The sequence below is a fragment of the Streptomyces sp. RB17 genome (assembly GCF_009604455.1).
In the GTDB taxonomy this organism is placed as follows: domain Bacteria; phylum Actinomycetota; class Actinomycetes; order Streptomycetales; family Streptomycetaceae; genus Streptomyces.
This window is the reverse complement of sequence record NZ_WEGL01000005.1, coordinates 504,606-562,276: the sequence shown is the minus strand read 5'-3', so window position 1 is coordinate 562,276 and position 57,671 is coordinate 504,606. Positions and strand designations below refer to the sequence as shown.

41 protein-coding genes and 4 pseudogenes (1 of these 45 only partly in view) are annotated in these 57,671 nt (G+C 70.5%); 14 read left to right on the top strand and 31 right to left on the bottom strand.

What is annotated here, in order from left to right; genetic code table 11:
- The first annotated feature begins 75 nt into the window (after window positions 1-75).
- The 4 genes from SRB17_RS24295 (at window position 76) to SRB17_RS24280 (ending at window position 4,627) form a co-directional block, all read left to right on the top strand.
- Window positions 76-762 carry a FadR/GntR family transcriptional regulator gene (locus tag SRB17_RS24295; protein WP_323376171.1) on the top strand — a complete coding sequence of 229 codons (687 nt, stop codon included), beginning with the start codon at window positions 76-78 and terminating at the stop codon, window positions 760-762.
- On the top strand, window positions 759-2,201 hold the full coding sequence (locus tag SRB17_RS24290) for a hypothetical protein (RefSeq protein ID WP_153542127.1): 1,443 nt from the start codon (window positions 759-761) through the stop codon (window positions 2,199-2,201). The genes SRB17_RS24295 and SRB17_RS24290 overlap by 4 nt, the downstream gene beginning before the upstream one ends.
- On the top strand, window positions 2,198-4,030 hold the full coding sequence (locus tag SRB17_RS24285) for a GMC family oxidoreductase (protein ID WP_153542125.1): 1,833 nt from the start codon (window positions 2,198-2,200) through the stop codon (window positions 4,028-4,030). Before SRB17_RS24290 ends, SRB17_RS24285 begins: the two co-directional genes overlap by 4 nt.
- Window positions 4,031-4,408: 378 nt before the next feature.
- Entirely contained in the window at window positions 4,409-4,627 is a 219-nt protein-coding gene (locus SRB17_RS24280) for a hypothetical protein (protein ID WP_153542123.1), read from the top strand.
- Between the two features lie 39 nt (window positions 4,628-4,666).
- Here SRB17_RS24280 and SRB17_RS46535 read toward each other — a convergent pair.
- Window positions 4,667-4,874, bottom strand: a pseudogene (locus SRB17_RS46535) (IS630 family transposase); the annotation flags it as partial.
- A gap of 336 nt (window positions 4,875-5,210) precedes the next feature.
- On the opposite strand from SRB17_RS46535, the gene SRB17_RS24275 reads away from it, so the two are divergent.
- The gene (locus tag SRB17_RS24275; RefSeq protein ID WP_228396216.1) at window positions 5,211-6,152 is read left to right on the top strand and encodes an alpha/beta fold hydrolase; all 942 of its coding nucleotides are present in this window, start codon (window positions 5,211-5,213) and stop codon (window positions 6,150-6,152) included.
- A 722-nt stretch (window positions 6,153-6,874) separates the two neighbouring features.
- Here SRB17_RS24275 and SRB17_RS24270 read toward each other — a convergent pair.
- Window positions 6,875-7,192 carry a hypothetical protein gene (locus tag SRB17_RS24270; RefSeq protein WP_228396215.1) on the bottom strand — a complete coding sequence of 106 codons (318 nt, stop codon included), beginning with the start codon at window positions 7,190-7,192 and terminating at the stop codon, window positions 6,875-6,877.
- Between the two features lie 474 nt (window positions 7,193-7,666).
- Window positions 7,667-10,948, bottom strand: a complete 3,282-nt coding sequence (locus SRB17_RS24265; RefSeq protein WP_323376170.1) for a lectin — start codon at window positions 10,946-10,948, stop codon at window positions 7,667-7,669.
- 717 nt (window positions 10,949-11,665) lie between these two features.
- On the opposite strand from SRB17_RS24265, the gene SRB17_RS24260 reads away from it, so the two are divergent.
- Window positions 11,666-12,097, top strand: coding sequence for a type II toxin-antitoxin system Phd/YefM family antitoxin (locus SRB17_RS24260; protein WP_153542117.1), 432 nt, complete (start codon window positions 11,666-11,668; stop codon window positions 12,095-12,097).
- Between the two features lie 366 nt (window positions 12,098-12,463).
- On the opposite strand, the gene SRB17_RS24255 is transcribed toward SRB17_RS24260, so the two are convergent.
- The 3 genes from SRB17_RS24255 to SRB17_RS24245 all read right to left on the bottom strand — a co-directional run bounded on the left by SRB17_RS24255 (window position 12,464) and on the right by SRB17_RS24245 (window position 14,182).
- Complete coding sequence (locus SRB17_RS24255) at window positions 12,464-13,222, bottom strand: SDR family NAD(P)-dependent oxidoreductase (protein ID WP_153542115.1); 759 nt, start codon at window positions 13,220-13,222, stop codon at window positions 12,464-12,466.
- Between the two features lie 88 nt (window positions 13,223-13,310).
- Window positions 13,311-13,739, bottom strand: coding sequence for a nitroreductase/quinone reductase family protein (locus tag SRB17_RS24250; protein ID WP_153542113.1), 429 nt, complete (start codon window positions 13,737-13,739; stop codon window positions 13,311-13,313).
- 50 nt (window positions 13,740-13,789) lie between these two features.
- Window positions 13,790-14,182, bottom strand: a complete 393-nt coding sequence (locus SRB17_RS24245; RefSeq protein WP_194294113.1) for a nuclear transport factor 2 family protein — start codon at window positions 14,180-14,182, stop codon at window positions 13,790-13,792.
- Between the two features lie 213 nt (window positions 14,183-14,395).
- Between SRB17_RS24245 and SRB17_RS24240 the strand changes: the two genes are divergently transcribed.
- A complete protein-coding gene (locus tag SRB17_RS24240) occupies window positions 14,396-14,866 on the top strand; it encodes a MarR family winged helix-turn-helix transcriptional regulator (RefSeq protein WP_228396214.1) in 471 nt (156 codons plus the stop codon).
- A gap of 49 nt (window positions 14,867-14,915) precedes the next feature.
- Here the strand turns inward: SRB17_RS24240 and SRB17_RS24235 are convergent.
- From SRB17_RS24235 to SRB17_RS24150, 18 genes and pseudogenes are all read right to left on the bottom strand, one after another.
- Window positions 14,916-15,005: pseudogene (locus tag SRB17_RS24235) on the bottom strand (IS5/IS1182 family transposase); the annotation flags it as partial.
- 12 nt (window positions 15,006-15,017) lie between these two features.
- A complete protein-coding gene (locus tag SRB17_RS24230; RefSeq protein ID WP_323376169.1) occupies window positions 15,018-15,815 on the bottom strand; it encodes a transglutaminase domain-containing protein in 798 nt (265 codons plus the stop codon).
- A gap of 204 nt (window positions 15,816-16,019) precedes the next feature.
- Window positions 16,020-17,027 carry a sugar phosphate isomerase/epimerase family protein gene (locus tag SRB17_RS24225; RefSeq protein ID WP_153542107.1) on the bottom strand — a complete coding sequence of 336 codons (1,008 nt, stop codon included), beginning with the start codon at window positions 17,025-17,027 and terminating at the stop codon, window positions 16,020-16,022.
- 55 nt (window positions 17,028-17,082) lie between these two features.
- Entirely contained in the window at window positions 17,083-18,480 is a 1,398-nt protein-coding gene (locus tag SRB17_RS24220; protein WP_323376168.1) for a nucleotide pyrophosphatase/phosphodiesterase family protein, read from the bottom strand.
- Window positions 18,477-19,643: a metabolite traffic protein EboE gene (gene eboE / locus SRB17_RS24215; RefSeq protein WP_323376167.1), complete on the bottom strand. Its 1,167-nt coding sequence runs from the start codon at window positions 19,641-19,643 to the stop codon at window positions 18,477-18,479. Before eboE ends, SRB17_RS24220 begins: the two co-directional genes overlap by 4 nt.
- Before the next feature lie 2 nt (window positions 19,644-19,645).
- Window positions 19,646-20,512 carry a TatD family hydrolase gene (locus SRB17_RS24210; protein ID WP_153542105.1) on the bottom strand — a complete coding sequence of 289 codons (867 nt, stop codon included), beginning with the start codon at window positions 20,510-20,512 and terminating at the stop codon, window positions 19,646-19,648.
- Window positions 20,512-21,204, bottom strand: coding sequence for an EboA domain-containing protein (locus tag SRB17_RS24205; RefSeq protein WP_194294112.1), 693 nt, complete (start codon window positions 21,202-21,204; stop codon window positions 20,512-20,514). The genes SRB17_RS24210 and SRB17_RS24205 overlap by 1 nt, the downstream gene beginning before the upstream one ends.
- Window positions 21,201-22,100, bottom strand: coding sequence for a sugar phosphate isomerase/epimerase family protein (locus SRB17_RS24200; protein WP_153542103.1), 900 nt, complete (start codon window positions 22,098-22,100; stop codon window positions 21,201-21,203). Before SRB17_RS24200 ends, SRB17_RS24205 begins: the two co-directional genes overlap by 4 nt.
- Window positions 22,097-22,957, bottom strand: coding sequence for an SCO3242 family prenyltransferase (locus tag SRB17_RS24195; RefSeq protein ID WP_153542101.1), 861 nt, complete (start codon window positions 22,955-22,957; stop codon window positions 22,097-22,099). The genes SRB17_RS24200 and SRB17_RS24195 overlap by 4 nt, the downstream gene beginning before the upstream one ends.
- A gap of 149 nt (window positions 22,958-23,106) precedes the next feature.
- Window positions 23,107-24,273, bottom strand: a complete 1,167-nt coding sequence (locus SRB17_RS24190) for an inositol-3-phosphate synthase (RefSeq protein WP_153542099.1) — start codon at window positions 24,271-24,273, stop codon at window positions 23,107-23,109.
- Window positions 24,274-24,347: 74 nt separating this feature from the next.
- Window positions 24,348-25,058, bottom strand: coding sequence for a hypothetical protein (locus SRB17_RS24185; RefSeq protein ID WP_153542097.1), 711 nt, complete (start codon window positions 25,056-25,058; stop codon window positions 24,348-24,350).
- Between the two features lie 102 nt (window positions 25,059-25,160).
- Window positions 25,161-25,964 carry a ThuA domain-containing protein gene (locus tag SRB17_RS24180; protein ID WP_228396213.1) on the bottom strand — a complete coding sequence of 268 codons (804 nt, stop codon included), beginning with the start codon at window positions 25,962-25,964 and terminating at the stop codon, window positions 25,161-25,163.
- 41 nt (window positions 25,965-26,005) lie between these two features.
- The gene (locus SRB17_RS24175; protein ID WP_153542095.1) at window positions 26,006-27,070 is read right to left on the bottom strand and encodes a substrate-binding domain-containing protein; all 1,065 of its coding nucleotides are present in this window, start codon (window positions 27,068-27,070) and stop codon (window positions 26,006-26,008) included.
- A 135-nt stretch (window positions 27,071-27,205) separates the two neighbouring features.
- Entirely contained in the window at window positions 27,206-28,267 is a 1,062-nt protein-coding gene (locus SRB17_RS24170) for an ABC transporter permease (RefSeq protein WP_416237081.1), read from the bottom strand.
- Complete coding sequence (locus SRB17_RS24165) at window positions 28,264-29,775, bottom strand: sugar ABC transporter ATP-binding protein (protein ID WP_228396212.1); 1,512 nt, start codon at window positions 29,773-29,775, stop codon at window positions 28,264-28,266. The genes SRB17_RS24170 and SRB17_RS24165 overlap by 4 nt, the downstream gene beginning before the upstream one ends.
- A 719-nt stretch (window positions 29,776-30,494) precedes the next feature.
- Window positions 30,495-31,751 carry a Gfo/Idh/MocA family protein gene (locus SRB17_RS24160; RefSeq protein ID WP_153542093.1) on the bottom strand — a complete coding sequence of 419 codons (1,257 nt, stop codon included), beginning with the start codon at window positions 31,749-31,751 and terminating at the stop codon, window positions 30,495-30,497.
- 93 nt (window positions 31,752-31,844) lie between these two features.
- Window positions 31,845-33,026, bottom strand: coding sequence for an ROK family protein (locus SRB17_RS24155; RefSeq protein WP_153542091.1), 1,182 nt, complete (start codon window positions 33,024-33,026; stop codon window positions 31,845-31,847).
- A 243-nt stretch (window positions 33,027-33,269) separates the two neighbouring features.
- Window positions 33,270-34,511 (bottom strand): annotated as a pseudogene (locus SRB17_RS24150) (OmpL47-type beta-barrel domain-containing protein); the annotation flags it as partial.
- Window positions 34,512-35,302: 791 nt separating this feature from the next.
- On the opposite strand from SRB17_RS24150, the gene SRB17_RS24145 reads away from it, so the two are divergent.
- The 3 genes from SRB17_RS24145 (at window position 35,303) to SRB17_RS24135 (ending at window position 41,101) form a co-directional block, all read left to right on the top strand.
- Window positions 35,303-36,250, top strand: coding sequence for a multicopper oxidase domain-containing protein (locus SRB17_RS24145; protein ID WP_228396211.1), 948 nt, complete (start codon window positions 35,303-35,305; stop codon window positions 36,248-36,250).
- Between the two features lie 304 nt (window positions 36,251-36,554).
- On the top strand, window positions 36,555-40,607 hold the full coding sequence (locus tag SRB17_RS24140; RefSeq protein ID WP_153542087.1) for a ThuA domain-containing protein: 4,053 nt from the start codon (window positions 36,555-36,557) through the stop codon (window positions 40,605-40,607).
- 260 nt (window positions 40,608-40,867) lie between these two features.
- Window positions 40,868-41,101, top strand: coding sequence for a helix-turn-helix domain-containing protein (locus tag SRB17_RS24135; RefSeq protein ID WP_153542417.1), 234 nt, complete (start codon window positions 40,868-40,870; stop codon window positions 41,099-41,101).
- A gap of 125 nt (window positions 41,102-41,226) precedes the next feature.
- Here the strand turns inward: SRB17_RS24135 and SRB17_RS24130 are convergent, their stop codons facing one another.
- Entirely contained in the window at window positions 41,227-42,219 is a 993-nt protein-coding gene (locus SRB17_RS24130) for a sugar phosphate isomerase/epimerase family protein (protein ID WP_228396210.1), read from the bottom strand.
- A 631-nt stretch (window positions 42,220-42,850) separates the two neighbouring features.
- Between SRB17_RS24130 and SRB17_RS24125 the strand changes: the two genes are divergently transcribed.
- Complete coding sequence (locus tag SRB17_RS24125; RefSeq protein WP_228396276.1) at window positions 42,851-45,283, top strand: PQQ-dependent sugar dehydrogenase; 2,433 nt, start codon at window positions 42,851-42,853, stop codon at window positions 45,281-45,283.
- A 34-nt stretch (window positions 45,284-45,317) separates the two neighbouring features.
- On the opposite strand, the gene SRB17_RS24120 is transcribed toward SRB17_RS24125, so the two are convergent.
- Together SRB17_RS24120 and SRB17_RS24115 are read right to left on the bottom strand one after the other, a co-directional pair.
- Window positions 45,318-46,136 carry a sugar ABC transporter substrate-binding protein gene (locus SRB17_RS24120; protein WP_228396209.1) on the bottom strand — a complete coding sequence of 273 codons (819 nt, stop codon included), beginning with the start codon at window positions 46,134-46,136 and terminating at the stop codon, window positions 45,318-45,320.
- 143 nt (window positions 46,137-46,279) lie between these two features.
- Window positions 46,280-47,335: a LacI family DNA-binding transcriptional regulator gene (locus SRB17_RS24115; protein WP_153542084.1), complete on the bottom strand. Its 1,056-nt coding sequence runs from the start codon at window positions 47,333-47,335 to the stop codon at window positions 46,280-46,282.
- Between the two features lie 121 nt (window positions 47,336-47,456).
- Between SRB17_RS24115 and SRB17_RS24110 the strand changes: the two genes are divergently transcribed.
- The gene (locus SRB17_RS24110; RefSeq protein WP_153542082.1) at window positions 47,457-49,583 is read left to right on the top strand and encodes a glycogen debranching N-terminal domain-containing protein; all 2,127 of its coding nucleotides are present in this window, start codon (window positions 47,457-47,459) and stop codon (window positions 49,581-49,583) included.
- A 236-nt stretch (window positions 49,584-49,819) separates the two neighbouring features.
- On the opposite strand, the gene SRB17_RS24105 is transcribed toward SRB17_RS24110, so the two are convergent.
- Window positions 49,820-50,863: a PP2C family protein-serine/threonine phosphatase gene (locus tag SRB17_RS24105; RefSeq protein WP_323376166.1), complete on the bottom strand. Its 1,044-nt coding sequence runs from the start codon at window positions 50,861-50,863 to the stop codon at window positions 49,820-49,822.
- A 210-nt stretch (window positions 50,864-51,073) separates the two neighbouring features.
- On the opposite strand from SRB17_RS24105, the pseudogene SRB17_RS24100 reads away from it, so the two are divergent.
- Window positions 51,074-53,616 (top strand): annotated as a pseudogene (locus SRB17_RS24100) (SpoIIE family protein phosphatase).
- 138 nt (window positions 53,617-53,754) lie between these two features.
- Window positions 53,755-54,291, top strand: coding sequence for a hypothetical protein (locus SRB17_RS24095; protein WP_323376165.1), 537 nt, complete (start codon window positions 53,755-53,757; stop codon window positions 54,289-54,291).
- A 68-nt stretch (window positions 54,292-54,359) separates the two neighbouring features.
- On the opposite strand, the gene SRB17_RS24090 is transcribed toward SRB17_RS24095, so the two are convergent.
- From SRB17_RS24090 to SRB17_RS24080, 3 genes are all read right to left on the bottom strand, one after another.
- Window positions 54,360-55,664 (bottom strand): MFS transporter, encoded by a 1,305-nt coding sequence (locus SRB17_RS24090; protein ID WP_153542080.1) that lies wholly within the window; start codon window positions 55,662-55,664, stop codon window positions 54,360-54,362.
- 67 nt (window positions 55,665-55,731) lie between these two features.
- Complete coding sequence (locus tag SRB17_RS24085; RefSeq protein WP_323376164.1) at window positions 55,732-56,718, bottom strand: L,D-transpeptidase; 987 nt, start codon at window positions 56,716-56,718, stop codon at window positions 55,732-55,734.
- 258 nt (window positions 56,719-56,976) lie between these two features.
- Window positions 56,977-57,671: the 3' portion of a xanthine dehydrogenase family protein molybdopterin-binding subunit gene (locus SRB17_RS24080; protein ID WP_153542078.1), read on the bottom strand. The gene runs 1,513 nt beyond the window's last position; 695 of the gene's 2,208 nt are visible here — the last part of the coding sequence; the start codon falls outside the window, past its right edge — the gene reads right to left on this strand; its stop codon occupies window positions 56,977-56,979.

Genomic DNA, 57,671 nt, shown 5'->3' with positions numbered 1-57,671 from the left:
CTGTTGTCATGGGCATTGACTCCGGAGGCGGACATTGGTTCAGTGGATCAGCCACTGAGCCACCGGGAGGACTGCGTGGAAGCACTGCCCCGCGAAACCATCGTCGATGTCCTGGAGAGCCGTCTGCGCGAGGACATCCTCGCCGGACAGCACCCGGCCGGCAGTTATCTGCCGCCGGAACGCACGCTCGCCCACGGCTACGGCGTCACGCGCACCACCCTCAAGCACGCGTTCGGGCGTCTGGTGCAGGCCGGACTTCTGGAGACGCGGCACGGTGTCGGCACCCGTGTCCGGGACTACCTGCGCCTGGGCGGCACCGATCTGCTGCCCATGCTCGTGCGGCACAGCCCCGACTGGATCAGCGAGGTCTTCGAAGTGCGGCGTCACATCGGCGCGTTGATCGCCGAGCGCGCCGCGGCGCGGGCCACCGGCCCGCAGCGTGCCGAGCTCTGTACGCTCCTGGAGGGTGTGGCGGGGGCGGCGGACGCCGATGCCGTTCAGCTTGCGGACATCGAGGTCCACCGAGCCCTGGCACGCGCTACCGGCAACCGCGTCTACGTCCTGCTGACCAACACCCTCTTCAACGCCTATCTGCCCGTGCGCGCGGCGCTCAGGGCACCGTTCGAGGACGCCCGGGTCGCCCACGCACGCCTGCGGCCGGTCATCGACGCGGTCGGGGCGGGCGACGAGGCCGGCGCCCGGCGGGCGGCCGAGCAGTATCTGACGGCGACCGAACGGATCATGCTGAAGGCTCTCGCATGAGCGCGGACACAGCCGCAGGCAAGTGCGGGAGCGACGGGGGCCGATCAGCCCGTGGTACCGGCTTCAGCGAGACGATGCTCGGTACCCTCACGCTCGACGGCGAGGGTCACGCCCGACGGATCCGCCTCGATCTGACCGTCTCGGCGGACCACCTGCTGAAGCCCTTCGGTACCACCCGTGCCCGCGCGACCGGCCGGATCCGTGTCGCCGGATGGGCCGACGACCCTCACGCCCACGGCGAGTTGGAGATCTCGCCCCTCGCGCGCCGCCGCATCCGTTACCGCATCACCTTCACCGCGGACGGCCGACGGCTCACCCTCGACGGCTGGAAGTCCATCACCTGGCGCAGGCCCATCGCCTCGATGACCGTGTTGCCGTACACCGTCTTCGAGGACGCCATGCCGATCGCAACCGGCACCCTCCGCTTCCCCCTCGCCACCCGACTGCCGGCATTCCTTGCCAGTTTCCGCTTCCCGCGGCGGGAGGATCCCGGTGCTCTGCTCGCGCCCCGCTGGCGCGGAGAACAGGGCCGGATGGAGGTCTGGTACACCACCATCACCGATCCGGGCTCCGGCAGCGGACTCTGGCTGCATCACGAACTGACCGTGCCGGCCGACGGATCCCCGCCGTACGCGCACGGCTGGGCGGCCATGTTCCCCAAGGACGGCCCGGTGCGGCACGCCCGGTTCGGCCCGGTTCCGTGGACTTCCGGGCAGCCCGGCTTCAGCGCCGACGGGGTCACGGTCCGACCCGGGCGCCTGACCGGGTCCACCGCAGACGGGGCATTGCGCTGGGACCTCACCGAACGGCCCGCGGACGAGCCGCTGTTCACCTTTCCCCGCTGGTCCTGGCGTCGGCCGCTGCTGCCGGCCGCCCACATGCTCCCTGCCGCGCGAGCCCTCTACGACGGCACCCTCAGCCACGACGGTACGACACTGACGCTCGGCGCGGCGCCGGGTGCCTCGGCCCGGATCTACGGTCAGGGCAACGCCCGCCGCTGGGCCTGGCTGCACGCGGACCTCGGCGGCGGAGACGTCCTGGAGATCGTCGCGGCCGTATCCATGCGTCCAGGCCTGCGCAATCTTCCGCCCCTGGTCTTTCTCCGGCTGCGCCGAAACGGCCGCTGCTGGCCACGGCGCCCCGAACGGCCGGCCGTCGGCTGGGCCGGCGCGGGCCGCTTCCGTGCGCGTATCGGCCTGCCCACGTGGACGGTCACCGGCCGCGCCGGCCTGCGCCGGATCCGCGTCGAGGTCACGCAGCCGCCCGACCGTACGCTCGCCCTGGACTACACCGACCCGGACGGCCGCCGTGCGACGTGCCGCAACAGCGAACGCGCCGACGCCCACGTCCTGCTCCAGCGATGGTGGTTCGGCGGCTGGCGCACCGAGGCGGAGTGGAGACTCGACGGCACGGCCCACGCGGAGGTGGGCACACGATGACTCTCGCCGGCCTCGTGTCCGCCCTCATCGCCGACGACGGCACCACCGACTGGCCCCGCCGCGTCCCCGCCCGGCTGGAGACCCTCCTCGCCGCCACACCGCTCGCCGCCCGGGCCGGGCTGCGGGCAGCGGCGCGCGGCATCGACGCGTACGCCCTGGCACGCACTGGGCGCCATCTCTCCCAACTCTCCTCGCACGAAAGGGGGTTAGTACTCCGCAGGCTCACCGCACGTCCCGCCCTCCTCCCGCTGCTGGACGTGCTGAAGGTACCGGTCCTCCTGGCGGCCGGCACCGAACGAATGCTCCAGGACGGCCCCGTACCGCCGGCCCTCATACGGCAGGACCCGCCGCTGAACCTGACACCCGCGTCCGCCTGGCCCGCCCGTACCACCGCCGACGCCGTGGTCATCGGCTCGGGCGCGGGCGGAGCCATGGCGGCGCGGACCCTGGCTCGCGCGGGCCTCGACGTCGTCGTTCTCGAAGAGGGACAGCACCACCCGACCGAGTCGTTCGGCCGGCGTACGCCCCTCGACCGGTTCACCGGGCTCTACCGGGACGGCGGAGCGACCGTCGCCCTGGGCAACCCTCCCCTGCTCCTGCCGACGGGCCGGGCAGTCGGCGGCACCACCCTCGTCAACTCCGGTACCTGTTACCGGACTCCGTCCCGCGTCCTCGCCCGCTGGAGCCTGGACTTCGGCTTCACGCTCGCGGACGGCTTCGACCAGTACCTGGACGAGGTCGAACGCACCCTGCACGTGGCCACCCAGCCCCTCGACGTCCTCGGCGCCAACGGCCGTCTTGCGCTCATCGGCGCCCGCGCACTCGGCTGGCAGGCCGCGCCCCTGCGCCGGAACGCAACCGGCTGCCAGGGCTCCTGCCAGTGCGTGGTGGGCTGCCCCACCGGCGCCAAACAGAGCGTCCAGCTCTCCGTGCTGCCCGACGCCTGCGCGGCAGGTGCCCGCATCGTGACCGGGGCACGGGCCGAGCGCATCCTCGTCGACGCGGACCGGCCCGGTGGCCCGCGGGCGGCAGGGGTGCGCGTGCACCGCAAGGACGGCGCGGTAGAGATCCTCGCGCCCCTGGTCGTCGTCGCGGCCGGCGCACTGCAGACCCCACCGCTGCTGCGCCGCTCCGGCCTCGGCCGGCATCCCCGCCTCGGCCGCAACCTCAGCGTGCACCCGGCCACGAGCGTCGCCGGACGCTTCGCCCAGCCCGTCATCGCCTGGAAGGGCGTACTGCAGAGCGTCGGCGTGGAGCAACACCACGATGAGGGGATCCTCATCGAGGCCACCGCCACCCCGCCCGGCATGGGCTCCTTCGTCCTTCCCGGACTGGGTGCCGAACTACGGCACGAACTGGAGAACGCCGACCGGCTCGCGACACTCGGTGCGATGATCGCCGACCGCCCCCGCGGGCGTGTCCTCGGCCGTGACCGCACACTGATCCGCTACGACCTGGACCGCCGCGACGGGGCACGCCTGACGAAAGCCGTCCGCGCCATGGGCGAGTTGCTCTTCGCCGCGGGCGCCGAAGAAGTGCTCACCGGCATCCCCCGCACACCACGCGTGCGCAGCCTCGCCGAGTTGGACGCCGTACTCGCCGCCAGCACCGCTCGGCAGCTGCACCTGTCGGCCTACCACCCCACCGGCACGGTCGCCGCGGGCGCGAACCCCCAGCGGTTCCCGGCCGACCCCGTGGGCCGGCTCCGCGGGGTACACGGAGTGCTCGTCACAGATGCCTCCGTACTCCCCAGCTGCCCGCAGGTGAACCCCCAACTGAGCATCATGGCGGCAGCCCTGGCCGCAACAACCGCACATGTCGGCACATGACCACCCGGGACGATGTTCGTGGTGGTGCGGTGCGGTCTGCGCATGGAAGGCCCTTTTCTGTCTCAAGCGGCAAGAGGACATTCGGTTGTCCGAGACCTCCACTGCCTCTTGCACTGGCGACATGGGGCAGATCACCGCCGAGATGCGAGCCTCCTTCCTTCGCGACGGATTCGTCGTCGTGCCGGACGTGCTGGACGCGGCGCAGATCGCGCGAGGGCGACGGATCGTCGAGAGGATGCTGGAGCGGAAACCGCGGACCAAACTCACGCGTGAGCTGCTGCGGCCCGGGCTGAGCGTGTGCGAGCCGGAGTTCGCGCAGCTCGCCCTGACGCTGCCGCCCTGGCCGAACGCGGACCCGACGCACTGCGCCTTCAGGACATGGCGCCCGGCCCGTACCCGCCCGTTGAACTGGGCGACCCCGTGCAGGCCACCGGCACCGCTGGAAGCGTTCTTCTCGCCCACTACCTGCTCGGCCACAACATCGGCGGCGAACGGAGGGAGACGGTCTACTACCGGCTGATGGCCCAGGGGCACCGGGAAGGGTGGCGCGACTACGTCACTGACCCCCACGTCGAGTTCCGGGCGGAGTCGGCGTAGCAGCGCGTTGCTCGGCTCTCCCGCTGCCGGCGTGCGGGGGCGTCCGCCCCACCGGATGCCCTTTTCGCTGGGGATGCGCGCGTTCTCGGCGTTGTGCAGCGAGGACGTCGGGGTGGCGGGTGTTGGGGTGGCGCCGGCGCAGGCAGCCGTGCAGGGCCAGGGTCTGCACGGTGGGGTTGGGCCGGTGGGCGTTGGCCAGGGAGAACTGTCGCAGTGGGCCGAAGTGGGCCTCGATCGGGTCGGCCCAGAAGATCACCACGGTGATCCAAACCGGCTCCACCACCGCTCCAGGCACGCAGCTATCGGCTCTTCTCCACGCCGTACAGCGTCTACCACTGCGAGCGGGCACTCACTGCGGCTCTCGTTCGTCGACGAACGCGACCCGCCCGGCTTTCACCTCGATGTCCCACCGGTTTTCACCCGATTGCACCGCATGAGGGGCCTGGAAGGTCGGAGGCGTGAACGCTGGTGGCCATAGGCCTCAAGGGAAAGCGAGTTCAGCATGACGGCATCTGCGGTCCCTGACATAGGACGCCGCACACGGCGTCTCCGCGTCGCGGCGGCGGGATGCACGGTCGCCACCTTGTGCACGGTCACGGCGACGCCGGCTGTCGCGGACGTCGGCGGGGGCGGCGCCAAACCCACCATCGTGCTGGTGCACGGTGCCTTCGCCGACGGCTCGAGCTGGAACGGAGTGATCGAACGGCTCGAACGCCGCGGCTACAGGGTCATGGCCCCGGCCAACCCGCTGCGCGGCCTGTACAGCGACTCCGCCTACATCGCCTCCGTACTCAAGAGCGTCAAGGGACCCATCGTGCTGGCCGGCCACTCCTACGGCGGAGCAGTGATCAGCACCGCCGCTGCAGGAAATCCCCAGGTCAAGTCGTTGGTCTACGTCTCGGCGCTGATGCCGGACGTGGGCGAGAGCGGCATGTCTTTGTCCGCCCGGTTCCCCAGTGCTCTCGGCACCGCCACCACGTCCGTCCCGTACCGGACCGACGGCACCAGCGGAACCGACCTGTACCTCAAGCCCGGCAAGGTGCACCCGGTCTTCGCAGCCTGCCTGTCGGCCGGCCAGGCGTCGCTGCTGGCGGTCACCCAGCGGCCCGCAGCGACCACCACCTTCTCGGAGAAGGCCAAGGTGGCGGCCTGGAAGAGCATCCCGTCCTGGGCCCTCGTAGGCCGACAGGACATGACCATCAATCCGGACCAGGAACGCTTCGAGGCCAAGCGCGCCCACTCCCACACCGTGGAGATCAACACCTGTCACGTGTCCCTGATCGCCCGCCCCGACGCCGTCGCGAATCTGATCCTTCAGGCCGCCACCGCCACCGCGACGACCACCGCCGCCGCCGATCCTGATCGCCCGGCGCTCGCGACCACCGCTACTTCGAGGCCTGACACGAAGGCGATCACCCTGGGCGGTATCGCTGTCGCATCCCTGGGCGGTATCGCGGCAGCATCCCTGGTCGCCGGCGCGGCAGTCGTGCTCCTCGGCCGCCGGCTGAGCCGCCACACGCACTGACGCGGAAGAAGCGCCAGTGGGGGCGCCTGGAGGGTCCGCACGCCTGGTGGGGTCCAGGTGGCTACCGCCTACGATTCCTCCTCCTCGAATCATACGAAGCCACACGGAGTGGGACCTCACTCGTCCGGGCCGGACGCCACGGACCCGCCGACTCTGTTGGCCGTCCCGATCCCGCGAGATGGACGCGTCCGGAACTCCTCAGCCTCACCTTCGGCATGCCGAGCTGCGCGAGCCGCGCCTGCGGCCGTTCGCCCTCTCGGAGACACACGAGCTGCTGGACGTCGTGCAGCCCGTCGGCACCCGCGGCCACGACTGGGGAGCCCAAGCCCGGCGCTGCGCAGCCGATCCCAGCCCGCGTCCCGCCACGCGGCACGTACGCCCCGCCCGCCTGACCGATCCGTCCTCGACACCGGCATCGGAGACCACGCACGGACGCCCTCGCGCAGCCGGGCCGTGTCACGTCCTGAATGTTCGGCTGCCTCGGGATCCTCGCCGACGCGTGCCCTCGCCGACGAGCCGCGCGCACGGCATCACGCCAGGCTCACTCCCGCAGCTGCGGTCAGCCCCGAAACGCGCCGGCCGCCAGTGCGGCATCGACGCCGAGGCCGAACGATCCACGATGTCCTGCGAGACGATTGCTCCACGACGGTGACGTGATCTCCATCGACGCCCACACCGTCGCGGTCTTACGTCGAAGGCTCCTCACCAGCAGACCGAACGCCCTACTCGTCGAGGAACTGATACGCCCCGCTCGCGGCTCGAATCACGACGATGCCGTCGCGGACCTGCCACTCCCTCATGCCATCGACCTCGTGACTGACGAGGAACAGACCGGTGATCAGGTCATTGTCGTCATCGGAGGCTGGAATCCGCGCCACGCTCCGTAGTTGCTCCAGAAACCAGTCGACGGACTGGGCACGCATTTCGGTCCCGAAGAAGATCCAGTTGGTGAAGTTGTACTGCCTCGGGGGGAAGGCCCAACCACCCCCCTGCGCTCCAGGCGCCATTAGATGGGCGCCCGTTCCGATCGTCGGCGCCATAGGCGTGATCGGATTGATCAAGCAAAGCGTTTCGCCCGTCCTCCCAGCGGTCAGATTCCGCGCCGGCAGGTGAGCACGTCGGGACGGCGGGCGTGGGCATAGCGCCGGCGCAGGTGGCGGTGCAGGACCCGTGTTGCACCCCCTTCAGGGGACAGCGCGTCCGGCCGGCTCGGGACGCCGGCGAGCAGATGCACGACCAAGGCGGTGCCGGTGCTGGGGGACCGTCGTACCGGCCGCACGAGCTTGTGGCCGGACAGGGGCCGCCGTACCTGACAGCACGGCGCGGAGATTCTTCAGCGCCCGGCGACGGGCGCCGATCCCGCTGCACACCGTCGACTCGCAGGGCCCCTTCGGGTTCACTCACCGCCTTGGTCGGCGCCTGCCGCACATCACCTTGGTGCGGCGCGCCAGGTGGGCCGGTCCTGGGATGCGTGTCCCCGGGACCGGCCCACCCTCGTCAGTGGCTGCCGGGTCTCACTGGCCGAAGCCGTAGGCGAAGAGATGGTCGGTGCCTGTCGAGCCGGTCACCGGCAGCGTGATCGACGCCACCTGCTTGGAGGCGTCGAGGGGGACCTTGGTGGCGAAGACGTAGGTCTTCACACCGTCCCGGCCCCCGCTGCCGGTGTTCCGGTAGGCCGTTGTGACGGCCGTGGTTTCACCCGGGAGCGGCTTGCTCGAGCCGGCGTTGAGCGTCCAGTCGGAGAAGCCGACCGTCGCCTTGGCGGTGGTGCCGTCGGTGTAGGTGACGGTGACCGTGCCGGAGACCCCGCTGCCGTCGGTCGGTGCGTTGGTGGCCGTGCCCAGCAGGCCCAGCGACGCACCCGACGTACCGGCCGGCATCGGGATGGTCTGGCCGGCCATCTCCAGGTTGTCCAACTGGCCGGACTTCACGGTCGGCCAGAGGTAGGGGATGCCGTCGACCGTGACGGTGGAGCCGCTCGTGACACCGGCGGTCGACAGTGCGTTCTGCGAGAACGCCCAGCCGCCGTCGTCGAAGCCGCCCGAGAAGCTCGCGCCGTCGGGGTAGATGCCTTCGTTGGTCGCGTACGGCCACAGTTCGCCGGCCTTGGCCACGGCCACGCGGAGGGCCGCGCCGTTCAGTGCCGCCCCGGTGCTGTGGTCGGTCAGCGCGAAGGTGACGGGGAACGTTCCTTCGCTCGCGCCCGCTGTCACGTGGACCTTGGCCTCGGCGCTGCCCGAGGCGGGCACGTCCACCGAGCCGGAGGACGTGTCGAGCGTGACGCCGGAGGGCGCCGTCGCCTTCCAGTCGACCGTGACGTCCTTGCTGCCGAGGTTGGTGAGCGCGAGGGTGGCGTCACCGGAGGCGCCCGGCTGGAGTACCAGGCCGTCGCTTGAGGGGCCGGTCGCGGCCAGGACCCGGTCACCGCCCGTGGTGTCCGACGGCGGCACCGCCGACGGGTCGGACGCCCAGGACGTGTTCGGCTGGGTGCCGAGGGTGAAGTCGACCGTGCCGGCTCCCTTGAACTGCTGGTAGGTCAGCCAGGAGGTCTTCCACTCCTTGCCCCTGACGTCGAGGGACTGCACGTACGGTGCGTCGGTCGCCGCCTGCGGCGCGTTGATCTGCACCGTCTTGCCACCCGCGAAGGTCACCTCGGCCACCGGGAACACCGGGCTGCCCAGCGCCAGGGTGTCCGTGCCCGGGGTCTCGGGGTACATGCCCAGCTCGGACCAGACGTACCAGGAGCTCATCGCGCCGAGGTCGTCGTTGCCGAACGAGCCGACCGGGGCGTTGAAGTACAGCTTCTGCTGGGCCTCGCGGACGGCCTCCTGGGTCTTCCACGGCTGGCCCGTGTAGTCGTACTCCCAGGGGATCTCCACGCTGGGCTCGTTGCTCAGGTTGGCGTTGGTGTTGCCGGGGTCGGTGATGTTGTCCAGCAGACTGTCCAGGAAGGACGAATACGCCTTGTCACCGCCGCGCGCCTGGATGAGCTGCCGCAGGTTGAACGGGACCATCGGCGTGTACTGGGCCGACGTGCCCTCCACGAAGCCGTTGGAGGTACCCGGGGTGAAGCCGCCCGCGAACTGGCTGTCCTTGTTCTTCGCCTGCATGTAGCCGGTCTGCGGGTTGAAGACGTTCATCCAGTCCTGGGCGCGGGTGGCGAACTTCGTGTAGACGTCCGTCTTGCCCAGCGACTTCGCGAGGGCGGCCAGGGCGTAGTCGGCGGAGTCGTACTCCAGTTGCGTGGAGACCGGGCCGTAGAAGTTGCAGCAACCGTAGTCGTTCTCGTCCAGCGGGAGATAGCCCTTGGTGTCCCGCACCGACTCGCCGGGGCGGTCGTTGTTCGGGACGGTGGCCTCGTGCTGCAGGGCGGCGAGCGCCTTGTCCGTGTCGAAGCTGCGGGCGCCGAAGGCGTACGCGTCGGCGATGATGCCGGCGGCCGGGTCGCCGACCATGACGTAGCTCTCGCCGTTGTTCGAGGCCCACTTGGGCAGCAGGCCGGTCTGGTCGTAGCCGTTGAGCATCGAGGTGACGACGTCGCTGGTGACCTTGGGCTCGGCCATCGCCATGAGCTGGGTCTGGGAGCGGTAGGTGTCCCAGCCGGAGTAGTTGGCGTACTGGGCCTGCTGGCCCTTGGCCAGCTTGTGGACCTGGTTGTCCATGCCCATGTACTGGCCGTTGGCGTCCGAGAAGACGTTGGGGTGCAGCAGCGCGTGGTAGAGCGCGGTGTAGAACTGCACCTGCTGGTCCGAGGAGCCGCCGCCGATCCGGACCTTGTTCAGTACGGCGTTCCAGGCGTCGTGGTTGGCCTGCTCGACGGCGTCGAAGTTCCAGTTCTTGATCTCGGTGGCGAGGTTGGCCGCCGCGCCCGCGTCACTGGTGTAGGAGATGCCGACTTTGGCCTTCACCGTCGGGTTGGAGGACGTGTCGAACGTCAGATACATGCCGTTCGCGCCTGTCGTGGGAGGCTGGGCGGACGGGCTCGCGGCGGTCTTGCCCGCGGCTGACGTCTGGGGCGCCCCGCTGGCGCTCGGGGCCGGGGACGGCGTGCCGGAGGACTTGCCGGCGCTCCCGTGCACGGTCGGCGACGGGGCTGCGGGAACGGTGAAGTGCCTTTCCTTCAGCGGCTTCGACGGGTGAGTCTGCAGGTTCTGCCGGGCCTTGCCGGCCGTCAGCGACCTCGCGTTCGGGTTGATGGTGCTGCCGACCCAGGTGCCGCTGGTCGTGAACGGCTGGTCGAACTTGATGTCGAAATGCAGCGTGTAGCGGTTGTTCGCGCCGCAGAAGTGACCGCTGTCGACCGAGCCGCTGATCTCCTTGTCGTTCACCACCTGGACACGGGTGCCGTCCACCTGCGTGGCGCCGCCGCTGAGCTTGAACAGCAGGTTCGCCTGCCGGCCCGCGGGGAAGGTGAAGGCTCCCAGGCCGGCGCGGGTGGTGTCGGTCAGCTGGGTCGTGACCCCGCCCGCGTCGGTGACCTTGTAGTACCCGATGCCGGTGTGCTCGTCGTCGTGGCTGAAGCCGACGGACGCGTTGCCGAGGTTGCCCGACAGCGTGCCGGTCATCGGCAGGATGGGCAGATCGCCCGCCACGCCGCAGCCGGGTCCCGAGACGTGGGTGAGGCTGAAGCCGGAAATTCTGCCGTCGTTGTACTCGTAGCCGCCACCGGACGGGCGGTCGGGCGTCGTGTCGGGACCCCACTGCACCATGCCGGCCGGCATGTCGGGGCCGGGGAAGGTGTCCACCTCTCCGGAGGTGCCGATGAGAGGGTTGACGAGTGACGCAGGGTCATTCACCAAGGCTGGTGTCGCGGCGCCCGCGGCATACGCGTTCCCGAGCGCCGGGAGCGGGAGTGCCGCGATGCCCAGGACGGAGATCACGGCCAGGCGTTGGCGGAGTCTCTTTCGGTTACGTGGCGCAGCTGAACGTCGGGGTCGGACCATCGGTTGCCTCCGCAGCGGTTCGTGCTTCGCACAGGTACTGACGTGCCGAAGGATGCGGACGTCAGTGGAAGGCAACGTTGTCAGCCCTCGTGGCCTGACAACGTTGCCATACACGAGTGTCGAGTGAAACGCGTGGGCTCACGGCGTGTCAACGAGGCCAACAGCACTTTCTGAGCGCGAAGTTCACAGCCGGTGCCTTCAGCACCACACCCGCCCCGGCCGGGCGGCGGTTCCGGCCCCCTGGTGGATCCGGGTCGACCCGGGCCCGACTTCACGCTCCTCCTGCGGTCGAGGACGAAGAGAACACGGGCAGCGCACCGGGTTCCGCCCGGCGACACGGTCAATGGGCGGACAGGGTGACACTATTGAGGCCGTGCGTACGGTGCCGCTCCCTTGTGCCGGCACCGCCGAGGAGTTTCCTGGTTCTCGATGACGGACGGACGGCTTTCTCACGTCGGTACCGCCTGCGGCATCGCAAAAGCGACGGGCGGCTGTGGGTCCGTGTCGCGCTCCGGCCACACGCTCAACACACGGTCGCCGCTCCGGCGCGTGCGGATACTGTCGGCAGATATGGACGTTGAACTGATAGAAGGCTCCTCCGAGTTGGGGCGCCTGATTGCCGAGGTCGAGAGTTCCGGCGAGCGCGTCCGGTTCACCGTGGACGGCGAGCCGGAAAGAGTGCTGCTGGCGGCGGCCGAACTGGCAGGACTGGAGTACTGGGCGGCACGACGCAACAAGGGCGCACAGCCGGAGGCCGAGCCGACACACGAGTACCCTCCGGGGCCGCCGGCGTACGGGCCTCACATCGGCTACCGCCACCCGCACGGCGGGATGACGCTCACGCGGGGCTGGGTGGTCGTGGCCGAGTTGTGCGACGCCGAAACGGTGGCACGGCTGGACGAACAGGCGAAGCATGGGCGTCAGGGATACATGGGGCCGAAGCAGTCGGCGGCGTTCGCCGAATTCCTGGCTCGTCAGGCGCCGGTTGACGACGAGCGCTGAACGGCGAACCGATCGGGTGGACGTCGTATGCGCGACGCTCGGCGGCGAGCGCGCGGACGGACCCGCCCTCCGGCCTCGGATCAAGGGACCCCCGGAGCGCTGGAGCAGGCCCATCTCGCCGTGATCACGAGACCGTGCCTGAGGTACGGAGCCCGAGCAACTGCGTTGATTCCTTCCATCGACGGTCAGGATGCCGCCCGTGGCAGACCCACAGACTCGGACGCCTACCGGGTCGTGTGGCTGTCGTCGGTGCGGCCGACGGGGATGAGCGGACTCCGCCTTGCCACGGCGCGAACTGCTCATACCGACCGGCAACGGCCCCCGCACGGTGGCTCGTTGCAGGTGCCGACCGGGCAGCGGATGCGGCTACACCAGGACGGAACCGCCGGCGACGTCGAGGACGATGCCGCTGACCCACGAGGCATCGTCCGCGGCCAGGTAGAGCGCGGCGTGGGCGACGTCACCGGGCGTGCCCAGACGTCTGACGGGGTGGTTCGCGGTGAGGGACTGCTGAATCTCTTCGGGGATCTGCCGCTGGTTGCGCTCGGTCATGATGGTTTCGGGCGCTATGCAGTTGACGCGTACGCCCTGCGGACCGGCCTGCGCGGCGAGGTCCTTGGTGAGCAGTTCGATACCGGCCTTGGCGGCGGCGTAGGCCGCCGGGGATGCGGCGTTGGGCCGCCGTGCGGCGGCCGAGGACAGGGTGATGACGGCGCCGCGGCCGCGCTGCTTCATGCCGGGCAGGAAGCTCTTGACGGTGAGGAACGTGGCGGTGAGGTTGCCGTCCACGGTGGCGCGCCAGTCCTGTTCGCTGATCAGCTCCACGGGGCCAGGGCGGACGGTGTTTCCTCCGGCGTTGGCGACGAGGACCTCAACAGGGCCGAAGCGGTCTTCGATGCGCTCACGCATGGCCTCGATCTCGCCGTACCGGGTGAGGTCGGCGGTGGCGGCCAGCACGTCGCCGCCCGCTGCGGCGATGCGGGCGCGGACGGTTTCGAGGGCCGCCGTGTCGCGTCCGTGGACGACGACGCGGGCTCCGTGCCGGGCGAACAGCTCGGCGATGGCCGCGCCGATGCCGCGCGAGCTGCCGGTGATGAGTGCGACCTGATCTCGCAGGCTGGTCATGGTTTCTCCGTGAGTGATGGCGCCCGGCGTGAGCGCCGCAGTGGTGTGGCCGCCTCCGGCCGTTGTGCGCTGCGCCGGTGACCGGAGGTCACGCCCGCTCGTGGCCGGTGATGGTGATGCGGAAAGCGGGATGGTCGGCGGGGTCGGGAAGGGCTTGGAAGGTGCGGTCGACGGTCGGGAGTTTCCCGAACTGTCGCAGGTAGGCCTCGACGAGCGCCGGCAACTCCGCAGGGTCGACCTCGACGGCCGTGAAGTGGTCGGTGCGGCCACGCCGGGTGAGGCGACCCGTCCTGCAGGCACGCAGGTTGCGGGACCATTCGGTGTCCCCGTAGGCCGCCAGGAGATACTCCTCGCCTCGGTGGGTGAGCACGGCCACCGCGGTGGAGCGCCAGACGCCGGTGGTGCGACCGGGCACCGAGAGCAGGCTGACGACGTCGGGCTTGAACAGCCGCGCCATCCGTGAGCCGATGACGCGCGCCGCCCAGGGCGGACGCACGTACTGACGCGTGGACATCATGTGGTCTCTCCTTCTCGCGCGAATTCGCGCGAATTCGCGCGGATCGCGGCCTACGCGGCCGACGTGGCGTGGTCCGGTGTCGCGGGCGGTGTGCGCAGACTGAGGTGGACGGCGGCGAGCTGCCCCTGCGGGTCGCCGGTGAAGACGAGGGTGACGCGGAAGGAGCCGTCGACGGCCCGTTGCGCATGGGTGCCCCGGTGCGTCTGGGTCCCGATCACCATGGCGGTGCCGCCGATGTACCGGACCTCGGTGTCGGGGGTGAACTCGAAGGCGGTGTACCGCAGGCCGCCGCTGAACCGCTGGAGCCACTGCTCGCGGTCCAGCAGGAACCCGTAGGGGCCGACGGCGAGGAAGTCCGGATGGAGCAGGGACTCGAGGGCGCTCGTGTCACCGGTGCGTTCCGCGTTTGCCCAGGTGGTGACTTGTTCGGTGACAGTGGCCATGCCGCTTCTCCCGTCGTTGCAGAAGGTCATGCGTGCTGGTGCCCGCGGCGGCCCCGGGCGCAGAGCGCCGATCACCAGGGCTCATACCGGCGCAGCGGCCGTCGCGGCTCTCCCCTCGAACCCTAGACGCCTAATCCTTAGATATCAAATGATTAGACTTCGATGCTATAGACTCGTCCTATGCAACCGCTCCACACCCCCCTCGGCCTCCAGTTGAGCCAGACCGCCCGTGCCGTCAGCCGGGCCTTCGACGACGCCCTGGAGGAGACCGGCGGGTCGCTGCCGGTGTGGCTGATCTTGCTGAACCTGAAGACCGGCCGGCCCGGCAACCAGCGGGAGCTGGCCGAAGCGGTCGGCGTGCGGGATGCCACCCTCACCCACCATCTCAACGCGATGGATAAACGCGGACTGATCACCCGGCGGCGCGATACGGCAAACCGACGGATCCACGTGGTCGAACTGACCGAGGCGGGCGAGGATGCCTTCGTACGGATGCGGGAGGCCGCGATGGCCTTCGACCGCCGCCTCAACGCCGGCCTGTCGGACACCGACCGCGACCGCTTGAACCAGTTGCTGCGGCACCTCGCGCGCAACGTGGACGCCGGCGCAGGCGATTCCCCGCCCTGGGCAGGCTTGGCCGAACGACCAGCAACGCCGGGGCCGGGCCGCACGGATTCCCGGTGAGGCGGGAAGACCGACGGGATCGACCGGTGAGGGCAGCCGCCCTGTTCCCCGTCTCCCAAGGTCCATGCCGTTCCGGCAGGTCCCGCCGGGCGGCTCCGGTGGTCAGCTTCCGCAGGATCCCGTGGACCACCTGGCGACGTGCGGAAATGACCTAGGCGCCCGCCGAACGGCGGCTCAGGATGGGCTCGGCCAGAAGTCTCGCCATTCCGCACAGGGTCTGGCCGTGCTGGGCGAAAAGTTCGTCGCGCGAGTCGAAGTGGCCGAGGTCGGCCAGGACGTAGGCCGAGAGATCGCACGAGGCGCCGGCGGCCGGGCAGACCGTCGTGCCGTCCCAGTCGATCGCCGTCCTGGACAACGCCTCGAAGAGCGTCTCCGCCCCGGCGTTGGTGAAGCCACCACCGCTGTCTTCGCTCAACTCATCGAGATCACCGAAGAGTTCCGAGACTGTCAGCCAGGGCGCGGTGCGGTGTCCGGTCGATGACAGTCCGTCGAGGCGGAACTCCGGCCATGCCAGCACAACTTGGTGCGGGACGATCCGGTGGAAGCGTGGGAAGCGCGGATACCAGAACGTCCCGTCCACCAGCAGCCCACGCACCCGCGTGGACACTCCGGATGCTCGCGCTACGGATTCCAGTACCGCCAGCCGTTGGCTGCATGAGCCGCGGCGGCGCCGAAGCACGTCCGACACGGGTCGCTCGTCCTGAATCGAATACACCGGCCGCACAACTGCGGCAATCCATCGATGAGCCTGGCGCAGTGCCGCTGTCCGGTGGGCGGGACTCGAAGCGGCCCCCGAGTCCGCCGGGATGCCGATCCGGCGGAGCAACGCGGAAACGTTCGGATGCTGCCAGTCGAGAATCTGCGTGGGTGCCGTGCTCCCTGTGACGGTTCCCCCGTCGGTCATGCGCACGCGGACACGGCCTCGCGGCATGAGAAGTGAGCTCGTCACGACCGTGCTCCTCTCGTCCAGCACTCTCCGGGCGGCACGACCTATCGTGACAGGTAATTTGAACGCGTTCAACTGTGATGTGAACCAGTGGACCGTCCGCGACCCACGCAGCCACAACCTGCAGGGCCGCAACGCGCCGTGGTCGGCCGGTGGCCCTGCCGGGCGCCGGCCGACCACGGCGGTGAGGTGTCGGTCCTGAAGTCGTCAGTCGCCTGAGGAGAAGGCCGAGTCGAAGGACTGGGCCGGCGGCTCGATCGCGACGAGCTTGCGGATGAACTGCAGGGCGTCCGGGGCGCCGACCAGCCGGTCCATACCGGCGTCCTCCCACTCCACCGAGATGGGTCCGTCGTACCCGATCGAGTTGAGCATCCGGAAGCACGCCTCCCAGGGCACGTCCCCGTGCCCGGTGGAGACGAAGTCCCAGCCACGGCGCGGGTCCGCCCACGGCAGATGGGAACCGAGGCGGCCGTTGCGCCCGTTGAACCGCTTGACCGACTCCTTGCAGTCCACGTGATAGATGCGGTCCCTGAAGTCCCACAGGAAGCCGACCGGGTCCAGGTCCTGCCAGACGAAGTGTGACGGATCGAAGTTGAGCCCGAACGCCTCCCGGTGGCCGATCGCCTCCAGGGTGCGCACCGTCGTCCAGTAGTCGTAGGCGATCTCCGAGGGGTGGACCTCGTGGGCGAACCGCACGCCGACCTCGTCGAAGACGTCGAGGATGGGGTTCCACCGCTCGGCGAAGTCCGCGTAGCCGCGCTCGATCATCTGGGGCGGAACCGGCGGGAACATGGCCACCGTGTGCCAGATCGAGGAGCCGGTGAAGCCGACGACGGTCTTCACCCCGAATGCGGCGGCGGCGCGCGCGGTGTCCTTGACCTCCTGCGCGGCGCGCTGCCGGACACCCTCCGGCTCGCCGTCGCCCCAGATACGGGCGGGGAGGATTCCTTTGTGGCGCTCGTCGATGGGGTGGTCGCACACGGCCTGGCCCGTCAGGTGGCAGGAGAGCGTCCAGCAGCGCAGGTTGTACTTCTCCAGCAGGGCGCGGCGGCGCGGGATGTAGTCGTCGTCGGCCAGGGCCTTGTCGACCTCGAAGTGGTCGCCCCAGCAGGCGATCTCCAAGCCGTCGTATCCCCACTGGGCCGCCAGCCGGCACACCTCCTCGAACGGCATGTCGGCCCACTGGCCGGTGAACAGGGTGATCGGGCGTGGCATCGGTTCCTCCGGTGGTTCGTCACTCGGTTCGTCGGTCGAGGCGGTCGCGGGGCGGTCAGGGGGTCGGGGATGCGCTCGGCGTGAGCCCGGCCAGGCGCAGCAGCAGGTCCTTCACCTCGGTGGCGTCGTAGTGGTCACGCGCCTCGCCGGGCCGGGAGCACAGCAGTACGGGGCCGTCGTCGGGCTGGTCGGGCAGGCGGCCGTGGCTGCCGCGTACCGGGGACGGGTCGAGGGGGACGACGCTCATGCGGTAGCGCATGCCGAGCTTTTTGCGGGCGAGCGCGGCGGCGGCGCGCAGTTTGACCGTGGGGTCCTTGGGGTCCATGAACAGCTCGGCCGGGTCGTAGCCCGGCTTGCGGTGGATCTCCACCAGGCGGGCGAAGTCCGGGGCGCGGTCGTCGTCGAGCCAGTAGTAGTACGTGAACCACGCGTCGGGCTCGGCGATGGCGACCAGGTCGCCGGCGCGCGGGTGGTCGATGCCGTACGCCTTCTTGCCGGCCTCGGTGAGCACCTCGGCCACGCCGTCGGTGCCGGCCAGCAGGTCGCGGACGCGCTCGGTGTCGGCGGGGTCGGCGACGTGGACGTGGGCGACCTGGTGATCGGCGACGGCGAAGGCGGCCGATGTCCACGGGTCGAGGTATTCCATGCCGTCCTGGGTGTGGACGTGCAGCAGCCCGGCCCGGCGCAGCACGCGGTTGATGTCCACCGCCCTGGTGACGTTGGTGATGCCGTACTCGGAGAGGGCGACCACGGTGACCGAGCGCGCGGCGGCGTCGTCGAGCAGCGGGGCGAGGACCCGGTCGACGTCGGCGGCCGCGGCGGCGGCGCGGGGATCGTCGGGGCCGTAGCGCTGCAGGTCGTAGTCGAGGTGGGGGACGTAGACGAGGGTGAGGTCGGGGGCGTGGGTGGCGACGATGTGCCGGGCCGCGTCGACGATCCACCGGGAGGAGGTGAGGGAGGCGGTCGGACCCCAGTAGGTGAACAGCGGGAACGTGCCGAACTTGGCGGTCAGTTCGTCGTGCAGCTGCGGGGGGTAGGTGTAGCAGTCGGGCTCCTTGCGGCCGTCGGAGTAGTAGATGGGGCGCGGGGTGACGGTGAGGTCGACGTCGGCGCCCATGGCGTACCACCAGCAGACGTTGGCGACGCGGTAGCCGGGGTGGGAGCGCCGTGCCGCGTCCCACACCTTCTCCCCGCCGACGAGCGCGTTGTGCTGCCGCCAGAGCAGCACCTCGCCGAGTTCGCGGAAGTACCAGCCGTTGCTGACGATGCCGTGGCCGGTGGCGGGCTGCCCGGTGAGCAGGGTGGACTGCACGGTACAGGTGACGGCGGGGAACGCGGTGTCGAGGCGTGCGGTGAAGCCCGCCTCGCCCAGGGCGCGCAGCCGGGGCATGTGGGCGAGCAGCCGGGGGGTGAGGCCCACCACGTCGAGGATGAGCAGGGGGGCAGGGTTCACGGGGCGACCTCCTTCAGGCCGAGCGAGATCAGGTGGTCGCGGGTGAAGGCCAGTTCGGCGGCGATGCCGTCGGCGAGGGACTCGGGGCCCTGCGGGCGGCCGGCTTCGGGGAGCACCCCCCAGGTGTAGGTCTCGGCCTCCACGTGTGCGGTGCGGGCGGTGTCTCCGCCGAGCAGGGCGGCGAGGGTCGCCTCCAGTTGAGGGCGGGTCGTGGTCAACGGGGGCTCCGGGTCGGCGTGCAGCGGCACGTGGAAGTGGACGCGCCAGGGATCGCGGCCCGGCAGCCCGCCGGCCAGGGCGGCGTCCAGGTCGTCCACGGCCCGGGGCGGGGTGCCTCGCTCGCGGACCTGGTGCAGGAAGCGCGGCTCGGCGAAGGCGGCAAGTGCCGCTCGCGTCGCGGGGTCGGACGGGTCGTCGGCCTGCAGGGCGCAGGACGCCTGGGTCTTGACGACCTGGAGTCCGGTCCTGTCCAGGCGGGCGAGTGCGGCGGCCGGCTCCTCGAAGCCGACCGCCAGATGGCAGGCGTCCAGGCAGATGCCGATGTGGCCGGTGTCCACGCGGGCGAGGTGGCGAGCCGCCTGCGCGGTGGTCTCGACGACGCAGCCCGGTTCGGGTTCCAGGCCGACCTTGATCGTGCGGCCCGTGGCGTCGGCGAGGACGGCCAGACCGTGCGCCAGTGAATCGAGGGAACGGGCGGCCTCCTCCGCCTGCCGGTCCGTCCACGGGGTCCGCCAGGCCAGCGGCACGGTGGAGACGCTGCCGTACGCGGCGTCGTCGGGCAGCAGGACCGCGAGCACGCGGGCGAGGTCGAGGGTGTAGTGCAGCCGGTCGGGTGTGGTCCAGTCCGGCCGGTAGACGGCGTGCTTGACGACGGGGTCGTGGAAGCCGCGGTAGGGAAAGCCGTTGAGGGTGACGACCTCCAGACCGCGAGCGGTCAGCTCCCGGCGGAGCTCGCCGACCGCGCCCTCGTCCGCGGCGAGGGCCGCCGCGGCGTCGCGGGCCAGCCACAGGCCGAGGCCGAGGACGGGCACACCCAGCCGCTCGCGCACCGGCTCGGCGTGCCGGGCCAGTTGGGCGAGCACCCCGTCGAGGTCCTCGGCGGGGTGGACGTTGGTGCAGTACGCGAGGTGGACGACGGTGCCGTCGGGGTGGAGCAGACGCACGGCTACACCTCCGCCCGGGCGCCGCGCAGCACGGAGTTGCCCTCGTAGGTGGCGTCGGCACCCGGCGCGCCGGAATCGGCCGGCTCCAGCTTGCCGCTCTGGCCGTAGAAAGCGACGGGGTTGCGCCACAGGACCTGGTCCACATCGTCGTCGCAGAAGCCGGCGGCGAGCATGGCGTCCCCGGTCTTCCGGGTCTTGAGGGGATCGCTCCTCCCCCAGTCCGCGGCCGAGTTGACGAGGATCCGTTCGGTGCCGAACTCGCGCAGCACCGCGACCATGCGACGCTCGTCCATCTTGGTGTCGGGGTAGATGGAGAAACCCATCCAGCAGCCCGAGTCGATGACCTGACGTACCGTCACCTCGTTGAGGTGGTCGACGACGACGCGCTCCGGGCCGATTGCGGACTCCCTCACGACGGCCAGGGTGCGCTCGACGCCCGCGGCCTTGTCGCGGTGCGGGGTGTGGACGAGAGCCGGCAGGTCGTGGGTGACCGCGAGCTGCAGCTGGGCGGCGAACGCCTCGTCCTCTTCGGGCGTCATCGAGTCGTAGCCGATCTCCCCGACGGCGACCACGCCGTCCTTGAGCAGATAGCGCGGGAGGTGCTGGAGCACCTCCGTGCAGCGCGGGTCGTTGGCCTCCTTGGGGTTGAGGGCGATGGTGCAGTGGTGGCGGATGCCGAACTGGGCGGCGCGGAACGGCTCCCACCCGATGAGGGAGTCGAAGTAGTCCAGGAAACTGCCGACGGAGGTGCGCGGCTGGCCGAGCCAGAACGCGGGCTCCACCAGGGCGCGCACACCGGCCGCGTGCATCGCCTCGTAGTCGTCGGTGGTGCGCGAGGTCATGTGGATGTGCGGGTCGAAGATGCGCATCACGCCTCCCGGGGGCCGGTGCGGTCGGTGGTCGCGGTGGGGACGTGTTCCAGGTCCCCGTGGCCGGGCACCGTCACGTCCGGGAAGAGCGCGAGGACCGGCCCGATGTCGGCGGGCACGTCGCGCCCCGCGGCGGTCCGCTCATGGGCGTACGCGGCCATCATGCGGGCCAGCTGGACGTCCGCCCGTCCGGACAGGCCCGGCAGCGCGCTCAGCGGGATGCCCGTGAAGACGCACTTGAGTACGCCCTGGCGGTAGGTGTCCGCGTCCAAGTGGTCGGTCGCGTAGTCGCCGAGGGCCGCCGCGATCAGCCGTGTGTCGTTGGTGCGCAGGGCGTCGCGCACCAGGGGCAGTGCGCCCTCGCCGACGGGCAGCAGTGGCAGGGCGCGCAGCACGGCGCGGCGTTCGGCCGCGTCGCCGGTGCGGTAGAGCGCTCCGATCCGCTCCAGCAACGAGGTGCCGGTCAACGGCAGCGCGGCCAGCAGGAGGCAGCGGGCCGCGTCGTCCACCGTCCAGCCGTAGGGGTCGCCGGGGTCCAGCCGAACCCGTCCGCAGCGGCGTCCGGCCAGCGGGAACAGGCCGCCTACGAGCGCGGGGTCGGCGGCCACCGAGGCGCACGCACCGTCGAGCCACCTCCAGCCCTCCTGGGTCATCCGGTCGGTCAAGGCGGTTCTGAGGTGGTCGGGTGTCATGCCATCTCCTCCTCGCGACGGACCGCGGGGTCGCACGACCGCAGGAAGTCCAGGGAGCGACGGGCCACCCCCGGGGCGTCATGGCTGTGCCGGGGCAGTTCGACGGCGACCAGCCCGCGGTAGCCGACCTCGTCGAGGGCACTGAGCACGGGCGGGAAGTCGATCTCGCCGCTGCCGAACTCCAGGTGCTCGTGGGTGCCCCGGCGCATGTCGTCGATCTGCACGTTCACCAGCCGGTTGCCGGCCCGGCGCACGCACTCGGGTACCGGGTACGGCTCCAGGCAGCGGCAGTGGCCGATGTCGAGGGTCAGGCCGAACGTGGCCGGGTCACCGAGCGCCGCGGCCAGCCTGGTGTACTCGTCGACGGTCTCCACGAGCATGCCCGGTTCGGGTTCGAAGCCCAGGAGGACGCCGGCCTTGTCCGCGGCCTCGACGACCTCGGCGCATCCGGCGACCAGCCGGTCCCAGGCCGTGCGCGGGTCGAGGCGCGCGGGCCGGACGCCGGCCCAGAAGGAGACGGCCTGCGCGCCGAGGTCGGCGCCGACGGCCACCGCCCGGCGCAGGAAATCCACCCTGCGTTCGCGTCCTTCGGCCGCGATCAGGGTGGGCTCGTGCTTGTGCCAGGGGTCGAGCAGGTAGCGTGCTCCGGTCTCGATCACCACGCCGAGCCCGAGACCGTCCAGCCGCCGGGCGAGGGCCGCCGTACGCGCGGCCAGGCCGGGTGCGAAGGGATCGAGATGGTGGTGGTCGAGGGTGAGCGCCACGCCGTCGTAGCCCAGGTCGGCGATGACGGTGAGCGCGTCCTCGAGTCGGTGGTTGGCGAAGCCGTTGGTGCCGAACCCGTAGCGCAGGACGGTTCCGGCGGTCGCGGTGTCGCGGTCGCGTGGTCGGGTCATGTCGGGGACACCCGCCTGGAGAGGGCTCGGGCCAGCGGAAAGGCCGCGGCGAGCGGAAGTGCGGAACGCACCGCGCCCGTGCCTGCGGTGAGCGCGGCCTGCAGCGGGATCAGGCCGAGGATCCCGATGCCGACGGCCCTGCGGACCTTTTCCGGCGAAGGATCGGCGACGGCGTGCGCCTGGGCCCGGCCGGCCGTCGCGCCGTAGACGGCGAGTCCGCCCGCAACGGCCAGTCGGTGCCGGCGGCCCGAGCCGTGCCTGGGCGGGCGGGCGCGCAGCGCCGTCGCGGCCGCGACGGCGCCGGTGGCGGCGAGTGTCACCCCGGGCAGCCATGGTTCCGCGCCCGTGACCTCGGTGCGGCTGAGCGCGGTGACGGCGAGGGTGTGCCCGGCGACGGTGGCGGCCGCCGGGAGGGCGGGCCGCAGCCGGCCCGGGCCGGCACCGAGCAGGACGTCGAGTCCGCGGGCGGCCGCCATCACCACGGGGCCCGCCGGACGGGATTTGGCCCACAGGTCGTAGCCCCAGACGGTCGCCGCGAGCGGCACGGCGACCGTCAGCGCGCGACGGCCTTCGGCGACAACGGCCAGGCCGAGGGCGGCCGCGGTCAGGGCCACGGCGGTGCCCAGGGCGACGGGTGCGGCCACGCGGCCGGAGGGGATCGGTCGTTCGGGGCGTTCGACCGCGTCGAGGTCGCGGTCGGCCCAGTCGTTGAGCGCCATCCCGGCCCAGTACAGGCAGACCGAGGAGGCGGCCAGACCGGCCACGGCCGGATCGGGGCGACGGCCCGCGGCGGCCGCTCCGGCCAGGACGTCCCCCGGCACGGTGAACGCGGCCGGGGCGCGCACCAGTTCGGCCATGTCACGCAGACGTGGGGGCGAGGACGGCGAAGCGGACGCGGAGGCCGCGGATCCGGGATGCGCGAGCCCGGCCGGGCCGTCGCCCGACCCCGCGTCCCCGCTTCCCCGCCGGACCGGGCCGGGGCCGGACCGGAGCACGGACGGGCGGATCACCGCTCGCCCCCGAGCCGGGCAGCGAACGCCCGCAGCGTCTCGTACTGGGTCATCACGGCGTGCTCGGCGGTGCCGACGGGGTCCTTGAAGAAGAAGCCCAGCTCGCCGAGGGGACCGGAGATTCCCCGCTCGTGGGCCCGGGCCGCCAGCCGGGCGAGGTCGAGCACCAGGGGCGCGGCCAGTGCCGAGTCGCAACCCGCCCAGGTGAACTGGAGATTCATGCGCACGCCCAGGAATCCCTCGAAGGTCACGTGGTCCCAGGCGGTCTTCCAGTCGCCGAGGGAGGGCACGTAGTCGATGTGGACCTCGCCCTCGACGGGGTGCCCCAACGTCTCGGCGAGCACCCGCTGTTTGGAGGCCGCCTTGCTGGCCAGCGCGGCCGGATCGGCGAGGGTCTCGCCGTCGCCGCCGCCGAGCAGGTTGGTGCCGGACCAGGTCCGCACCCGCAGGCCCCGGGCGGCGAACATCGGCCCGAGGGTCGCCTTGAGCAGGGTCTCCCCCGTCTTGCCGTCGTTCCCGGCGTACGGCGGTCCGGCTTCCTCGGCCAGTTCCCGCAGTGCCGGGATCCGCATGCCGGTGGACGGCGTGAAGTCCACATGGGCGCACCCGGACGTGATCGCGGCCAGGGCGTACTGGGAGCTGGGCGGCAGCACGTCCTCGCCGGCGGCGAGTGCGGCGCGCAGGGCCGCGGCCGAGGTGTGCGCCGGGTGCGGCGTGAGGACCGGTTCGGTCGAGGACACGTTGACGACGACCACCCGTGCGAGGCCGTGCCGCTCGCGGAAGGCTTCGATGTCGGCCCGTATCGCTTCGACGGCGTCCAGTTGGCTCATGCCGCCGTCCGGCAGGGAGGCCGGGCGTATCTCGGCGTCGGCGGTGGCGAGGTCGTCGTGGACGGCAGCGGGCAGTCCGTGGGGCAGCACGCCGGCCGCGACCAACTGCTCGGCCCGCTTCGGCAGCGGCGTGCAGGCCACGTCGTGCCCCCCGAAGACCAGGTCGGACACGGCGGGCAGGCCGGCGTCGGGGAACCCCGGCTGTTCGGTGACGCACCCGGTCGGCCCGGCCAGCCCCGCTCGTAGAGCGGCCGTGCCGGCGATGACCGTGGTGGCCACCGAACCGCGCGCGCCGGCCAGCCATATGCCCGTGCGACTGCGTTGATCTGACATATCGTCACCTCCGTCGGCCGACCGCGGTCGCGCCCGGCCGCCTCGTTCCTCGCTGTCGATGTCACCCCTCCCGGTCACCTGCTGCCGCTCCCCTCCGGCTGGTCGTCCGGGGTCAGGGCCTGGCCGTCGGGGGTCACCTGCAGGAAAACGTGCTGGTGGCCCAGCCCGGCGTCGAGGTCGACCACGTCGAGTTCGGTGGCCCCGATCGACCAGACGTCGACACCCTGGTCCCTCTGCGAGGCCGCCGCGGCGGTGAGCCGCTTCGCCAGTGAGGGAGGCGCCCCGAGTGCCAGCCGGTAGGAGTCCACGGCGCTGTCGAGCGCGCGAACGGCTGCGGCGAAGCTGGAACGGGCCACGTTGTAGCCGGTGTCGCCGGACGGGGGATGGGCGAGGGCCGCGACGGCTGTGGACGTCATCTCCTTCCACCGGCCGGCCTCCGCGGCCCCCGCGGGCTGGGCAGTGCGGCCTTCGTGCGGCATGGCCGCCTCCATCTGCCGGAGCACCGGCGCCAGTCGCGTGGCGAGGTCCCTCGCCTGTGCGGTGAGCGCCTTGGCCTGCTGGGTGTTGCGGGCGGCGTCCTGCGCTCGGATACGGTCGGCGAGCCGCCGGGTGGGATCGGTGGAGGCCGTGCGCGCCGCCGTCACCAGGACTGCCACCAGGCCTGCCAGGAGGACGAGTCCCAGGACGACCCCGGCGCCGGCGAGCAGCCCGCGACGGAAGGATCCGCGGGCGGCGTCCGGGTTCGCCGGTGCCGTGCGGCGGCGCGCGGTCGTTGACGACGGCAAGGTGGGTCCTTTCGCTGTGCTGTGCCGACGTGCGGGCGGGCGGGACCGCGTGCCCGGCGTGCCCGCCGGGACGGCGGGCACGCCGGGGTGCGCCAGGGCCGGTCAGCCGGTGCTGTCCGGATCGCAGTTGAACTTCGCCGCGCCCGCGGTCATCTCGATGCCGCCGAGAATGTGCGACAGGAACTGCGGCTCGGTGTAGCTCTCCGAGGTGTGGCCCATGCCGGTGTAGAAGGAGCGGCCGCCGTCGTACGGGTGGCACCAGGAGATGGGGTGGTCCGCGCCCATCGAGCCGCCGGAGTAGCCGACCGGGTCGTACGTCCTCTCGTCCAAGGTGGCCAGAACGCGCACGTCGGGGCGGGGGTTGGAGCGGTAGTTGTACCACTCGTCGGTGCGGGTCCAGCGGTTCGGCAGGTCCCTGGTGGCCGCGGTGCCCTGGCCCGCGACGTTCACCGTCGCCTGCTGGATCGCCGGGTGGTCCCTGAAGTACGCGCCGACCAGGCCGCCGTACCAGGCCCAGGTGTAGCCGGAGTCGGCGGCGGCGTGGATGCCGACGTAGCCGCCGCCGTGCTCGATGTAGCGCTGGAAGGCGTCCTTCTCGGACTGCTGGTCCAAGGGGTCGCCCGTGGTGGAGAGGAAGACGACCGTCTGGTACTTGGCCAGGTCGGCGTCGTTGAACCGGGTGGCGTCCTCGGTCGCGTCGACCGCGAAGCCGTTGTCCTGGCCGAGCTTCTCGATCGCCGCGATGCCGTCGGGGATGGAGGCGTGCCGGTAGCCGGTGGTCTTGGAGAACACCAGGACCTTGAACGCCGGTGTCGCGGCGTGTGCGGTGGTGGCGCTCATGGCGGCGAGCGGCAGGGCCAGGGCGGCTGCCGAGAACAGCGCGACGATACCTCTGCGGGACATCATCAACCTTTCGTGGCCTGGTTGCGGGGACGGTGGGTGCCGGGTCAGCTGAAGGCGCCGGGAAGGTACTGGTCGACGTTCTCCTTCGTCACAGTGGCGGAGAACAGGGTCAGCGAGGACGGCAGGTCCTGCCCGACGAGGTCGCTCATGCCCTTGTGCTGGGCGATGAGCCGGGCGAGCTTGACGGCGGAGGCGGACATGTTCGACGGGTAGACAACCGTGGCCTTGAGCACGGAGCTGTCGGCCTTGATCTCCTGCATGGCGTGCTGGGAGCCGGCGCCGCCGACCATGAAGAACTCGCTTCGGCCGGCCTGTTTGATGGCTGCCTCGACTCCGATGCCCTGGTCGTCGTCGTGGTTCCACACCGCGTCGAGGTGCGAGCGTGCCTGCAGTACGTTGCTCATCACCTGCTGGCCGGAGTCCGCGGTGAAGTTGGCGGCCTGCCGGATGCCCACGTGGAAGCCGTACTTGGCCAGGCCCTGCTTGAATCCGGCGCTGCGCTGCTTGGTGAGTTCGAGGTTGTCGATCCCGGCTATCTCGCCGATCACGGGCGAGGAGACACCCTTGGCCTTGAGGGCCTTGCCGATGTAGAGGCCGGCGTTGAGACCCATGCCGAAGTTGTCGCCGCCGACCCAGGCCCGATAGGCCAGGGGTGAGTCGAAGACACGGTCGAGGTTGATCACGGGGATGCCCGCGTCCATCGCCTGCTGGGCCACGGCGGTCAGCGCCTTGCCGTCGAAGGGCAGGATCACCAGGGCGTCGACCTTCTTGCCGATCAGCGTCTGGACCTGGCTGATCTGCGCGTTGACGTCGTTGGTGCCCTCGACGGCCTCGAAGTGCACGTCGGAGTACTGCTTCGCCTGCGCCATGGCGTTCTTGGTGATGGCCGCCATCCAGCCGTGGTCGGCGGCCGGGGCCGAGAACCCGATCGACACGGTCTTGCCCGGCTTGTCGTTGTCGGTGCCGGCCTTGGTCGCCGCCTTGACGTCGTCGGTGGAGGCGTCGCTCTTGTTGCTGGTGCAGCCGGCGACGAGCGCTCCGCCGCCGAGTACCGCGCCGCTGAAGAGGAGCCTTCTGCGGTCCAGTCCGCCGAGTCCGCGCTTGTCCATCTCGCTGAGTCCTTCCAGTCACCGGGGTGCTGCGTGGGTTGTGCCTGCCGTGGTCGATGCGGACGTGCCGCGCGGCTGGGCCTGGGGGCGGCGCGGGCGGCGACAGCGGGGTTGGAGCCGCCGTCCGCGCCGCTGCTACGGGGTGGCGGTTCTGCGGCCGCGTCGCTGGACCAGCACGGCGGCGACGATGATCAGGCCCTTGGCGATCTGCTGGATGTCGGTCGTGAGGTTGTTCAGCACGAAGATGTTGGTGATCGTGGTGAACACGAGGACGCCCAGGATCGATCCGACGAGCGAGCCCCGGCCGCCGGTCAGCAGGGTTCCGCCGATGATCACCGCGGCGATCGAGTCCAGTTCGTACAGGTCGCCGAGGTTGCTGGCTCCTGAGGTGGTCCGCGCGGTCAGCATGATGGCGGCGATGCCGCAGCACAGTCCCGACAGGACGTACAGCACCACGGTGTGACGGCGCACGTCGAGCCCGGCGAGGCGTGCGGCCTCCTGGTTGCCGCCGATGGCGAACGTCCGCCGGCCGAAGGTGGTGCGGTTGAGCAGCACCCAGCCCGCGAGCACGGCCACCGCCAGGATGTAGACCAGCAGCGGAATGCCGAGCCATTTGGTGGAGGCGATGGAGTTGAACGAGTCGACCGTCACCACCTGGGACTGCCGGTCGGAGATCCGCTCGGCCAGTCCGCGGGCGCTCGCCATCATGGCGATCGTGGTGATGAACGCCACGATGTTGCCGTACGCGATGATCAGGCCGTTGACGAGGCCGACGACCGCGCCCACGGCGAGCGCGCAGAAGACCATGCCGCCGAGTCCGTAGGACTGCGTGGCCACGGTGGTGCACCACACGGATGCGAGTGCCACGATCGCGCCCACGGACAGATCGATGCCCCCGCCGATGATGATGAAGGTCTGACCGATCGTGATGACCCCGATGACGGCCGCGCTGGTGAGGATGACCAGGGCGTTCTGGCTGGTCGCGAAGTTGTCCGAGGTCAGCGCGCCGATGACGCAGAGCAGGACGAGGACGACGAACAGGCCCAGGTTGCGCACCCTGCCCATGTGCCCGAGGAAGGAGGGTCTGCCGCCCTTCCCGGGTGATGTGCCGGTCTGCCGGACTGATCCGGCCGGTGATCCCTGGCCGGTGGCGGGCAGCGGACCGCTCCCGCCGGGGGGACTGGTCTGCTGGCTCACGCGGAGCTCCCTTCCATGACGAGGTCGAGCACTTTCGATTCGTCGAGGTCCAGGGCGCGGGCCGCACGGACCACCCGCCCTTCGCGCATCACGAGGACGCGGTCGGCGAGGCCGAGGACCTCGGGCACCTCGCTGGAGACGAGGAGCACACCGACTCCCGAGTCCGCGAGCCGCCGGATGAGCGTGTAGAGCTCCGCCCGCGCTCCGACGTCCACGCCGCGGGTGGGCTCGTCCAGCAGGAGCAGCCGGATGTCCTTGAGCAACCAGCGGGCGACGACGGCCTTCTGCTGATTGCCGCCGGAGAGGGTGCGCACCGGCCGGGTCGGGTCGGGGGGCCGCAGGTCGAGGCTGCGGACCGCTTCCGTCGTCGCGACCAACTCGCTGCGGGAGTCGAGGAACCCGGCGCGGGCGAACCGTCGCAGCGAGGACATGGACACGTTGTGGGCGATGGAGGACTGCAGGAACAGCGCCTGACTCTTGCGTTCCTCCGGGGCGAGCCCGAGGCCCGCCCGGACGGCCGCGGTGACGCTGCCGGGCCGCAGGGCGGATCCCGCCACGCTGATGCGCCCGGCGGCCGGTCGACGGGCTCCGTAGACCGTTTCGAGGATCTCCGAGCGGCCGGAGCCGACCAGGCCCGCAAGACCGACGATCTCGCCGGCCCGGACGGTGAAGGAGACGTCGTGGAACTCCCCCGGGCGGCTGAGGTGTTCGACCTCCAGGAGCACCGGCCGCTCGTCCGGGCCGGGGCTTTCGGGCCTGGGCGGGAAGACGTACTCGACGGTGCGGCCGGTCATCAGCGAGACCAGCTCGGAGGTGGGGGTGGTGCGCGCGGGCAGCCCCCGGGCGACCGTGCGGCCGTCCTTGAGGACGGTGACGCGGTCCCCGATCCGGCGGATCTCCTCCATCCGATGCGAGATGTAGACGACCGCCACGCCGGCGGCGGTGAGGTCACCGATGATGCGGAAGAGGTTGTCCACCTCGTCATGGGCGAGGACGGCGGACGGCTCGTCCATGATGATCAGCCGAGCGTCGTGCGAGAGGGCGCGTGCCATGGACACGAGCTGCTTGCCGGCCGCCGACAGCTCGCCCACCTCACGCGTGACGGGGATCTCCGGATGCCCGAGTCTGCGCAGGAGTTGCCGGGCGGCGTCGTGCATGCGCGAGCGCCGGGTGAACCCCAGTCGGGACTGCTCGTGTCCCAGGTAGATGTTCTCCGCCACCGACAGGCCGTCGGCCAGGTCGAGTTCCTGGTAGATGGTGGCGATCCCGTGGCGCATGGCGGCCGTCGGGGTCGGGAGGGTCACGGGTTGGCCCTCCCAGGCGATGTGTCCCTCGTCGGGCTGGTGGGCGCCGGCGAGGACCTTGATGAGTGTCGATTTGCCGGCGCCGTTCTGGCCCAGCAGGCAGTGCACTTCTCCGGCGGCCACGTCGAGGTCGACACCGTCGAGGGCCCGGACGCCGGGGAACTCCTTGACGACGCCTTGCATCTCGAGCAGCGGGGCACTCATGGGTCTCCCTCTGATGCGGTGTCCGCCGGCCCGCACCGGGCCTGTGGCGGTTCGTCGGCTTCTGGTCACCTTGCCCTCGCGGACGGCCTCGGTGAGGAGGCTCGTGAGGGGCCCGACGTGTCGTGGACAGCAGGTGATCCGGGGTCCGGGCCGGGGCCCGTCGTGGATCCTTGACGATTTCCTTTTGGGTGACTTCGGTGGTCCAGGTCGGGGTGTTTCCCTTTGGCTCCGAGTGTGCGTCCCGGTTTTCGGAACGGGCCGCCCTTGTCGCCCGGCGGGCTGAGAGGAAGGTAGTTCTCGGGGCGCGGTTTGAAAAGGGGCCGCGAACCGATCGGACTCATCGTGGCCGGATGCGGCAACAGGTGTAACACTTTTGGGCATTCGACATCGACGCGCGGTCGGACGCCGCGGACTTCGTACCTGTCCGCGGTACGGCGGGCGGCCAAGCACCACTCCTCGCCTGCTCGTTGTCCTTGAGGACCGGCGGTGAGAGGAGGTCACATGACGGGTGTGCGGACCTCACACACCAAGACAGGCGCGAATTCCCGGAACACGGTCGGAATCTGCCCCAGCTTTTCCGACGCCTGTCTTACCGGCGCCTGCCGTACGGCGATTGACCCCGGTGCGTCACATCCGGCCTTGTCGACCGGCGCGATGAAAGTTGTGCCATTGCGGGATTCGCGTCAGGAGTTTCCCAGAAATCCTCCTTTCCTGTGCGGTCAGGGAGCGACCGCGACGGGGTCGCCGGTGCCGGACGGCATCGGCGGGCTGCCCTGCTCACCTCCCGGATGCGCAACGGGCGTCCAGACGCTGCCGTGCGCGGCGCTGTGCTCCACCGCTGCCAGCACCCGCTGCACCTGGAGTCCGTCGGCGAACGACGGCTCGGGGTCCCGGCCCTCGACGATGGCGTACATCAGGTCGCGCACCTGGTGAACGAAGGTGTGGTCGTAGCCGAGTCCGTGCCCCGGCGGCCACCACCCCTCGAGATAGGGATGGTCGGGTTCGGTGACCAGGATCCGGCGGAAGCCTGCCGTCGCGGCCGGCTCGGTGTGGTCGTGGAACTCCAGTTCGTTGAGGCGCTCCAGGTCGAAGGCGAGGCTGCCCCGGTCGCCGTTGATCTCGACGCGCAGGGCGTTCTTCCGGCCGGCGGCGAACCGCGTGGCCTCGAAGGACGCGACGGCGCCTCCGGGAAACCGGCCGGTGAACAGCGCGGCGTCGTCCACCGTCACGGGGCCGCGCCGCGCGGCCCCGTCGGCGACGGCCGCGAGCCCTGACGATGCCGTGGGCAGCGGCCTTTCGCGGACGAACGTCTCGGTCAGGGCGGAGACTCCGGACAGCGGCTCTCCGACGAGGAACTGGGCGAGGTCGACGATGTGGGCGCCGATGTCGCCCAGCGCGCCGGACCCGGCGTGCTCCCGCTGCAGCCGCCAGACGAGCGGGAACTCCGGATTGACGATCCAGTCCTGCAGGTACTGTGCCCGCACGTGCCGCAGGGCGCCGAGGCGGCCCTCGGCGATCAGTCGGCGGGCGAGGGCGAGCGCCGGTGTGCGCCGATAGCTGAAACCGACCATGGAGCGCACTCCGCGCCCTGATGCCGCGGTCGCGGCGGCGGCCATCGCCTCCGCCTCCTCGACGGTGTTGGCGAGCGGCTTCTCGCACAACACGTGCTTACCGGCCTCCAACGCCGCGATCGCGATCTCGGCGTGGCTGGAGCCGGGAGTGCAGATGTCCACCAACTGAACGTCGGGGCGGGCGATCAGGGCCCGCCAGTCGGTCTCGGTCGCGGCCCATGCCTGACGACGGGCCGCCTCTTCCAGGGCTGCTTGCTCGCGTCCGGCGAGGGCGGCCATGACCGGGCGCATGGGCAGATCGAAGGCGCAGGCGGCGGTACGCCAGGCATGCGAGTGCGCGCGGCCCATGAAGGCGTATCCGATCATGCCCACCCCGATCGCGGGCGAGCCGTGCTGACTGTCCATAGGCGCTCCAATGATTGTGGGCGCGGGTAACGGACGCGGGAAGGCGTCCGTTCGCGGGGAACGGATTACGGATTCCGGCCGCGCGGGGGCGCGTCAGGCCGGTGAGAAGATGTGGTCGCTGATCAGCCGGGTGGCGCCGATGACGCCGGCGGCCTGGCCGAGCTCGCCGAGAACGATGGGCAGATTGCCGGTCGCGAGCGGCAGGGACTGCCGGTAGACCTGGGTACGGATGCTGGCCAGGAGGGTGTGTCCCAGCCCGGTGAGCCCTCCCCCGATGACCACCAGGCCGGGGTTGAAAAAGCTGACCAGGCCCGCGATGACCTGACCGATGCGGCTTCCGCCCGTGCGGATCAGTTCGAGGGCGGCGGCGTCCCCGGCGCCGGCGGCTGCCGACACGTCCTCGGGGGTCAGCCGTCCTGTCGCCTCGAGCCGCCCGGCCAACTCCACCGAGCGGCCCGCCTCGGCGATCGCGGTCGCGTCGCGCGTCAAGGCGTTGCCGCCGAAGTACGCCTCCAGACAACCGAAGTTGCCGCAGGCGCACGGCGGCCCTTCCGGATCCACCTGGATGTGCCCGATGTCGCCGGCGCTGCCGGTGACACCGCGGTGGACCTCGCCGCGCACCACGATGCCGCAGCCGATGCCGGTCCCGACCTTGACCCACAGGAAGTCACGTACGGATCTGGCGACACCGGCCTGCTGCTCGCCCAGCGCCATCAGGTTCACGTCGTTGTCGACGAGGACAGGGCAGCCGAGCTCCTGGCTCAGTGCCTCGCGGACCGGGAAGCCGTCCCAGCCGGGCATGATCGGCGGTGCGACAGGGACGCCCTCGGGGAACCGGACGGGTCCCGGTACGCCGATCCCGGCGCCGTCGAAGTGCTCCGCCAGCCCGGCCTCGCGCAGCTTGGCGGCCAGGGCGAGCACCCGCTCGAACACGGCGACCGGGCCGTCACGCACGTCCAGGGGCTCGGCCAGATGGCCGAGGACCTCCAGTTCCGCGTTGGTGACCGCGACATCCACCGAGGTGGCGCCGATGTCCACGCCGAGGAACCGCAGGGAGGGCGCGATCCGTACGTTGTGCGAGCGTCGACCGCCGCGGGAAGCGGCGAGACCGTCCTGGACGACGAGGCCGGTCTCGAGCAGCCGGTCGATCTCCACCGCGAGCTTGGAGCGCGACAGCTCGACCCGGTCACCCAGGGCGACCCGGGACTGCGGACCGAGGTCGCGCAGCAGGCGGAGCAGCCCGGCCTGATGGACATTGGCCGGTCGAGCCGTCATACGCCTCACGCCGCCCCTCCCGTCGTCGCCGAAGTCGTATGCACGCCCGGCACTTTGGGGCGCGACTTTCAAAAAAACCGTAGCACCGTCCTGCTGGCCGTGAAAGAACTTGTGCAGCATTCCGATGCACTTTCATCTCGCAGTGGACAAAGCTTGCTTGAGCCGAGCGGCCTGATGGGGTGCGCGGCGGTCGGCCGGAGCCACCCCATCAGGCTCGGCTCACCGTTCCGTGTGCGCGGTGTGCGGCTTGCCGACGTCGGAACGGCCGGCGGCCTTCTTGATGTCGCCCGCCTCCCGCTGGTCGACGACGCCCTCGTGCCGGAGGTCAGCGACGAGGTCCCCGACGTACGAGACGAACTCGCCGTGGCTCGCCCAGGTCCGGTGGTCCTCGATCAGCTCGTTGATCGTGCAGCCGTTCGCCGTGACGCGGTTCGGGATGCCCGTGTTCACCGTGCCGACGAACACCGTCGAACGGTCGTCCGTCTCCGGGCAGTCGGTGGGCGGCTTGCTGTCGACGACGGTCAGGGTCAGCGACTTGGCCGTGGACGTGTTGCCGGCCTTGTCGGTGGCCCGGTACAGGAATGTGTGGCTACCCGCTCTGTTCACCGCCACCGGCGCGGAGTACGACAGGTAGGGGCCGCCGTCCAGGGAGTACTCGGTCGTGGCCACGCCCGACCCCGAGTCCGAGGCCGTCACCGTCACCGTCGCGCCGCCGACGTAGTTCCCGGAGGCGTCCTTCGTCCCCGAGACGGAGGCCGACACCTCCGGCGGAGTGGTGTCCGCGGGCGGAGCCGCAACCACCGTGAACGACACCGACTTCACCGCCGACGTGTTACCCGCCTTGTCCGTCGCCCGATACGCCACCGTGTGCTGACCCACACCACTCACCTGCACCGGCGCGCCGTAATCCCTGTAGGCCCCGTCGTCCAGCGAGTACTCCACCGTGGCCACACCCGACTCCGCATCCGAAGCCGACACCGTCACCGTCGCACTGGAAACATAATTACCGGAGGCGTCCTTCGTCCCCGAGACGGTGGCTGATGTGTCCGGGGCGGTGGTGTCGTTCCCGGGGGCCGCGGTGACGGTCAGTTCGCCCGACATCATGTGACCCGGCATCGCGCAGTAGTAGTGGTAGACGCCAGGGGTCAGGGTGACCTCTGCCGTGTGACGGCCGCCGGCGGAGTCGGACGGGCTCGCCTGGATGTTGAGGCTGACGTCGGTGTTGTAGTCGGGGTTGGAGGTGTCGAACGTCAGCGTGTGCGGCATCCCCGTCGTGTTGCCGGTGGCCGCGCTGTTCTCGAACACGATCGTCGTCGGGCCGGCCACCGCGGTGGTGGGGGCGGACGTATAGCCCATGTAGCCGTCCCCGGCCGTCCAGGTGAGCACCTGGGCCGGCGCCGCGGCGGCGTCGCGGCTCATCGCCGCGTACGCGGCGGGCGCGGCCAACGAGAACGCCGTGAGCACCAGGGCCACCAGCGCCACCAACGCCGGGTGGGAGCTGAACCGGCCCCGTGGCGCGGATCTGGAGGGGGGAGGATCCGTCTGGGCATGGAGCAGTCTTCTGAACACCGCTGCACCTTTCGCGAATCGCTTGTTGCGGTACCGCGCGCGGATCGGCGGTCCCGCCGGGTGGACGACCAGCCGCCGGGACGACCACGTCGTGGCCCGTCCGGCCGGATGCCGCGCGGAGCTCGGTCCCTGGCGGCGACGGCGCACGGTCCGTCACCTGACCGGCGCCCTGAACTCAGCGGCACGGTGAGTCGGTTGCGGTTGAACACCGGGGCGTGACGACGGCGACCGGCCGCGGTCACACGAACGGACAGGCGGCGTCCGCTCCGCCCCGTGCCGGATCGGCGCTGCCACGGGCCCGTCGAGCGGGGCTCACCCAGCTCTCTCGGATGGCGCCAATGCTGGGAAGCTAGCCGCCTTTTGACGACTCGCCAAGGTCTATGACCACAACTCGACCAACTTTGACCTGAGTCTGGAAAAACTGGAGAAGCGCCGTTACGGTGAGGCCGTTCCGAGGCGCAGTTCGCCTCGCCTTGCCGAGCCGGTCTCGGCCGTACCGCCGCAGCCGCCGGCCGGACGGCCCCGGCTCGGCGACCCACCGACGACTCCTCTGCCGGCCCCACGGGGCCCGATGCCCGGCGCACCACCGCAAACCGCCGCGTCCGGATGCTGTGTTGCCTGGGGCGGCGCACCTCACGACCACGAAACGCCTGCAGGCACCGACGCCTGTCGCGGATTGGAGAGCGATGACCGACCCAGGCGCAGGCATGCGACGCCTCTTGTCCCGCCGATCGTTCGCCACCTCAGCTGTGGCGGCGGCCGTCGCCCCCGCGGTGCTCGGCGGCACCGCGAGCGCCGCGCCCTCGGACAAACCCGCTGCGGACGACAAGGGCGGCGCGGTCCGCAACCTGACGCTGTACATGGAGAAGCTGCCGAACGGGGAGATGGGCTACGGCCTCCACCCCGGACAGGCGACGATTCCGGGCCCGCTCATCGAGCTGACCGAGGGCGACACCATGAACATCGAGGTGGTCAACAACCTCGACGTCGCCGCCAGCCTGCACGTGCACGGCCTGGACTACGACACCGCCAGCGACGGCACCAAGATGAACGACAGCGTCGTCCAGCCCGGCGACCGGCGCACCTACGTCTGGCGCACCCACGCCCCGGGCAGACGTCACGACGGCACGTGGGAGGCCGGAAGCGCCGGCTACTGGCACTACCACGACCACAACGTCGGCACCGAGCACGGCACCGGCGGGATCAAGAAGGGGCTGTACGGCCCCGTGGTGGTGCGGCGCAAGGGCGATGTGCTGCCCGACAAGCAGTTCACGGTCGTGTTCAACGACATGACCATCAACAACAGGATCGCTCCCGACACTCCCACCTTCAAGGCCGTCCGTGGCGAGCGGGTGGAGTTCGTCGTGATCACCCACGGCGACTTCTTCCACACCTTCCATGTGCACGGCCACCGCTGGGTGGACAACCGCACCGGGATCCTGGACGGTCCGCAGGACGTCAGCCGGGTCATCGACACCAAGACCACCGGCCCCGCGGACTCCTTCGGGTTCCAGGTGATCGCCGGTGAACGGGTCGGCGCGGGCGCCTGGATGTACCACTGCCACGTCCAGAGCCACTCGGACATGGGGATGTCCGGCGTCTTCCTGGTGACCGAGGCCGACGGCACGGTCCCCGGCGGCGGCATGCCCATGTAGCCCGGGCGATCCGTGCCCGCCCCGTTCTCCGCCCCCGAAGCCACGCCCGTCCGACCTGACCGGACGGTCCGACGGGCGTGCACCACCTGCCGCCGGTCGGTCGGGCCCGGGCCGCGGGGTCCCGGGCTGTGAGGTCCCGGGGCGTTCCGCGACCTCACCGGTTCCGGCGCCCCGGCCGTCGCCGTACGTCCTCACGGCCGATCCGAATCCGCCTCGCCCGGCATCTGCCGTGCGGGACCCGTGCGGCAGCCCGGCTCCACCCCCTGACCACTCCTCCGTTGTCGGATCGAGTCAAGGAGCAACCATGGGCCGAAGAGACCGGTTCACCCTGTCACGACGAAGTGGAGCACCACCGTCGCCATCCGCGCGGGCCTCCCGCCAGGCGCCGCCCTGGCGCCGCGCGGTCGTCCTGCTGTCCGGCTCGGCACTGGCACTGGGGCTGTCCGCGCTGCCGGCCGTGCAGGCACAAGCGCAGGCGCCGTCCGCGGGCAGCCAGGACCAGGGTGCCGGCGCCGAAGCCCCGGTGAACGTCCTGGTCTTCCACGGGCCGACCGATCAGCAGGACGATCCCGTCACGACCGCCGTGTCAACGATCAAGGAACTGGGTCAGAAGAACGGCTTCTCCGTGGCCGAGTCGGACGACCCGTCCGTCTTCACCCCCGACCGCCTGGCCCAGTACCGGGGCGTGGTCTTCCTGTCGGCCAAGGGCGTGTCCCTCACCTCCGACGAGGAGTCCGCGTTCCAGGCCTACGTCAAGGGCGGCGGCGGCTTCGTCGGTGTCCACGACGCCGCGCGCGCGGATGCCGGCTCCGACTGGTTCACCGGCCTGATCGGCACGCGTCCAGCCGCCAGCCTGCCCGCCTCCGAGAAGGTCGCGGACGTCACGGCGAGCGACGACAACCCGCCGAACGAGACGAAGGCCAAGCTGTTCGACGGCAGCAACACCACCAAGTGGCTGGCGCACCAGAACACCGCGTGGGTCACGGCGAAGACGGACCATCCGGTCGCGGTGGCCCAGTACGCGCTGACGTCGGCCAACGACTACCCCGGCCGGGACCCCAAGGACTGGACCCTGCAGGGCTCTCAGGACGGGGACACCTGGAAGACGCTGGACACCCAGACCGGCCAGAACTTCCCGGACCGCTTCCAGACCAAGCAGTACAAGTTCTCCAACACCACGGCCTACGCGTACTACCGGCTGAACATCACCGCCAACTCCGGTGAGCCCCTGATCCAGTTGGCCGAGCTGCGGCTCTTCGGCGCCGACCCGGCGCCCGCACCGGAGACCAAGGTGCAGCAGGCGACCGTGGACGTCACCGACCGTCAACACCCGGCGAACAAGGGCCTGCCGCTGAAGTGGACCCGCTCCGACCAGTGGATGAACTGGGACCCGAACCCGAACGGCAAGGTGCAGACGGTCGCCCAGGTCGAGGAGAACTCCTACGACGCCGGACCGGCGGGCAACGGCGCCTTCCACCCGATCTCCTGGTGCCGGGACTACGACGGCGGCCGGTCGTTCTACACCGGCATGGGCCGCACCGAGGACAGCTACACCTCGGACACCAAGTTCCAGAGTCATCTGCTCGGCGCCATCGAGTGGACGACCGGCATGGTCCGTGGCGACTGCCAGGCGACCATCGCGTCGAACTACTCGGTCGAACGGCTCACGGGCAAGAACCAGCAGGGCCAACTCGACCAGATCGGTGAGCCGCACGGTCTGACGATCGCCCCCGACGGCAAGGTCTTCTACATCGGCAAGGCGGCCTGCCCGAGCGGTCCGATCCCCGACTGGAACGACCCCGAGGTGGGCCTGGGCTGCGGCACGATCCACCAGTGGGACCCCAAGACCAAGCAGGTCAAGCTGCTCACCACGCTCGACGTGATGGGCAACCGGGGCAGCGGCGACGAGCTGGTCAAGAACGAGGAGGGGCTGGTCGGCATCACGCTCGACCCCAAGTTCGGGCAGAACGGCTGGATCTACATCTACTGGATGCCGCACGAGTCGGTCGACCGGGACAAACAGACGGGCCAGCGCACCATCTCCCGACTGACCTACGACTTCAAGAACCAGTCGATCGACAAGAGCACCCGCAAGGACCTGCTGCACTGGACCGCCCAGATCCACAGCTGCTGCCACACCGGCGGCGGCATGACCTTCGACAACGATGGCAACCTCTACGTCGGCGTCGGTGACGACAACTCCTCCCAGGGAGCCGGGGCCGGCTACTCCGGGAACAACTGGACGAAGGACTACAAGGGCCTGTCCTTCCAGGACGCCCGCCGTACGGCCGGCAACACCAACGACCTCAACGGCAAGATCCTGCGGATCCACCCCGAGCCCGACGGCACCTACACGATCCCCAAGGGCAACCTTTTCACCGGCCAGGAGGACGGCGGCGGCAAGACCCGTCCGGAGATCTACGTCATGGGTGTCCGCAACATCGCACGGATCGCCTGGGACAAGACCAACAACTGGCTGACCGCGGCCTGGGTCGGCCCCGACGCGCCGACGCCCGACCCCGAGCTCGGCCCGGCCAAGTACGAGACCGCGACCATCATCACCTCCGCGGGCAACCAGGGCTGGCCGTACTGCATGGGCGACAAGCAGCCGTACCGCGACCGCAGCAACACCGACGCGAGCGTGCTGACCGGCTGGTACGACTGCGACCACCCGAAGAACACCTCGCCGCGCAACACCGGACTTGTGGACCTCCCGCCGATCCGCAGCAACATGATCTGGTACTCGCCGCAGGGCGGCGGCGTCGTCTACCCGAAGCGCAGTGACGGCAGCGGGCTGCCCACGTACGTGCAGAGCGACGAGAAGTACACCGAGCCCTACCTCAAGGGCGGCGGCCAGGCCATCATGAACGGCCCGACCTACCACCGCTCGGAGGTCGACACCGACAGCGGTGTCGCATGGCCGGCGTACTGGGACGACAAGTGGTTCATCGGTGACGAGTCCAACGCCAACAACCGTGTCGCGGTCACCGTCACCCCGGACAACGTCAAGGACCGGTCCCAGCCGGAATTCGGCGAGGACCTGCGCCAGATCCTCCCCGGCGGCACCGGGGACAACAAGGTCCAGAGCTGGATGGACGCCAAGTTCGGCCCGGACGGCGCGCTCTACATGCTCGACTACGCCGGCGGCTTCTTCAGCCTCGACCCGAACCAGAAGCTGGTCCGTGTCACCTACCACGGTGGCCCTGCCACGCCGAACCCGAGCGAGGCCTCGGGCCGCGCCGTCGCGCAGAGCAAGCCGCGGACGATCCAGTTCTCGGCCGCGAAGGCGGGCGGCGTCTCCTGGGAGTGGGACTTCGGTGACGGCAGCCGGCCGTCGCACGAGGCCAACCCGGCGCACACCTACGCCGATTACGGCACCTACCACGCCACCCTCAAGGTGACCTACGCCAACGGCGAGCACTCCACGGGGAAGATCGACGTGACGGCGGGCTGCACTGCGCCCGACGCCCGTTCCACGGTCTGGCTGCTCGACACCGACACCGGTGTGGCCAACCACAAGGCCGGCGGCGGATGCACCATCAACGACCTGATCGACGACGAGGGCACCTGGCCCAACCACGGCGCCTTCGTCAGCAACCTCAACGACCTGGTCGACCAGTTCCGCAAGGACGGCGTCATCGACAACCACGAAGCGGCGACGCTCAGCAAGGAAGGCGCCCAGTCGCCCATCGGCAAGACACCCGGGTACACGTCCGTCTTCGACGGATCGGCGACCAGCCTCGCCGGGTGGAGCCAGGCGGGCGCGGGCCGGTTCTCGCTCCTGCCGGACGGCACCATGCGCAGTTCCGGCGGCATGGGCATGCTCTGGTACAGCAAGCAGCAGTTCAAGGACTACTCGATCCGGCTGCAGTTCCGGGATGTAGCTCCGGAGGGCCACCAGGCCAACAGCGGTGTGTTCGTGAGGTTCCCCGATCCGCGGACGCCGCTGGACCAGCGGCCCGAGGGCTGCAGCACCACGGGATCGGCCCGCACCGCTCCGGAGTGGGTGGCGATCTACTGCGGCAACGAGATCCAGATCTACGACGGTGACACCGGTGAACCCCAGAAGACGGGCTCGGTGTACAACTTCGATCCACTCGACCTGGACCATGCGAAGGTCACCCCGAAGGGACAGTGGAACGACTACGAGATCCGGGTCGTCGGGCAGCACTACACGATCATCCGCAACGGCGTGGTGATCAACGAGTTCGACAACACGCCCGGCAAGTCGTCGTCGCGTGCAGGCGATCCGCCCACGGATCTGCGTCAGTTCGTCAGCGGCTACGTGGGGCTGCAGAACCACAGTGACAACGACCTGATCGAGTTCCGCAACATCCGGGTGCGGGACCTGTCGTAAGGAGCGGTCCGTGCCGGGCTCGGGGCCGCGGCCCCGAGCCCGGCTCTGGCGCGAACCGAGGTGAAACCATTCATGTAGACCACATCAATGTGGTGGCGCACCCTTGACCGTGCGCATGTGATCAGTTACCCAAGCTACTTGAAACGTGTAAGCGATTTGACGACCCCGCGGTCGATCACGGGTTCTGGCCACCCATCCGGGCGGCGGCCTTCCCCGCGTTCCCTGCCGGCCGCACTCGGCGAAGGAGGACGGAAGTGTCCATGCTCAGCTACGAGACGGACCGGCGGCCCCAGCCCGACAACCCGTGTCTGCGCAGCGACGAGGTGCACCTGCTGTCGCTGCTGGCAACCGGCCTGCCGGTCGAGTCCGTCGCCCGGCGACTCCATGTCTGCCCCCGCACCGTGCGACGACGTTACCGAGGCGTGTGCGACAAGATAGGCGTCAGCAGCGTCATCGAGGCCGTCGCCTGGGCCGCTCGACGCCGACTGATCTGAGTCCGCTCGCCGGCCCCGCCGGCGGCAGGGTCCGCGCCGGCAGAGGCGCGGGAGCAACGACAAGCCCGTTCGCCCGCTTGCCCGGTGAGAACCGGAGAAGCGGGCGAACGGGCGGTGACGGCAGTTCAGGACAGCAGGTCCGCGAGCCCCGCGTAACTGCGCTGGGCGGCACCGAACGAGCCGGGCGGGTTGGGCTGGGTGTCGGGGGCGGTGTCCTGCTCCCAGATGCCGTGGTGGTTGCCGAACGGGCCGATCGCGTGGATGAAGCGCTGGTAGGGCATGTCACCGGCGCCGAACTCGGTCATGTCGTAACCGTCACCGGCGTTGGGGTCGGACGTGCCGTCCTTCATGTGGAACAGCGTGTACCGGTAGGGGTGGTTGCGCACGTACGCGGCGGGGTCGAAGCCGGGGTAGCGAAACTGGCCGACGAAGGCCCAGTACACGTCCATCTCGAGGTAGACATGGGCGGGGTCGGTGTTCTTCAGGAACACGTCGTACAGGCGCACCGCCGGCTGGTCCGAGGCGAAGGCGAACTCGGCCCAGTGGTTGTGCTGGTAGAGCTTGAGTCCGCGCGCCGACGCGGCCGCGCCCCAGCGGTTGAAGTCCTCCGCGGCCGCCTGGTACCCGGCGACCGTGGGGGTGTCCGAGGGAGCGTTCGGGGTCCCGATGTTCGGCATACCGAGGATCTCGGCGTTGTCGAGCTCCTGCTGCAGGTTGCTGCGGAAGCTGCCGATGCCGATGTGGCTGCCGATGGCTCGCAGGCCGTTGTGGTCGAGCAGCGTGCGGATCTCCTGGAGGGTGATCTGCCGGCCGAGGATGGCGGGGTCCTGGGTGTAGCCGGCGAACTCCACCTCCTTGAAGCCCATCCGCGACAGTTCCTCGAAGACGACGCGGAAGCCGAGTTGGTAGACCTTGTCGCGGACGCTGTAGAGCTGGATGCCGATGGCGTCCTTGGGAATGCTCAGGGCCGCGCCGTTGGGCGGGGCATCGGGGGCGGGCGTCTGGGCGGCGGCGGGGACCGCGCCGGCGAGGGTTGCCGCACCGATGGCCACGGTGCCTGCGGCTGCCGCACGCAGGAAGCCTCTGCGGTCGAAGTCATGGGCGAACTGACCCATCATCACTCCTTCGTCGTGAAGCACCCGTCCGCGGTGGGCCGCGGCGAGGGGCCGTCAAGGGGAGCCGCCCCGCCCGGTGTCCGGGCGGCGTGGTGGTACGGGGGCGTTCATCGGCCTGGGCGTCCGGCGGGTGGGCCGTCGGCGGAACTGACGGCAGGGCAACCGGAGTCGCGCCCGGTGACCGAGGGCGGTGCGGGCTGCCGAGGCGCACCTGCCCGCGGCCCGCGGGATGGCAACAGGAGTGCCTCGACGCGTTCCCGGAGGACGATGAACGCCTGAAGCCGTCGATAGTTCAGCACAAGTAGGCGCTACTTTTCACCAGATGAGCAAAAGATGTGTCCACTTCAGGGCGCAAAACGCTGCTACCGAGCAGTAGCTCCTTGACGGGTCTTGGCCGGGGAGCCACGCTCATGACGCTTCACCAGGGGGCCGTGAACCCCTGCGAGCCGTCTCTTCCTCCCAGGGCCCTCCGCCCCCTCCACCGATCGACCGGCTCCCGCCGGCCCAGGCATCCCAACCCGGCCGGCCTCGCGCGACGCGACCGCTCGCGCGACGTCCATCGCAGCGCCCCAAGAGAGGCAGGCAGTACGTGCGTAAACCAGTAAGCCGGCTACTCACCGCCACGTTGAGCACCATGCTCGGCGTGGGGGTCGCCGTGGCCGGATCGACGACGTCCGCGCATGCGCGGAGCGAGGCACCGGAGAGAACGGCCGCGGCCGCCTCCACCGCCGCGACGTCCGACTTCCAACAGGTCACCCTGGCCAAGGGACCGGACCAGGTGGGCGAGCCGATGGGTCTCGCGGTGCTCCCCGACGGCAGCGCACTGCACAGCTCCCGTGACGGCACCGTCTACTACACGACCCTCGACGGTCTCACCGACGTGGCGGCGAAGCTCTCCGTGTACACCCATGACGAGGACGGGTTGCAGACCCTCGCGCTCGACCCGCACTTCGCCAAGAACCACTGGGTCTACGCCTACTACGCGCCGCGGCTCGACACCCCCATGACCGACGCCCCGGAGAACGGAACGGCCGCCGACTTCGCGCCGTACAAGGGCTACAACCACCTGTCCCGGTTCACGTTCACCGACGGCAAGCTGGACCTGTCCAGCGAGAAGAAGATCATGCGGGTCGACACCGACCGCGGGCAGTGCTGCCATGTCGCGGGCGACATGCACTTCGACGGCGACGGCAACCTGCTGCTGAGCACCGGCGACGACTCCAACCCGTTCGCATCCGACGGCTACGCCCCCATCGACCGGCGACCTGACCGCAACCCCGTCTTCGACAACGAGCGTTCCACGGCCAACACCAACGACCTGCGCGGCAAGCTGCTGCGGATCAAGGTGCACGACAACGGCACCTACACGGTCCCGGACGGCAACCTGTTCCCGAAGGGCACCGCCAAGACCCGTCCCGAGATCTACGCGATGGGTTTCCGCAACCCCTTCCGGTTCAACGTCGACAAGAAGACCGGCGTCGTCTACCTGGCCGACTACGGCCCGGACGCCAGCAGCGCGAACCCCAAGCGCGGGCCGGAGAACACCGTCGAGTACAACCGGATCACCAAGCCCGGCTTCTACGGATGGCCGTACTGCATCGGCAACAACACGCCGTACGTCCAGTACGACTTCGCCACCGGAGAGTCCGGGCAGCCCTTCGACTGCGCCCACCCGGTGAACGACGCTCCCCTGAACACCGGCCTGAAGAACCTGCCTCCGGCCCAGCCGGCCTGGATATGGAACCACTACGCGGGCAACCCGCTGTTCCCCCAGCTCGGCGGGGAGGGCGCGCCGATGGGCGGCCCGGTGTACCAATACGACTCGGCGCTGAAGTCCCAGGTCAAGTTCCCCGAGAGCTATGACGGGAAGTTCTTCGCCTACGAGTTCGGCGCCCACTGGATCAAGCCGATCGCCTCGGACAGCAGCGGAAAGATCCAGTCGATCGACACCTTGACCAACGGCAACGACTGGGCCCGCCTGGTCGAGCCCATCGACACCGAGTTCGGTCCGGACGGCTCGCTGTACGTGCTCGACTACGGCAGCGCGTGGTTCGGCGGCTCCCTGGATGCCGGGCTCTACAAGATCGAGTACGCGCCGGGCAACAAGGCGCCGACCGCGGCGATCACGACGGATACCACGTCCGGCAAGAACCCGCTGACGGTCAAGTTCGACGGCACGGGCTCGACCGACCCGGAGAACGACACTCTCACCTACGCGTGGGACTTCGACAACAACGGCACGACCGACTCCACAAGTGCGACACCCTCGTTCACCTACACCACGAACGGGCAGTACCACGCCAAGCTCACGGTCAGCGACCCGAGCGGCAGGACCGGCGTCGCCGCCGTCCTGGTCACGGTGGGCAACTCCGCGCCCGTCCTGAAGTTCTCCGAGCCCCCGAACGGGCTGACGTTCAAGGACGGGGACCAGGTCGCATGGAAGATCGACGCGACCGACCCGGACGGCACCCCGGTGGACTGCTCCAAGGTCCAGGTCAGCTACTCGCTCGGCCATGACATGCACTCCCACAACCTCTCGCAGGCCACGGGGTGCAGCGGAACGTTCTCCATGACCACGGCGGGCCACACCGACTCCGACGACTTCTACGGCATCTTCTCCGCGAGCTACACCGACACCTCCCCGACCGCCGGGGTCCCCGACCTCACCGGCACGACGCAGATCATCCTGATGCCCAAGGGCAGGCAGGCGGAGTTCTACCGCACGCAGTCCGGCGTGCAGACGAGCTCCGTCGCCGGCGCCGAGGGCGGCAAGGCCGTCACGTCGATCGGCAACGGTGACTGGATCGAGTTCGACCCGTACGACCTCCAGGGTGTGAGCAAGATCGACTTCCGGGCCGCGTCGAGCGGTGCCGGCGGCACCATCGAGGTCCACACCGACGCCCCCGACGGCCCGCTGGCCGGCACGGCGACGGTGGGCGACACCTCCGGCGCCTTCACGACGGTCAGCGCTCCGGTGACCGACCCGGGCGGGACGCACAAGCTGTACTTCGTCTTCAAGGGCGGCAGCGGCGACCTGTTCAGCCTGGACTCGTTCACGATGAGCTGACACGACACGAGCCCGTCCCTGCCCCGCCGAACCGTCACCGACGGCCCGGCGGGGCAGCGCTGTTCGCAAACGGACCCTCTCCGCCCTCAGGTACCGGACCCGGGGCTCGTGGAGGCATGGCCCGGTTCAGGGAGCCGGACTTCAGCAGCGAGCGCACATAGTCGAGGGCCTTGGTGTTCTGGGCGGTGTCGGCGGTCATCCTCGTCTGGCCGGGGTTGGTTATCCAGCCGCCGGCCTGGCGCAGGAAGACCCCGAGGCGCGCGTACTCACCGTTGACGACCAGTCCGGTGACGTCTCCCTTGGTCAGCTTGGCGGCGACCGTGCTGAGCCGGCCCCAGGTGGTCGGGTAGTCCTTGGCGGTCAGGCCCGCCTTCTTCCACAGGTCGTCGTTGATCGCCAGGGCGAGGGTGGAGGTGTCCTTGGGCAGGCAGACCAGCTTGCGGTCGTGGGTGAAGGAGGCGCGCAGCCGGGCGGAGAAGTCGTCCGCGTCCTTGACCTGGTCGCCGTAGGGGTAAAGAGAGCCGGCCTTGGCGTAGTTGGCGAACTGGTCGGAGTTGACGTAGAAGGCGTCCGGTGGCTTGTGCCCGGCGAAGGACTGGGCGAGTTGCTGGTTGATGTCCTTGGCGACGTCCACGGTCACCGTGTTGCCGGACCGCTGCGCGTAGGCGGCCGCCGCCTCCTTGACGGCCTTGGTCTCGGCGTCGCCCGAGGAGGCGATGAGCACGGTGAGGTGCTGTCTGGAGCCGGTGTCCTGTGCGGTCTTCTTGTCGCCACCGAAACTCGACGAGCAGCCGGTGGCGCACAGGAGGGCCGCGCAGGTGACGAGGGCCGCGGTGGCCGTGCGGTTGACCATGGGTTCCTCCGGGGGATCGGGGTGGTGGGGGCGGCTCCACCCGGGCCTCGTGCGGTCGTGGGCCCGGGGGGTGGGGAGGGAGAAGGGGAACGTTTCTGATGTGGGACGGCGGGTCGGACACCCGGCCGCCTCGCAGCGGACGGCTAGTCGCCTGCGGTGGATGCGGCCGCGGTGCTGTCGCGCACGACGAGCGCCGGCTCCAGCAGCAGGCGCTCGGGCGGTGCGTCGGGAGCGGCGATCCGTGCCAGCAGCAGCCGTACGCACTCCCGGCCGACCTCTTCCAGCGGCTGGGCGACGGAGGTCAGGGCGGGCGAGAGGATCCCGGCGGTCGGGGAATCGTCGAAGCCGACCACGGCGACGTCCCTTCCGGGGAGGGCGCCGCGTTCGCGCAGCATCTGGTAGCAGCCGAGTGCCAGCATGTCGCTGGCCGCGATCACGGCCGTCGCGCCCGCGTCCAGGAGCGGCTTCACGGCGGCGCGGGCCGCGTCGCTGTCGTCCACGCTCTGTCCGCGCCGCCCGCGCGTCACAAGACCGTGCCGGCGCATCGCCCGCTGCCAGCCCTCGGCTCGGTCGTCACCGGCGCCGGAGGTGCCGCGTTCCCACCCGAGGAAGGCGATCCTGCGATGCCCCTGGGCGATGAGGTGTTCGACCGCGGCGTCCGTGCCCGAGGCGCCGTCGACGTCGACCCAGTCACCGATCTGGCGGCCCGACCACATCCGTCCGAAGCCGACGAAGGGCACCCCTCGCCTGGCGAGCCACGCCTGCCGTGGGTCGCCGCGGTCGGTACCGCTGAGCACGAAGCCGTCGACCTCGTGCTGGGCGAGCAGTTCCTCGTATCCGTCCAGGCTCGGGCCTCCGGGCGGGCAGGCGAAGAGCAGGATCCGGTACCCGGCCACGTCCGCGGCCTGTGACAGGGCGTGCAGGAAGCGGTCCATGACGGGTTGACCCGCCGGCGCGGGCTGGATGCCGTAGCCGATGAGCTTGCTGGAACGGGTGCGCAGAGTCTGCGCGGCACGGCTGGGGCGGTAGCCCATCTCGTCGATCGCGCGGCGGACCCGCTCCAGGGTCTCGGGCCGGAGCATGTCCGGTGAGTTGATCGCGTTCGACACGGTCTGCGGCGAGACCCCGGCCCGCCGGGCGACCATCGCGAGGGTCACCGGGCCGCCCTTGGCCGAAGGGGTCTTGCTGGAGCGGGACATGCGGCACTCCGATGTACAGGGGAGATTGTGGCCTTCATTTAGCGTTCCAAAAGCGTTGTCACGGCTCTGAGGACAGGCTTAGTGTCTTTGGAACGATCCAATACTGAGAGGTTCTACTTCCTTGGACACCCATGTCAAGCCCCAGGACGCCGACGGCCCTGACCCGGAACCCGCGTCCTCCGTCGCGGGCCTGCAGCCGTTCCTGCACGACGCGGTCGTCACCCTGTACGCGCCGAGCCTCGCGGTCTCGGGTGCGGACGGACAGCTCAGCGCGGGTGCGGACGGGTTCTACCACGGCGACCGCAGAGCCCTGTCCCGGCTGACCGTCGCGGCCGAGGGCATCCCGCTGGCGCCGGTCCAGGGCGGAGTGCGCGGAGTGGACCGCGCGGACTTCCGGGCGGTCCTGCGCGGCCTCGGCGAGACCACGCCGGACCCGGCGGTCGCCCTGCACCGGCACCGCCACCTGACGGCCGGCCGGCTGGAGGAAGTCCTCGTGGTCACCAACGCGGGCAGCGGGCACGTCCGCCTCCGGATGACGGTGACCGCCGGGACGGACCTCGCCGCCATGGAGCAGGTGAAGTCCGGGCAGGTGCTGCCGGTCGTACCGCCACAGGCCGTGGACACCGGCGGCAAGGGCCTGTCCTGGACCGGCGGCGACTTCACCGTCAGCCTGGCCGCCGAACCGGCGCCGGACGTCCTCCAGCCGGCGGCGGGACAACTGTCGTACGACATCTCCCTCCGGCCAGGCACTTCCTGGAGCATGACGTTGACCTGCACCGCGGCCTACGCCGAGGGCGACCAGTTCCCGGCCCCGCCGCAGGACCGATTGCCGTGGCACAACCCCGTGGTACGCAGTGCCGACCGCGGCCTCGACGGGTGGCTGGAGCAGTCGCTCGCCGACCTGGACCGCCTGCGCCTGACGGACCCCCGCTCCCCCGCCCCGGACCGTCCGGACCAGTTCCTGGCCGCCGGCGCCCCCTGGTTCCTGACCCTGTTCGGCCGCGACTCGCTCTGGGCCGCCCGGATGCTGCTGCCGCTCGGCACCGGCCTCGCCGCCGGCACTCTTCGCACGCTCGCCCGCCGCCAGGGCACCGTGGCCGACCCCGTGACCGAGGAACAGCCGGGCAAGATCCTGCACGAGGTACGCCGGGGCTCGCTCCCCCACGGCGGACTGTCCCTCCCACCCGTGTACTACGGCACGGTCGACGCCACCCCCTTGTGGATCACCCTTCTCCACGACGCCTGGCGCTGGGGCCTGTCCCCTCGGGATGTCGAGGCGCTGCTGCCGCACGCCGAATCGGCGCTGGCCTGGATGCGCGATCAGGCCGAAGCGAGCGGCGACGGCTTCCTCAAGTACGTCGACCACACCGGTCGGGGCCTGTCCAATCAGGGCTGGAAGGACTCGAACGACTCCATCCGCTTCCGCGACGGCCGGCTCGCCTCGGCGCCGATCGCGCTGTGCGAGGTCCAGGCGTATGCCTACGAGGCGGCACGCGCCGGGGCGTCACTGCTGCGGGCGTTCGGCCGGGCCGGGGCCGACGAGTGGGAGGAGTGGGCCGAGCGGCTCGCCGAGCGGTTCCGCGGGCGTTTCTGGGTGGAGGACGCCCACGGCCCCTATCCGGCGGTCGCCCTGGACCGCGACGGCCGGCCGGCGGACGCGGTGACCTCGGGCTTCGGTCATCTGCTGGGCACCGGACTGCTCAACGAGGAGGAGGGCGCGGTTCTGGCGGCCCGCCTCATCGGCCGCGATCTCGACGCCGGCCATGGTCTGCGCACGCTGAGCAGCGAGTCGGTGGGCTTCAACGCCTACGGCTACCACACCGGTTCCATCTGGCCGCACGACACCGCCATCGCCGTACACGGCCTGGTCAGGGCCGGCTTCCCGGACGCCGCCGCGTCCCTGGCGAGCGGCCTGCTGACCGCCTCGGCCGCCTTCGACGCCCGCCTCCCCGAACTCTTCTCCGGCCACGGCACCGAGGCCGGGCCCGGTCCCGCCCCCTACCCGGCGTCGTGCCGCCCCCAGGCATGGGCGGCCGCCTCCTCGGTGCTGGTGCTCCAGGCCGCCCTGGGCCTCGCCGCGGACGTCCCCGCCGGCACGGTCACTGTGGCACCCGGCTTCGCCTCGGCGTACGCACCGCTCACCGTGACCGGCCTCCAGGTCGGCGGAGGCCGGCTGGACGCCATGGTCACGGCGGACGGATCGGTGGACGTGAGTGCGCCGCGGGGACTGACCGTGGTCACGTCTTGACGCCGGCCGGTTGCCCGTCGGCGGCCGGTCCGGGAGACCGCGTACGGCCTCCCGCTGAACCGAAGCGTGACCGTTTCCCGGTCACCCGGCTCGCCTCGGGTCGCCGTCCGGCGGTCTGCGCCTCGTGGACGCCGTCATGCTTGCCTCGCGGGTGCTGTCATGGCAGGCGCCTCCGGCCATGTCACGTCCTCCGCCGACGGCTGGGCGGACGCACCCGCACCACGGCGTCCAGCCCCCTACGGAGAACGCTCCTGGGCCCAGGGGTGTCTGCAGCGGACGGCGACGGCCGCGATGTCGTCATCGAGTCTGCCGCCGCTGTAGTGGAGCAGGTCTTGGTGAAGCCGGTCCAGGAGCTCACGCGGGGCCGCCGGGCCGAGCTCCCGCATCCACTCCGGGAGCGGGAAGAACGTGCCGGTGCGGTCCCGGGTCTCCGATACGCCGTCGGTGTAGAGCAGCATCTGGTCGCCCGAGGCGAAGGCGACGGTGTCGACGTGGTACTCGTCTCCGAGGAGCGTCGAGAGATTGAGGGGCGGCGAGGGGACGCTGGGCTCGAGGACGCGGATCTCTCCGCTCCGCATCAGCAGGGGTGGGGGATGCCCGCAGTTGAGGATCTTCAGCTGCCCACCGACGTACGGGATCTCGGCGATCAGAGCGGTGGCGAAGTGCTCGGGCTGATCCGGGTCGAGGATCCCGAGGCTGTAGCGGCACATGCTGGTCTCTATGCGATGGATGATGCCCCTCAGGTCGGGCTGGTCGTAGGCGTTCTCCCGGAAGCAGTTGATCACCGCCGAGGCCGCCCCCACCGCCGACAGCCCCTTGCCGCGCACGTCACCGATGAGCAGCCGGACCCCGTACGGCGTGTCGGCCACCTCATAGAAGTCGCCTCCGATCCGGGCCTGCTCCTGGGCCGCCAGATACAGCGACTCGATCTCCACGTCCTGGACCCGGCGCGGCAGCGGGCGCAGCAGCACCTGCTGCGCCGCGTCGGCGACGAGCCGGATCTGGAAGAGTGTCTCCTCCCGCTGGAGCCGGAGATGGCTCGTATAGGCGGCCGCCAGGGTGACCGCGACGATCGCGGCCCCCGTGTAGGGCGTCCCCAGATCGGCGTAGACGAGGCTGAGCCCGATCATGACCATCAGGCAGAACGCCCCCAGCAGGATCGTCGGGAGCACCGGCCACATCGCGGCGGCGAGGGCGGGCGCGGCGGGCAGGAGACGGCTGAAGGCGATCTCCCTGGGGGTCGCGAAGGCCAGGCCGGCGATGAGGACGGTGAGGATCACCGGGGACAGCAGTACGGGCTCGCATCGGCCACCGTATGGAGGGCGGTGACGCCAAGGCCGTCCTGTCCTGATCACAAAACGTATCTTATCGGGGCATAACGGGCTTCGTGCCAGTGCCGTCGAGGTGCCGGGCGACGATCGCGAAGGGCCGGCGGACGCTCGCACGAACCTCGCGCTTCCCTGCTGGACCTGCGCAGTGCGGCCGGTCAGGTGTTCCTTCTCCAGGTCGTGATCGTGGTCCTGCTGGTCGCGGCCGTAGTGGTGGGCATGATGCTCCAGGCGGCGGGTGATGCCCTGCAGCAGGGGCGGCGGGAGTCGGTCGTCGCTGCCCAGTCGTTCGCGAATGCCCCCGGCGTGGCCGCGGCGCTGCACAGCCGGGATCCGACGGCGGTGCTCCAGCCGCGAGCCGTGGCGGCACGGAAGCGTGCCGGCGTGGATTTCATCGTGGTCATGAACACGCAGGGGATTCGTTACACGTACCCCTATCCGCGGGAGATCGGGAAGAACTTCGTCGGCACCATCGCACCGGCGCTGCAGGGCCGTACCGTCGTCGAACAGGCCGGTGGACCACCGCTGCCCGCGGGCAGGGGGACGGACGTGCAAGCGGTGGTGCCGGTGACCGACGCGCACGGCAAGGTGGTCGGCCTGGTCTCCGCCGGGATCACGGTCAAGAACGTGGTGGGACTGTGGATGCCACAGCTGCCGATCATCCTGGCCGGCGGCGCGGTCGCACTGACGCTGGCCATCACGGGCATGACGCTGGTGTCGCGGCGGCTGCGACGGCAGACGCGCGGTCTGGCCCCGGAGGAGCTGGCGGAGCTGTACGAGCACCACGACGCGGTCCTGCACGCGGTGCGCGAAGGAGTGCTCATCACGGGCGCCGACGGACGACTGGTGCCGGCCAACGACGAGGCGGCGCGGCTGCTCGGACTGCCTGCGGACGTGCGGGGCGCCCGGTGCGGGAGCTGGAACCGCCGGAACCGATCATGCGTCTGCTGTCGTCGCCGGAGGCCGTCACCGATGAGGTGTATCCCAAGAGGGACCGATTGCCGGTGGTGAACAAGCGGCCGACGTACCCGCAGGCCGACCGGGGAGGCAGCGTGGTGACCCTGCGCGACACAACGGAGCTGGCGGCGGTCTCGGGGCGGGCCGAGGTCGCGCGGGAGCGGCTGAAGCTGCTCTACGAGGCCGGGGTGGAGATCGGGACCACCCTGGATGTGGAGCGCACGGCCCAGGAGCTGGCCGACTCGCGCCGCACGCCGCAGATGCGGGCGCTGCAGGAGCGACGGGTCATGCTGGAGGCGGACCTGCGGGAGTCACACGGCTGGCTGGAACAGGATCCGGACCGCGCCCGCAAGGCACTGGAGTGCGGGTTGCGTTCGCTGGTCGCCCTGCCGCTGCGGGCGCGGAACGTACCGCTGGGCGTGGCCAACTTCTACCGGACGGCGGATTCCCCGGCGTTCGAGCCGGAGGATCTCACCTTCGCGGAGGAACTCGCCGCGCGGGCGGCGGTGGCCCTCGACGACGCCCGGAGGTTCACCCGAGAGCACGCGATGGCGGTCACGCTGCAGCGCAGCCTGCTGCCGCGGAGGCACCCGGAGCAGGACGCGCTGGAGGTGGCCTGGCGCTATCCGCCCGCGGAGGCGGGAGTGGGCGGGGACTGGTTCGACGTCATCCCGCTACCGGGCGCGCGGGTGGCCCTGGTGATGGGTGACGTCGTAGGTCACGGGCTGCACGCGGCGGCGACGATGGGCCGGCTGCGCACCGCGGTCCACAACTTCTCCACCCTGGACCTGCCCGTGGACGAGGTGCTCGGGAATCCGGACGACCTCGTCGTCCGCATGGACAACGAGGAGAACACGAGCGATGCCACGGACGGCCACGAGGGGGCGGGCGTGACCGGAGCGACCTGTCTCTACGCGGTCTACGACCCGGTGGCGGAGGTCTGCACGATGGCCCGGGCGGGGCACCCCGAGCCGGTGGTGGTGCGCCCGGACGGCACGGTCACCAGTCCTGGCGTACCGGCCTCGGCGCCCCTCGGTCTGGGCGGCTATCCCTTCGAGACCGTGGAGCTGCCCCTTCCGGAGGGTTCCCGACTGGTGCTGTACACCGACGGCCTCGTGGAGGACCGCACCCATGACAACGACATCGGGATGGAGAGGCTGCGCCGGGCGTTGGACGGGGCCGGGGGCCGCACGCCGGAGGAGACGTGTCAGGCGGTGATCGACGCGCTGAAGCCGTCACACTCCTGCGACGACATCGCGCTGTTGACGGCACGCACCCGGAAGTTCCCGCCTTCGGGTGTGGCCGCGTGGGAGGTGCCGTCGGACCCGGCGCTGGTTCTCGCGGTTCGGGTGCTCTGCCGGGAGACATTGCTGCAGTGGGGACTGGAGGCGACGGTGTTCGCCACGGAGTTGATCGTCAGCGAGTTGGTCACGAACGCGATCCGGTACGGCTCGCCCGCGGTCGGCATACGGCTGCTGCACGGACGCAGTCTGATCTGCGAGGTGTCGGACGGCAGCGGCACCTCGCCCCGCCTGCGACGGGCGGCGACCGTGGACGAGGGCGGCCGGGGGCTGTTCCTGGTGGCGCAGTTCGCCCAGCGCTGGGGGACGCGGCACACGACCCGCGGCAAGGTCATCCGGGCGGAGCAGCTTCTCCACGACCCCACCGACGCCGCCTCGGGTCTCGCACCGGTCGACTTCCTTCTCGACCAGTTCGACCTCGACCAGTTCGACGATCCGGGCCTGTGAGCCGAGGCGAACCCGAGCGCCTTCGCCCCGGTCCGTGCGGGCGCCGGGCCCTTCATCAGAATTCGCCAGACCCTCGCATCACCGGCGGGCTACTGTACGAACCCGTCGCACCACCCACGGTCACCCGAGGAGAAAACTGTGACATCGCCCTGCGACCCCCAGCATGCTCCCGCCGGTGATGCGGGCGCAGCGCTCATGATGATCGACTCCCGGCTCAAGGCCATCTACGACGAGAAGACCCGGACCGACGCCGAACAACAAGCGCTGACCGACCAGTTCGCCGCGTCCTTGGGCCCCGGCGGAGTCGATGACATGCTGGACGGGGCGTGCACGCTGATCTACATGTTCATGCAGTGGCTGCGGATGGCCTACGAGGACCACGACAAGGACGTCATCGAGTGCGTGGTGCCCAACCTTGTGGCCACGATGCGCATGATGCCGAAGAGCATCCGTCCCGAGGCCATCCCCACCATGGCCGGCCTGGTCATCGCCGCAGGCACCGGCCTGAGCCCCAGCCTGTGGCGCAAGCAGTACGGATATTGGACCGACGACGAGATGAACCCCCTGGAAGCCACCGCCTTCCTGCTCGCGGAGCACATCAACCGGATCACCGACGACCGCGACTTCGCCACCCGCCTGATCACCGCAGCTCTGTCCAGCGTGGACGAGGGCTGACGCGGCGCCATCAGCCCACGCCCAGCAGGCTGTCGCCGTCGCCGACTTGTTCGCTGATGTCCCGTGCGTCAACTCGTGACAACGGGGGCGGACGCGGGCGCCGGCCGGGGGACGTCGCGCATGTGGCGGAGCGGGGAGAAGAACACGAACCAGCCGGCCGCCCACGCACCGATGAAGGCCAGCCAGAGAGCGGGTCGCACGCCGATCAGCGTGCCGAGCAGCCCACCGAGGACGCCGCCGATCGGCAGCGTGCCCCAAACAACCCAGCGCACGGCCGCGTTCATCCGGCCCATCAGCTCCGGCGGTGTCACCGACTGCCGGTAGCTGACTTGCGCGACGTTGTAGACCATCCCGGAGAAGCCCGTGATGCCCCAGCCCAGCGGGAACAGCAGCACCCCCCAGCCTCGCCAGGCAGCCGCCGCGATGACCTGCGGCGCGCTGAACACCAGCATCGACACCCAGATGATCCGCGCCGAGCCGATCTTCTTGGCGAGCCGGCCGGCGAACGCTGCGCCGGCGATCCCGCCGATGGCCGCGCCCGCCATGATCAGCCCGGTCAGCGCGGGTCGCACGTGCAGCACCCGGATGAGGAAGACCATCGCCAGCGCCGACGTCATGCCGCCGAACAGGTTCGCGGTGCCCGTGCACGCCACGACCCTGCGCAGAATGCTGTGCCCGAACACGAACGTCAGCCCCGCGGCGATCCGGCGCCGCAGCGTCTCGTCCGCCGGCCGCGCCGGCGGCGGATCCTCCCGGGTCTTGATCCCGAGGATCGACAGGACCGAGATCGCGTAGGAAACGGCGTCGGCCGTCATCGCCCCCGCGGCGCCGAACAATCCGACCAGCCCGCCGCCCAGACCCGGTCCGCCGAGCTGCGCGAACGCCTGGGTGGTCCCGAGCTTGCCGTTGGCGCTCATCAGGTGATCGGCGCGGATGAGTGACGGCACATAACTCTGGTACGAGACGTCGAAGAACACCGAGCACACACCCGCCACGACCGCGACCACGTACAGCTGCGCCATCGTCAGGACGCCGAACGCGGCCGCCACCGGAACCGAGCCAACGACCAGCAGACGGAGAACGTCGCAGACGATCATGACGGAGCGCTTGGCAGCGCCGTCCACCATCGCACCCGCCGGTAACGCGATCACCGCGAACGCCAGCGTGGTGGCCGCGGTCAGCAATCCGACCTGGAACGTGCTCGCCTTGAGCGCGACGACCGCGAGCAGCGGCAAAGCGACCTGGGTGACCGCCGAGCCCGTCTCACTGACCGTCTGGCCACTCCACAGCAGCAGGAAATCCCGCTGACGCCATAGGTTCCGAGCGGCGGTCTCCGGCCCGACGTCCGGTAGATCCTTCGCTGCTTCCGTCATCTCGCCGGCTCCCCCTCGGATCCGCGGCCCCCGACCACGCAGTGTTCAGGCCCGCCACCGCGGCGCATCACAGCGTCGCGGTCGTCCCCTGCCCGGACGCGCTGCCCGCGAGCCACTGGTCCCAGCTCAGGTTGAAGTCGGCGTAGCCGTTGTCGGCCGGGGCCTTGCCACGGGGTGAGCCGGTGATGGTGACGGGGTCGCCCTGCTTGACCTGGCCGTAGAACCACTTGGCGTCCGGCATGGACAGGTGGACGCAGCCGTGCGAGCCGCGGGCGCTGCCGCTGCCCGGGTAGGGGTCGCCGGTCGAGTAGTGCACGTACGTGCCGGACTGGGTCAGGTGGATGTCCCAGGGCAGCGTCAGGTCGTAGTAGTTCGGGCTGCCCTTGTCGCAGCTGATGCCGACGCTGCAGGAAGTCATGTGGACCTTCGCCTGCTTGTCGATGACGGCCATCGTGCCGTCCCACGTCGGATACTGGGCACTGCCCGCGTTGATCGACAGGGTCCGCACCAGCTTGCCGTTGCGGGTCACCTTCATGGTGTGGCCGGTCACCGAGACATCCGCGCGCACGTCGTCGCCGATCGTGAAGGTGTGCGTGTAGTTGTGCACGCCGTAGCGTCCGTTGCCGTTGCTGACGCCCGTCATGTCAGCGTCGATCTTCACCTTCGTACCGGAGGGCCAGTACGTCTTCGGGCGCCAGTCGGCGCGCCTGTCGCCCATCCAGTGCCAGGCGCCGGCCACCGGCTGCGAGGCGCTGACCTTCATGTGCTTCTCCACCGAGGCCCGCGCCTTCGCGGCCACCGGGTTCGTGAAGACCACCGAGATCGGCATGGCCACGCCGACCGTGGTGCCCGTCTGCGGGGTGATCGTGTCCAGCAGCATCGGCGGGCCCGCGGGCTTCGTCGGTGACGGAGAAGCGCTCGCACCCGGCTTGCCCGACGCCTTTGCGTCGTTCCCGCTCGCCTTGTCACTGGCGCCCCCGCCGCAGGCGCTCACGCCCACCAGCATGGCACCCGTGACGAGTGCGATCCCTATGCCGCCCTTGCGCCGTCCCACGATCTGCCCCGCTCTCTCGCTCTTCGGCCCTGACGGGCCCGACTCCCTGTCAGACAGCGGGGGTAGGGGGCGAAGTTGCATGCGTCGCGTAAAACGTGTGCCAAAACTCGGTGCGCACCGCGGTTGCCGGGAAGGCACGACGAAGTCCGGGGCCTCTGCTCCGTCCAGGCTCTCAGCCAGGATCAGCTTGACACCGTCGAGGTCGAGGGCGAGTGCGCACGTCGGGGGCGTGGGCCGGCCATGCGGCACCCACGCGGCTCACAGCATGGCGTCCAGGGTGATCGGCAGCTCGCGGATGCGCTTGCCGGTGGCGTGGTACACGGCGCCGGCGATCGCGGGCGCGATGCCCACCAGGCCGACCTCGCCGACGCCCTTGGTACCGGTGGCGGTACCGCGATCGGGCTCGCCGACGAAGACCACGTCCAGCTCGGGGACGTCGGCGTTGACCGCGACCAGGTAGTCGGCGAACGTGCCGTTGGCGATGCGGCCGGTGCGCGGGTCGGTGACCGTGTCCTCGAACAGGGCCATGCCGATGCCGCCGACCGTCCCGCCGATGATCTGGCTCCGCGCCGTCTTCTCGTTGAGGATGCGGCCACCGTCGATCGCGGAGACCACCCGCGCGACCCGGATGAGGCCGAGGTCCGGGTCGACCCGGACGTCCACGAACTTCGCGCCGTACGCGCCGGCTGGGGACATGCCCAGCTCGGTGGGGACCGGCGGTGTGCTGTTCCCGTTCGCCGTGAGTTCGGACAGGCCGTGCCGGGCGAGGATGTCGGCGTACGGCTCCCCGAGGTCCGGGCGGCCCGCGGGGTGGACCCTCCCGTCGGTGCACTCCACGTCGTCCGGGGCGAAGCCCAGCAGGGGCGAGTCGGCGTCGCCGCCCGCGAGTTCGGCGAACGAGCGCACCAGTTGCCGGCAGGCGTCGTGCACTGCGTTGCCCAGCGCGCCGGTGA

Coding starts and splice junctions, on each gene's coding strand:
- SRB17_RS24290 (WP_153542127.1), top strand. CDS start 759: ATGAGCGCGGACACAGCCGCAGGCAAGTGCGGGAGCGACGGGGGCCGA.
- SRB17_RS24285 (WP_153542125.1), top strand. CDS start 2,198: ATGACTCTCGCCGGCCTCGTGTCCGCCCTCATCGCCGACGACGGCACC.
- SRB17_RS24280 (WP_153542123.1), top strand. CDS start 4,409: ATGGCGCCCGGCCCGTACCCGCCCGTTGAACTGGGCGACCCCGTGCAG.
- SRB17_RS24270 (WP_228396215.1), bottom strand. CDS start 7,192: ATGGCGCCGACGATCGGAACGGGCGCCCATCTAATGGCGCCTGGAGCG.
- SRB17_RS24260 (WP_153542117.1), top strand. CDS start 11,666: ATGGACGTTGAACTGATAGAAGGCTCCTCCGAGTTGGGGCGCCTGATT.
- SRB17_RS24255 (WP_153542115.1), bottom strand. CDS start 13,222: ATGACCAGCCTGCGAGATCAGGTCGCACTCATCACCGGCAGCTCGCGC.
- SRB17_RS24250 (WP_153542113.1), bottom strand. CDS start 13,739: ATGATGTCCACGCGTCAGTACGTGCGTCCGCCCTGGGCGGCGCGCGTC.
- SRB17_RS24245 (WP_194294113.1), bottom strand. CDS start 14,182: ATGGCCACTGTCACCGAACAAGTCACCACCTGGGCAAACGCGGAACGC.
- SRB17_RS24225 (WP_153542107.1), bottom strand. CDS start 17,027: ATGCCACGCCCGATCACCCTGTTCACCGGCCAGTGGGCCGACATGCCG.
- SRB17_RS24210 (WP_153542105.1), bottom strand. CDS start 20,512: ATGCGCATCTTCGACCCGCACATCCACATGACCTCGCGCACCACCGAC.
- SRB17_RS24205 (WP_194294112.1), bottom strand. CDS start 21,204: ATGACACCCGACCACCTCAGAACCGCCTTGACCGACCGGATGACCCAG.
- SRB17_RS24200 (WP_153542103.1), bottom strand. CDS start 22,100: ATGACCCGACCACGCGACCGCGACACCGCGACCGCCGGAACCGTCCTG.
- SRB17_RS24195 (WP_153542101.1), bottom strand. CDS start 22,957: ATGGCCGAACTGGTGCGCGCCCCGGCCGCGTTCACCGTGCCGGGGGAC.
- SRB17_RS24190 (WP_153542099.1), bottom strand. CDS start 24,273: ATGTCAGATCAACGCAGTCGCACGGGCATATGGCTGGCCGGCGCGCGC.
- SRB17_RS24180 (WP_228396213.1), bottom strand. CDS start 25,964: ATGATGTCCCGCAGAGGTATCGTCGCGCTGTTCTCGGCAGCCGCCCTG.
- SRB17_RS24175 (WP_153542095.1), bottom strand. CDS start 27,070: ATGGACAAGCGCGGACTCGGCGGACTGGACCGCAGAAGGCTCCTCTTC.
- SRB17_RS24165 (WP_228396212.1), bottom strand. CDS start 29,775: ATGAGTGCCCCGCTGCTCGAGATGCAAGGCGTCGTCAAGGAGTTCCCC.
- SRB17_RS24160 (WP_153542093.1), bottom strand. CDS start 31,751: ATGGACAGTCAGCACGGCTCGCCCGCGATCGGGGTGGGCATGATCGGA.
- SRB17_RS24155 (WP_153542091.1), bottom strand. CDS start 33,026: ATGACGGCTCGACCGGCCAATGTCCATCAGGCCGGGCTGCTCCGCCTG.
- SRB17_RS24145 (WP_228396211.1), top strand. CDS start 35,303: ATGCGACGCCTCTTGTCCCGCCGATCGTTCGCCACCTCAGCTGTGGCG.
- SRB17_RS24140 (WP_153542087.1), top strand. CDS start 36,555: ATGGGCCGAAGAGACCGGTTCACCCTGTCACGACGAAGTGGAGCACCA.
- SRB17_RS24135 (WP_153542417.1), top strand. CDS start 40,868: ATGCTCAGCTACGAGACGGACCGGCGGCCCCAGCCCGACAACCCGTGT.
- SRB17_RS24130 (WP_228396210.1), bottom strand. CDS start 42,219: ATGATGGGTCAGTTCGCCCATGACTTCGACCGCAGAGGCTTCCTGCGT.
- SRB17_RS24125 (WP_228396276.1), top strand. CDS start 42,851: ATGCTCGGCGTGGGGGTCGCCGTGGCCGGATCGACGACGTCCGCGCAT.
- SRB17_RS24120 (WP_228396209.1), bottom strand. CDS start 46,136: ATGGTCAACCGCACGGCCACCGCGGCCCTCGTCACCTGCGCGGCCCTC.
- SRB17_RS24115 (WP_153542084.1), bottom strand. CDS start 47,335: ATGTCCCGCTCCAGCAAGACCCCTTCGGCCAAGGGCGGCCCGGTGACC.
- SRB17_RS24090 (WP_153542080.1), bottom strand. CDS start 55,664: ATGACGGAAGCAGCGAAGGATCTACCGGACGTCGGGCCGGAGACCGCC.